This is a genomic window from Legionella londiniensis, from assembly GCF_001467825.1.
Classification (GTDB): Bacteria; Pseudomonadota; Gammaproteobacteria; order Legionellales; family Legionellaceae; genus Legionella_A; species Legionella_A londiniensis.
Genome location: NZ_LNYK01000030.1, coordinates 426 through 58,096, shown reverse-complemented (window position 1 = coordinate 58,096; position 57,671 = coordinate 426). Strand labels below are relative to the sequence as shown.

Below are 57,671 nucleotides of genomic sequence, written 5' to 3'. Positions count from 1 at the left end.
GCTTTTGTTGATGGTGGGCCTCAATAATTTCCGCTTCTGGAAAATAGCGGGCAGCAATACTTGCAAAACGCATCATCAAAACTGCCGCAATGGAAAAATTAGGCACAATGATGCCGCCTAAACCTTTTTCCTGGCATAAAGCCTGCAAATGCTCAATCTGACTGCCAGTTAAGCCGCTGGTACCAATGACTGGATGGGCATTCTGGCTAATAATGGTTAGGGCATTTTCAAAAACGGACTCGGCAGTGGTTAAGTCAAGCACAATCTCTGCTTTATGGGCAACGATTGCGCCTGCTAAATCGTCCTGCCTTCCCAATTTGGCGACAAGATGAAATTTGGGATGGTTGTTCAGTGTTTCAGAGGCCAAAGAACCCATTTTGCCAAAGGCTCCATTGACCAGAATTCGGCTTTGCATAATCGCTCCAATTTAGTATTGCCTTGTGCAAATCGAGCAGATTTTCCTGCGTCCTTTTTGCTGAACAAGGGTGGAATGTCGGGCCATGCTCAAGATTTCTTTTTGCGTTGGCTTTTGACCACGCGCCTTGCCCAAAATACCGCCGGAATCCAACCGATGATCGTTCCCTGCATAATCAAGGCGATGAGCGCTCCGCCTGGATTGTCATATATGAGTAAAACGAGCCAGGGGAAAAAAAAGCAAAGAAACAGCATGAATAATCGTTTCATAAATATGAGCACTTTAAGTCAAGCTAATCTAATTATATACTTTGCAGACTTTTTGACTAGATAATATCCTGGATGCCACGTGATGACTTGCAAAATGAGGATAAAATATTGTACATTATGCGCTCATTTTTTGTCGTTATCTTGCCAGCATATATGGATCTCCACTTAAGGGTTACTGCATGAGAAAACAGACGCTGCATCCGCGAACTGCCATCGTCAATCAAAAACAAAAACACCATGCGAAGCAAGCGCGCCTTGAGGCGCTGCGCTGGCTGGCGGCCAGATTTCCCCAGGCGTTTGATAACGCAACCCGCATCAGACCTTTAAAATTGGGCATCATGAATGACCTCCTCGCCTATGCTGATGAAGCAGCCGCTGCGGGTATCTCAAAAAGCAAGCTGCGGGAAGCTGTGGTGATTTTTACCCGCCGGGTCGATTATTTAACTGTGCTCAAGGCGCGGGAGATGCGCATTGATTTAGAAGGTAATCCGGTGGAGCCGGTGAGCGAGGAAGAAGCCGAACGCGCCGCCTTAAAAATCAAAAAGCGGGTGGAGAAAAGCGCGAAAAATGCACGGAAAATGAGTCCAAATAAACCCATTTCGCCACAACCGCGCGATCTGCCCAGGTTGCAACAGGTTGATGATGAGGATGATGCTGTTTTACTGGAAGAGCCTGTGGGCTCTTATCACATGCATACCGGTTCAACCTCCGGAAAACCTGCGCCCGTGATCGTTAAACGCAAGGCAAGCAAGCAGTATGATCCTGATGCGGTGGCAAGGTTAAAAGAAAAACTTGGATTGGCAAAGAAAAAAGAATCGATGGAATGATCACCCTGTGTTGATTGCGCAAGCGGGATGTTAAAAATCCCCGCGCGCCTTTTTTTGTGAGGTATCATGAAAGATCGTGACTTTTTCTATCGCAAGCTTATAGAACAACAGCAATATATTGCCTCTTTATATAAAGATCATGTCTGGGCAAAAGGAAGGCGGTTATTGCTTAGCAGCGAATTTATGTTCGCGCCACTGCCCGGTGCAATGCCTCCATTCTTGGGGATGTCGCATCTTCATGCAAAGCAAGTTGACAGTGTACAAAAAGTGTCAGTGCAGGAACTGGTTAAAGAGATTCGTTCTCTGGACTCTCACAAGCAACAAGATTATAAGAATATCATATTGGCCCTTAAGAAGTTGATCAATGTGATTAATAACGAACAGGCATTTCTGACTGGGCATTTGGTCACAGATGAGAAAATGTTAAAGGAGAGGGTAGCCTCTATTCAGTCTAAAGAAGAACTCGAGCGGCTTGGCCAGGATATATACCGGGATGAATTTGCCTTCCGTCTTAATGTTAATCCGCTTTTTTGTGCAGGAGAAGCGATAACTGATTTTCTGCACTCGGTTTTGCCTTATATTGAATCAGATGATAAAGATTCGCTGAAAGAGATGCGGCAAATGTATTTGCAGGCTGAATCGGCAATTGAAATGCTTACCCAGGTGCTTAAAAAGTATGACGAGTTAAAAGCTTGTATTAAACCGTTCATGAGCCAGCGTGACTGTACGGAATTAGAGGCCAAAAGAGAGGCATGTATTTCTGTATTGCAATCCATTCATGAAAAATATGGCGATATTGCAGCCATTAGCGCAGAAAAGCTCAAAAAACGCCAACTCGAGTTTGAATTTGAAGAAGTTTTAGAGAAAGTGAAGCTAGAGACCGCACATCTTGCCCGATTGGCAAAAACAAACGCGCAATACGCCACGGCAAGCCGGGAAGCAGAAGTGTTATACCAGAGCTTGAAAACAAGCGGTGAAAACTACTTTTCCAATAAAATGAGTGCAAAAGATTTTAATGGGCAATGTAACACTGCGCTCAGGACTGCTGAAAAAACCCTCAACGGTTATTATGGCTGGCGTGAGCTGTTGGCCGCGATTGGCTGTGTGGTAACTTCCATTGTCACCCTTGGCTTTGCACCTGTAATCAGCAAGCTTACAACAGGCAGCTTCCGCTTTTTTAATGTTCCAGGCGCAAAAGAAATCTTAAAGCCGATTGAAAATGAAGTGACACCCGTGCTGGATGCCGTAGCATCTTAAACAGATTCCTCAGGCGCGTACAATTTCAAGAGAATTTGTACCGCCCGGCTCGCCAATAACCCGGCCTCTGGTGAGCAGTACAAATTCACCCTCATGAATTAAACCCTTGCGTTTTGCAAATTCAAGCGTTTTTTGATTGACTTTATCCTCTGCCAAAGTTTGATAATCAAAATAAAAGGGAAAAACATTGTTCACGAGACTTAATCTCTGGACTGTTTTTTGATTATCCGAAATAGCATAAATCGGAACTGTGCTGTAAAGTCGCGACATCCAGACAGCAGTTGCGCCGGATTCGGTTAAGGCAATAATGGCCTTGATGGGAAAATGATTGGCCACATGCATGGTCGCCATGGCAATGGCCTGATCAGCGCGGTGGTAAGAACAAATTTCCTGTTCTTTATGGTAAGAAAAAGCGGCATGTTTTTCAGCGCTCAAGCAGATTTTATCCATCATGGCAACCACTTTGACTGGATAATGGCCGCTGGCGGTTTCTGCTGAAAGCATCACGGCATCTGTCCCGTCCAAAATGGCATTGGCCACATCGGATACCTCGGCACGGGTCGGTTGCGGATGGTTGATCATGGATTCCATCATTTGCGTTGCCGTGATGACTACTTTATTCAGCCGCCTTGTCTTTTCAATGATCCGCTTTTGAATGGCCGGCACTTCAGCCGCGCCGATTTCAACCCCCAGATCGCCGCGCGCCACCATCACTGCATCAGCTTCGCGAATAATATCATCGAGGTGATGAAGCGCTTCTGTACGTTCAATTTTTGCAATAACAGGGAGATTGGCAGCACCCAAATCAGCAAGCAGTTTTCTGGCATGACGGATATCTTTGGCATCCTTGACAAAGGATAAGGTGATAAAGTCAACTCCTGCCTTGACCGCATCGGCCATATCTTTGATGTCTTTCTCGGTCAGAGCACCCGCTGCAAGCCCGCCGCCTTTGCGGTTGATCCCATGATGATTGCCCAGCAAGCCGCCTTCTATGACCAGGCACTCAATTTTATTGGGATAAAGTGCCTTGACGCGCAGCTCGATTAAGCCATCATTTAAAAGCAAATGATCATCAATTTTTAGCTCATTGCAAAGGTTTTCATAAGCCACAAAAACGCCGCTTTCATCTCCCGGGGAGTCATCACTGCAGTCAAGCGTGAATGTCTGCCCTTCTTTTAGGATAACCGGGCTATTTTTAAACTTGCCAATGCGAATTTTGGGTCCTTGTAAATCCGCCATAATCGCCAAAGGATGATTTAACTCGTTTGCGAGTTGGCGGGCATTGGCAATGGTTTTACCGGCGAGTGAACTGGCATGGGAATAATTAATGCGCAAAACATTGACGCCTGCCTGCAGTAAGGCCCGTATCGATTCAGGTTCACTGCAGGAGGGCCCAAGGGTTGCAACAATCTTAGTCCGCCTTATTAGCATTGGCCTGTTCCTCTAAAATAGCCACAGCAGGCAGCTTCCGGCCTTCCAGATACTCAAGGAATGCCCCGCCTCCTGTGGAAATATATGAAATCTGATCAGTCAAATCATATTGATCGATGGCGGCCAAGGTATCTCCTCCGCCGGCAATGGAAAAAGCATCGCTGTTGGCAATGGCGATTGCCAACGCACGGGTTCCATAAGCAAACTGCGGAAATTCAAATACGCCGACAGGGCCATTCCAAAGAATGGTTTTAGCTTCTTCCAGAATATCCGTATAGCGGGAAATTGTTTCAGGGCCGATATCCATAATCATGTCGTCACTGGCAATATTGCCTAGTGATTTGTTAAAGGCAGGGCATGAATCCGTAAAGGATTTACCGACAACCGCATCAGAAGGCAGAGGAATTTGACAGTTTTTCTCTTCGGCAAGCGCGAGGATTTCGGCTGCCTCCTCCAGGCAATTTTCATCAATTAAGGATACGCCTACTTCCGCTCCTTTTGCCTTTAGAAAGGTATTGGCAATTCCGCCGCCAGGGATCAGCACATCCACCATGCCGACCAGTTGTTTTAAGAGGGTTAATTTAGTGGAAATTTTAGCGCCGCCTACGATGGCGACAATGGGTTTTTCAGGATTTTTAAAAACATGCTCCAGAGCTTCAAGTTCGCGAATCAATAAGGGGCCTGCTGCAGCAATGGGCGCATATTGGGCGACGCCGTAAGTAGAAGCCTGTGCCCGGTGCGCGGTTCCGAACGCATCCATGACAAAAATGTCGCAAAGTGCAGCGAGCTTTTTTGCAAGTTTTTCATCATTTTCTTTCTCGCCACGGTTAAAGCGGACATTTTCACAAAGCACAAGCTCACCAGGGTTGATTGCCACGCCGTCCAGATAATCACGGGAGAAATGCACAGGGCAATCGAGATGGTTTCGTAAATAATCAGCCACAGGCGAAAGTGAAAAGCGATTGTCTTCTTTTCCTTCTTCAGGGCGGCCCAAATGAGAAAGCACAATGACCGCGGCACCTTTATCGAGCGCCTCCTTCAGGGTTGGCAAGGCTGCCTGCAGCCGCTGATCGCTTGTGATGATGCCATCTTTAATGGGAACATTGAAATCTTCGCGAATCATGACGCGTTTACCCTGCAGGTCAAGATCACTCATTTTTATCAAGTTCATAACGATTCCTTGTTAAAGATTCATCATATAATATGCTGTATCCAGCATGCGGTTAGAGAATCCCCACTCATTATCGTACCAGGCAACAATTTTAACCAGATTGCCAAGAACTTTAGTCTGGGTGGTATCAAAAGTTGCTGATGCAGGATTATGATTAAAATCGCAGGAAACCAAAGGTTCCTCATTAATATGGAGGATATCGCTTTTTGCCTGCCGCATGATATTGTTGACCTCCTCAACTGAGGTTTGTTTTTTTGCCGTGAAGGTAAAATCAATTGCAGAAACATTTAATGTAGGCACACGCATGGCAAACCCATCGAGTTTTCCGGCCAAATCAGGCAGAACAAGGCCCACAGCCGAGGCGGCGCCGGTTTTGGTGGGGATGATGGAATAAGCCGCAGCGCGGGCGCGGTGCAGGTCAGAATGGCTGCCGTCCAGCAGCATTTGATCCTTGGTATAGGCATGAACGGTATTCAGCAAGCCATATTCTATGGTAAGCGCTTCATGCAACGGTTTAACGAGGGGTGCCAGGCAATTCGTGGTGCAAGACGCATTGGAAACAATCGTATCGGATGCTTTAAGCGTTTCATGGTTAACGCCATAGACAATCGTGGCGTCCGTGTTTTTCCCGGGCGCTGATATCAGGACTTTTTTGGCTCCGGCCGCAATATGCTGCATTGCTGCGTCTCGCTGGGTAAAATGGCCTGTGCATTCCAATACCAAGTCAATTTCAAGCTCTTTCCAGGGAAGGTCTATGGGATTGCGCGCATTGGTGACAGTAACAGCATGTCCGTCAATGATTAACTGATTGCCTTTTACCTGAACCTCACTTTGAAATCGGCCGTGGGTTGAGTCATAGCGGGTTAAGTGCGCCATGGTTTCAATGCTTGAGAGGTCATTAATGGCCACAATATTAACATCAGCCAGGCGTTTGTATTCAAAAATTGAACGTAAGATACAGCGGCCGATGCGGCCATATCCGTTAATTGCTACGCGTGTTGTCATAACTACTCTCCAAAAAAGCGGTCAATTATCATACTCAATGCTTCCCTGGCTCTCGTCCCATGAGAGCGCGAGGGAAATTGCACCAGGTTTTGTAAAAAATGATGTTCATATAACCTAAAATAAGGAAAAGATTGCTTCTACTGTTTTTTCAACGGTAATCCCCAGATCTTGAAAAGCGTCGGCGGCAGGGGCAGATGCGCCAAAGCGGTTCAGGCCCACCACCTTACCATCCAGACCAACAAACCGATACCAATAGTCTGCCGCCGCAGCCTCTATGGCCACGCGCTTGCGAATGGCTGCTGGCAATACTTCTTCTTGATACAGGGGATCTTCGGCAAGAAAACGCTCAGCGCAAGGCATTGAAACCACACGGGCGTTTATCCCCTTGGCTGCGACCTCTTTTGCGGCATTTAGCGCGATTTGCACCTCTGAACCGGTCGCAATCAAAATGACATCAGGCAGGGTATCGCCGTCATGGAGAATATAACCCCCGCGCTTGATGGATATCAGGTTTTTCTTGGTATAGGAAAGCGCAGGCAGGCTTTGTCTTGACAACAAAAGGCAGCTAGGGCCATTGTGACGCTCTATGGCCTGCTGCCAGGCAACGGCTGTTTCCACCAGATCAGCAGGCCGCCAAACCATGAGATCGGGAGTCATGCGCAACATGGCTGCGTGCTCTACCGGCTGGTGTGTCGGGCCGTCTTCGCCAAGACCAATGGAATCGTGGGTATAAACATAAATCACCCGTTTCCTCATCAGCGCGCTTAATCTCACCGCATTACGGGCATAATCGCTGAACACCAAAAAAGTTCCGCCATAGGGGATATAGCCGCCATGCAGGGCAATGCCGTTCATGATGGCTGACATGGCAAATTCGCGTACGCCATAATATAAGTAGTTGCCAGCGAAATGATTTCTGGAAATGGTTTTGCTGCCTGACCAGTCTGTATTATTGGAGCCAGTCAAATCAGCAGAGCCGCCAAGCAGTTCAGGCAGTTTGGCTCCATAATGTTCAAGGCATTGCTGCGATGCCTTGCGGGTCGCCTGTGGTTTATTGTTTTTCTCACAAAAGATGAGAAATTCATGAGTGAACTCCGGCCAGTCATCCGGCAAATCCCCGTTAATGCGCCGCAAAAATTCATGATAGTCGCCGGGATATTTCTGCTGATATTCATGGCAAAGCGCGAGCCATTCCTCTTCGCATTGTTGCCCTTCTTCTTCATGATTCCAGGCGGCATAAATCGCATCCGGGATTACGAACGGCGGGTAAGGCCAGGAAAATTTCTGGCGCATATGGTTAATGTCTTCCTTGCCCAGCGGCGCGCCGTGCGCTTTTTCACTGCCTGCAGCCGATGAGCCATAACCAATCACTGTCTTGCAGATGATAAGCGATGGTTTGTTTTTCTGTGCCCGCGCTGCAACAATTGCTTCCTCAACGGCAGCCATGTCATGGCCGTCCACGTTGTCAATCACGTGCCAGTGATAAGACCTGAATCTGGCGGCCGTATCATCCATAAACCAGCCTTCAACTTCTCCATCAATGGAGATGCCATTGTCATCATAAAAAACAATTAACTTGCCAAGGCCTAAGGTACCGGCCAATGAACACGCTTCGTGGGAAATGCCTTCCATCATGCAGCCATCGCCGGCAAAGGCGTAGGTATAATGATCAACGAGGGCAAGCCCATCTTTGTTAAATACTGCCCCCAGGTTTTTTTCGGCAATTGCCATGCCTACGGCATTTGCCAGGCCCTGGCCTAAAGGGCCGGTTGTTGTTTCTACGCCGGGAGTTTCGGTGTTTTCCGGATGGCCTGGCGTTTTGGAATGGAGTTGGCGGAAATTCTTGATTTCTTCAATCGATAATTTAAATCCGGTTAAATGCAGCAAGGAATATAACAGCATCGAACCGTGGCCATTAGACAAAACAAAGCGGTCGCGATTAAACCATTCGGGATTTTGCGGATTGAATTTAAGGAATTTTTTCCATAAAACAGTTGCAATATCTGCCATGCCGAGAGGCATGCCTGGATGACCGGATTGGGCTTTCTCAACGGCATCCACGCTTAAAAAACGAATGGCAAGTGCTAATTCATTCAATGTAGTCATGCTATTTTTTCGCTGGCAACGGGGAAAGTATTGTCGCTCAGAAGACTGTATTCGGCAAGCTTGTTAAGTGCCTCACTGTAAATGGCTGGTTTTTGTCATGAACCACGCTGCGTCTAATGCTTGAAGCTTCGGACTTTTTTGAGTCAAGGAGAGAAATTCATCTTCGAGCTATCCAGTCCCAATCAATTTGAAAGCCAGCATCAGTATTTAATGAAAAAAAGTTGATTAACAGGAGCATCCATATTTGCTTGACTGCATCATTAAATGATATACAAGTTTCATTATTACAAAAACATGACCATGACAAAGCAGTGGAATCGCTTGAATATTTTATATTGCAGAAATTAAAGCACTGATATTTCCAATGAGATGAAGGGAATGAATAAGCAAGAAATTGGATCGATAAAAGAAGTCCTGGATCACTCAACGATACTATCCATTTTGATAATCAGCCTGCTTGCCAGCTTGTTATCATTAACGATTCCTGTTGCAGCTCAGACATTAATTAACTTAATCGCCTTTGGCAAGCTTCTTCGGCCCGTACTGACGCTAAGCATTATCGTATTTATTTTTATGTTGGCTTTAGGTGCCTTGAGTGTATGGCAAGTTATCATAGCAGAGGTTATACAACAAAAATTAATGGTCAAAATCAGCCTGAATCTTACGAACCAGTACAATCATTTATCCTTAAGTAACTTTTCTGGCCATCACGGGCCTGAATTGGTAAATCGGTTTTTCGAAATCGTTACGATAAAAAAATCCCTGGCTAACTTACTGATTTACGGAATCAATCTTTCTCTGCAAGTTTTTTTTGGTTTAATTCTTTTGCTTATCTATCATCCCTTGTTTCTTGTATTTGATGCTATTGTTATTTTAGGGATTCTAATCGTGATTTTTGCCCCTTATCGCAAAGCAATAGAAAGCGCTAAAAAAGAATGCATCGAAAAACATAACGTAGGGGCTTGGTTAGAGGAAATTTTAATCAACCGGTTTTTGTTTCGCTTTAATCGACATGACCGTTTTGTCACCCAACAAACTGATAGAAGATTGGTTTCCTTTCTAAAAGCAAGAAATTTGCATTTTAAACAATTGGTAAAGCACCAAATCGGATTTCACCTGTTATCTGCTTTAGCAAGCAGTTTATTATTAGGTGTTGGGGGCTATCTGGTAATCAATGATCAGTTAAGCTTAGGCCAGCTCGCCGCATCTGAAATTGTGCTCGGCGCTTTAGTTTATAGTTTCAAACGTTTTGGTGCTTTATTAGAAAATTATTACGATATGATTGCCTCGGAAAGCAAAATAGAATCGGTTATCAACCTGCCCGTTGAAAAAATTGATAAAAACCTCAATGAAATCCATCAGCCAATCCAAAGTATTGAAATCCGCAATGAGATGAGTACTAACGCTCTGGCAAACGCTCAAACCCCATTATTGGTTTTTTCCAATAATCCAGATCGCTGTCAAATTTTCACAAGAGAACTCCTGGGATTTAGAGAGGAAACTGAATATAAGTTTTATATCAATGATACATTGTGTTCCCAAGTCAATCGAATTGCAATACGTCAGGTCAGCATGTTGATAGCTCAACCTGAATGGTTTGCCGGCACTATTTATGACAATTTGCTGTTAGGGCATAAAAACATTCCCAATAAAAGGATTATGGAAGAGCTAAGGTATTTTAATCTTCTTGAGAAAACAATGGCTCAACCGCATGGCTTAAAAACAATTGTTTATGAATGGAAAACCGTTTTCTCACACTATGAATTAATCCAGCTGATGTGCATTCGCGCAATTCTTTTTGAGCCGCAATTGCTTGTGATTGATCGCGCTTTGGATGTTTTTAATGATGAGCAACTGGATAAGATAATGTCTCGCCTGCGGGAATTAAAAAAAACAATTTTAATCATCATAAGTCAAAAGAAAACTTTTAAACACATAACTAACCATTTGGTGATTCCCTCATGAAGTTATATGCAGCAAACATGATTGGTAAATTGCCAAAACCTAAAAACATTATAAAAATTCTTTTTATTTTGCTCGTCTTGTTTATCGGATTTTTAGGTTTTATCCCCTGGCAGCAGTTTGCTTTGGGAAATGGCCGGGTCATTGCATTTTCCCCTACTGAAAGACAGCATACGGTGAATTCCCCTATCACTGGCCGTATTAAAAAATGGTACGTTGACGAGGGCATGAATGTGAAACCAGGCGATCCAATCGTCGAGATAACCGATATTGATCCCGAGCTTTTACGCCGCTTACAGATGGAACAAAAAGCCATACTGCTTCGTATTGAAGTCGCGAGGAAAGCTGTGGCTGCAGGGAAAGCCAATCTGGAAAGGCAAAAAAAATTGTTTGAGGAAGGAATTAACTCAAAACGTCAATATGAACTTGCCCAAATTGAATACGCTAAATATCAGAATCAATTAGCACAGGCCAGGATTGATAAAGTGAAGATTGATATTAGGATAGCCCGGCAGAAATCTCAACTCGTTGAAGCGCACGCTGCTGGTACGATATTTAAGCGGCTCACTGGGGAGCACAGTGTTTTGGTGAATAGGGGAGATGTTTTAGCTGAAATCATCCCTGATACACAATCCCGCGCCGTAGCTCTTTGGGTTGATGGCAACGACATTCCTTTTGTCAGGCTAAACCAAAAAGCACGTTTGCAATTTGAGGGCTGGCCTGCTATCCAATTTCGCGGCTGGCCTGAAATCGCTGTTGGAACATTCGGGGGGAGAGTTTCTTTTATTGATCCTGTTGACAATGGACAGGGGTATTTTCGTGTGGTTATTTTACCCGATGAACCATGGCCTAAACCAAGATTTTTAAGACAGGGAGTAAGAGTGCATGGCTGGATCCAATTAGGAGAAGTTCCTTTATGGTATGAGCTTTGGCGCCAATTTAATGGCTTCCCGCCAGAGAGCGCTTTTAACAAGAAGACTGTATGATGCGTATTGTATTGCATTTTCTAAACCGCTTATTTTTAATAGGATGCTCTTTATTTTTTGCCGGAAATTGTTTTTCTCATCAATCTAATTGCTTAAATCTTGAAGATGTTTTAACCAGCGTCAATAGCTATTATCCACAGATAAAAATTGCCTTTTTAAAAATCAATAAGGCGCAAGGGGATTATATTACTGCTTTGGGGCAGTTTGATCCTTCACTCAGTGCGCTCGCCCGTTCCCAACCTATTGGCGGATATATCAATAATTATGGAGATACGGAACTAAATATCCCAACACTATACAATGGCTTAAAATTTTTCGCGGGATACAGAAATGGACAAGGAGACTGGCCTATTTATTATCAAAACTATTTAACAAACTCCGGTGGGGAATACAGGGCGGGCTTATCGATTCCTCTTTTGCGTGATCGCTTGATCGATAAGGAGAGGACAAGCTTATTAACCAAAGCGGAAACCATTTGTATAAAAAAAATCGATGCAGAAGTCACCAAAATTAATATTTACCAAGAAACAGTTAAAGCTTATTGGCGATGGGTCGAAGCCGGGTTGCAACTAAAAATGTATAATCAGCTTTTACAATTAGCCAGGCTGCGCCAGGAGGCAATTGAAAAAAGAGCGCATGAGGGTGATTTGCCAAAACTTGCAATTGCTGAAAATATGCAACAAATTGTACAGCGCGAACAGTTATGCAATCAGGCACAAATGGTCTTTAAACAGGCCGCCATCCAATTATCCCTATACTACCGGAATAAAGACGGAACTCCTCAAATACCTCTTGAAGGCAATCTGCCAATTTTTTTACCGCAGCGATCACTAATTCAGCCAAGGATTTTCGCGCAATTAAAAAAACATCCAGCAATGAAGCGGCTGGAAGTTTATGCGAAAATAGTAAAACTCAAGTTGGGCATGGCGCAAAATGAACTGCTTCCGAATTTAGATGCTACTGTATCTACTTATAAACAATATGGCAGCGGCGGGGAGCCCTTGCTTATTCCTCAGGCAGCAATGGTTGGTCTTACATTTAAACTCCCCTTGTACCGCAATGAGGCTAAAGGAAAAGTGATTAGCGCTCAAAGCGAACTTCAACAAATTGATACGGAGTTGAAGTTTTTATATGAACAACTAAAGAATGAACTTTCAAAATTATTTGTTGGCATAAAACTTTACCAGCAACAGGTTTATCTTCTTGAAAAAGAATTGGAATTAGCCCGAAAGCTGCAAATTGCGGAAACCAAAAAATTCAATGCGGGAGACAGCACCCTTTTTTTAGTTAACCAGAGGGAACAAGCTGCCGCGCAAGTTGAACTAAATTGGAACAATGCAAAAATAAGATTGCTTGAACTGGGTGATTTAGCGCGTTTCTTTTCACAAACGCTAATCGATGACAGTTAAATGATCGATTTTGCTGATTTATTGTGCGAAGTAAAAAAATATGAAAAAAATTTTACTTTTTGTCTATTTTCTAGGATGATTATCTTTTTTTAGAAAAAACAGTACTGTTGCAAGTATGTCAGCCATCAGGAACAGATTGACTTTGTTCTCGGGTAATTTACCGAAAGTGGTCAATGAGGAGAATAAATGGATTTTTACTGATGCCCTTGATGATCGGCTTTTGCGCCAATTTCTGGCTCAGTATCAATCGCTTGATTTGGAATATCGCGCGCATTGCGCGAAGCTTGCTCGCGACTTGTTGTCCGGGGAGCAGGAAAAAATTAAAGAGGGGCTGGAAGATGCTTTAATTCTTGCCGATCTTCTAGAAAGGATCTATCGTGACTATCTTAATGTTCCACGTGAAGCAAACCGGTTTTTAAAGGACAAGCAGTTTTACAGGCAGATTTTATCCGCACAGATCAAGTTTCAGGATGATGCTCCAAAAAAGAAAGACTGGGGGGTAAGCTCCAGCATTCGCAACATCACAAGCGATTTTAACCCGCTTCGGTTGTTATCCATCCGCATCAGGCGCGTGTTATTGCTGATTACGCCCCTTGTCCATGAAACATCCGCCTATCGCCAATGGTTTAAGGAAATGGATCGCTTCGCAGGCCCTGTTTTGTCTTATTTTGCCTGGATGTTTTTTGTTCCAAGGCTCGCCAATAACCTTATCATGACCGCAAAACATCTGATTCCCGGTCCCTGGATGGGACGCGAGGAATATGACCTCGGGCTTGCTTACCGTTTTTGGCTGCAGTTGCAGCGGCGCTGGTTTGAACTGGGCAATGATACGGCGTGGCTGAGTGCTAACATGATTAACTGTTTTGTGATGGTTGGGGCTTTAGCCCCTTATGCGCTATATGTTTCACTTGCATTGCAGGCATTTGACGTCATATTCGCCTGCCTTCGCGCGGCGGTAGACATCAATCGCATGCATAAACTGCAAAAGCAGTATGAGGCTTTATACAACCAGGAACACTTATTAGAAAACGAAAAAAAAGACATCCGCGCCCATCAAAAATTTCTTAAGGAAAGAATGGCTTTTGAATACAAGCGGCATTGTTTAAGAATCAGCAATACCGTCATTATATTTCTTGCCCTTTCACTGGCTCTGCCCTTTATTGCAGTTCATCCCGTGATTCCCCTGATTGGCGCCATTATAACGGTAGTGACCGCGCTTGCCCTCCTTGCTGCCGAGCAGGCCCTTGAACAGAAAAAGCCTGTGGACAGCGTAACGCATATCCAGGTTGAATCCTCTTTGCAATTCGGTCTTTTTCGCCCACAACCGCCTGTCAATCAGGAAAATGAGCATAGGGCAGATCATCATTCATCTTTTGAAAATGTTTAAGGTAATGTGTAAGCTAGTACCCTTTCCATTGCCTTAACTGATTCAACCGGGAGTACCCATGTCTCAACAGAGGCTTACGCACTTTAGCCATATAGATGTCGACAATTTTCCTGATCACCTTGATAAATTATTAAGCCGTAATTTGCAGGCCATCGATCAATTGCTGGATAAGCATGATGCCTACACCTGGGATAATTTGATGCAGCCGCTTGAGGATATGGAGGATGAGCTTGAGCGCTTTTGGTCCCCGCTGTCCCATCTCCATGCAGTCGTCAATTCCGCCAAGCTTCGCGAATGTTACCAAGCATGCCTGCCAAAATTATCAGGATATGAAGCGGCTATTGGGCATAATCAGGCGCTTTTTGCTGCCCTTTCCAGCATCCCGCGAGATGCGCTCGATGCTGCACAAAATAAAATTTTGGATGACACGCTGCGTGATTTTAAGCTATCCGGCGTTGCCCTGCCTGCTGAAAAAAAGCGTCGCTTTGAAGAAATTCAAACAAAGCTGTCTGCCCTTTCCAATCAATATGAAAATAACGTGCTGGATGCCACTCAGGCTTATACTTTGCATGTTACTGATGAACAAAGACTGGCTGGCCTGCCTGAGCATGCGCTTCATCATGCCAAATTGCAGGCTAAAGAAAAGAATTTGCCAGGCTGGGTCTTAACCCTGGAAATCCCCTGTTACCTTGCGGTTATCACCTACGCCGAAGACAGGAGCCTTAGGGAAGAAATGTACCATGCCTATGTGACCCGTGCTTCGGAAGTGGGGCCGCAGGGCGGAAAGTTTGATAACACAGCGGTTATGGATGAAATTCTCGCGTTAAGGCATGAAAAGGCCAATCTTTTAGGATTTGCCAACTATGCTCAATTATCGCTCGCCACAAAAATGGCAGAATCGGGCGCAGAGGTCATGGAATTTTTATCGGATTTATGTCGGCGCGCACGCCCACAGGCTGAAGAAGATTTTGCGGCTCTTCAGGCTTTTGCCAAAGAGCATTATGAAATCGAGGAACTAAAACCCTGGGACATTGCTTATTTATCAGAAAAAAAGAAAGAAGCGCTTCATGCAGTAACACAGGAGGAATTGCGGCCATATTTCCCTCTGCCCAAAGTTATGGAAGGATTGTTTGCCATTATTCAAAAGCTCTTTGGCATGACCATGAAGGAAGTCAACGGCGTGGATGTTTGGCATCAAGATGTCCGCTGCTATCAAGTTATGGATGATCAAGAAGAAATCCGCGGTTATTTGTACATGGATCTCTTTGCGCGGCAGCACAAACGAGGAGGGGCCTGGATGGATTCCTGCCAAAGCAGGCGCAAGCTTGGCGATGGCAGCGTGCAGTTGCCGGTTGCCATGCTGACGTGCAATTTTGCCAAGCCAAGTGGCGGCAATCCTGCCACTTTATCCCATGATGAGCTTTTAACCTTGTTCCATGAATTGGGCCATTGTTTGCATCATATCTTGACCAAGGTTGATTATTTAGGCGCTTCCGGAATTCATGGCGTAGAATGGGATGCAGTCGAATTGCCTAGCCAGTTTTTTGAAAACTGGTGCTGGCAGAAAGAATCCCTGCAAGGTTTAAGCGCTCATATAGAGACAGGGGAACCTTTGCCTGACGAAAAATTCAAGCAATTGCTTGCTGCCAAAAATTTTCAGTCTGCCATGGCAATGTTACGTCAGCTTGAGTTTTCCTTATTTGATTTTCGCATTCATCAGGAATATGACCCCCATAAGCCTGCTTTTATTGAATCCATTCTAGAGGATGTACGCAGCAAGGTCAGTGTGGTGCCTGTCGCTCCATACAACCGTTTTCAGCACAGCTTTACTCATATTTTTGGCGGTGGTTATGCGGCAGGGTATTACAGCTATAAATGGGCAGAAGTTTTATCGAGCGATGCGTTTGCCCGCTTTGAGGAAGAAGGGGTGTTTAATCCTAAAACCGGGCGCGATTTCCTGCGCTGCATCCTGGAAGTTGGGGGCTCAAAGAAAGCAGAAGAGGCATTTATTGATTTTCGGGGGAGAAAAGCAAGCGTTGACGCTTTGTTAAAACATAATGGGATTCAATAAACCGATAGCTATTTTGGCGGTATTGGGTTGGCCAATGCCGCTGCGCTATTTACCAGCGATTAGGGCCTTTGCTGTAACGGTCACGTTTTTGCATACGTCGCTCAATCTCTTTTTCTTCCAGGTTTTGAAGCTTACTCCAATTTATTTACAAAACTATATGAACCTTTAATTTCTTTTTTGGCTAAGAAAAAACTATGAATCATAAAAATCAAGCAGATGACTTGTATCATGTACCAGTAACAACCATCAATGGAGAGAAGACTAACCTTGAGCCTTTTAAGGGAAAAGTCTTGTTAATTGTTAATGTGGCAAGCCGCTGCAGTTTCACTAAACAGTATGCAATGCTTGAAGCCTTATATCAGGAATATAAGGAGAGGGGGTTTGTTGTACTTGGTTTTCCTTGTAATCAGTTTTTGCATCAGGAGCCGGGCAGCCATGAAGAAATCAAAACATTTGCCGAAAGCTGTTTTAGGGTGAGCTTTCCTTTATTTGGCAAGGTTGATGTCAGGGGCAGCCGGCAAAGCCCTCTGTATGCTTATCTCGCAAGCCATATTGAGAAAAAGCCATTTATTCTTGTGCCCTGGAATTTCACCAAATTTTTGATATCGCAGGAAGGCCGGGTACTTGGGCGCTATGGGCCGCTGGCTTCCATGACCACTATCCGCCAGGCCATTGAGAAGCTGCTGCAGGATAAACAATAGGGACTATCCATACTCAATTGAACCTTTTATAATGCCTGAATTTTATATTTTTGCAGGCATTGTATGAGTTTATATGACAACCAAGGTGCTTTCTCAGCTGCCACTGCCATGCAGGATGGCCGTTTGCGCCAAGCGCAGCTTAAGATGCTTGCAATGCTTGAAGCAGTGGATAAAATTTGTGCAAAACATGGCCTTGATTATTGGCTGGAAGGCGGCACGCTTTTAGGTGCTGTGCGCCATCAGGGTTTTATCCCATGGGATGATGATTTGGATATCTCCATGCCACGTGAGAGTTATGAGGCTTTTTTGCATCTTGCGCCCGAAGAATTGCCCGATCATCTGGGGTTGCAAACAGCACAACTTGACCCCGGCTATTTTAATTTGTCAGCGCCATTAAAAATCCGGGATCGCAACAGTCTTTTCATCGAACTGCATGAAACAGGGAATGAGCCGTACCAGCAAGGGATTTTTATTGATGTCTTTGTCTATGACAAAATGGCTACCGAAAAAAAAATACGAAAGCGCAATAAGTTTTTAGCCAAAAAAATACTTCGTTTATTGCAAAGCAAATACAGTACAGTACCTTCGGGTCATTACGCCGGTTTGTACCGCGCGCTTTCTCGCCTATTTTCCAAGTCAATGCTTGAAAAAAAATTAAATGCCATCATTGCAAAAGCACGAACTTTTGAAAGCCCCTATCTTGGGTATGGCTATGATTGCGTTAACTCCAATCTGGTGTGTTATGAGGATATCTATCCTTTAAAGCGGGCGCACTTTGAGGGCGGCCAATTTAATATTCCCAATCGGTTTGAAGTTATTTTGCAGCAGCTTTATGGTGATTATATGCGCCTGCCGCCTGAAGAGGCGCGAATTATGAAGCATTGCCGGACATTAATTCCGGAGCTTGGAGTTGCGCCATGAATATAAAACTTGTGATTTTTGATTTGGATGGTGTATTGGTTGACACCCGCGAGCATCACTTTGTGGCCCTAAACCGGGCTCTGGCTTCGGTTGATGAGCGCTTTGTCATATCCAGGAGAGATCATCTGCAATTATTTGATGGCTTGAGCACCAAACGCAAGCTTGATTTGTTAAGCGAGACCCGTGGACTCGATACAAATCTGCATCCGCGCATCTGGGAGAAAAAACAGCAGCTCACTTTTCAAGTGATTGATGAAATGCTTGCCCCTGATCCTGAAATCAGTAGACTTTTTAAACAGTTAAAGCAGGATAATTTTAAGATATATGTCTGCTCCAATTCCATCAGGGAGACGGTGAAACAAATTTTGCTGAAAATGGAATTGATGCATTATGTGGATTATTTTATTTCCAACCAGGATGTCCATTCGCCAAAGCCTCATCCTGAAATGTACTGGCGCGCGATGATTAAGGAGAAAGTCTTGCCCAAAGAAACTTTAATAGTTGAGGATTCTTATGTCGGGCGCACTGCTGCCATTTCGTCAGGTGCTAATTTATGTGCGGTCAAAAGTCCTGCTGATGTCACTGTTGCCAGGATTTATCAACATATGCAAAAACAGGTGGTTTCAGCAAAATGGACTGATGAAACCATGAATGTGCTAATTCCCATGGCAGGTGCCGGAAGCCGCTTTGTCAATGCCGGCTTTACTTTTCCGAAGCCATTAATCAGCATAGGCGAAAAACCGATGATCCAACTGGCGGTGGAAAATTTAAATGTATCTGCCAATTTTATTTTTATTGTCCGTCGGGACCATTACGAGGCTTATCATCTTGAATCTATGCTGAAAATCATAGCGCCTGGCTGCAAGATCATCATCACCGATGGTGTCACTGAAGGCGCTTGCTGCAGCACGCTTTTGGCCGAGCGGTACATTGACAATGATGCGCCATTATTGATTGCCAATTCGGATCAATATATCGAATGGGAGAGCGGCGCTTTCTTCCATGCCATGAATGCGCCGCATATAGATGGCGGCATTCTGACTTTTGAAAGCACGCACCCCAAATGGAGCTATATCCGCCTCGATGAGCATGGCAATGTAGCCTTATTGCGCGAGAAAGAAGTGATTTCCAATCAGGCAACAGTAGGCATTTATTACTGGACGCGCGGTCAGGATTATGTGCGTTACGCCAAGCAGATGATCGCTAAAAATATTCGCGTCAACAATGAATTTTATGTGGCGCCTGTTTATAACGAAGCCATAGCCGATGGGTTGAAATTTAAGGCCTATGCGGTGGATAAAATGTGGGGGCTTGGAACCCCTGAAGATTTACAGCATTTTTTAAATCATCATAACATCGAAACTCAGGTACCCAAAAAGCTTAAGCAGGCTATGGAACATGAACCGGTCAGCGGATAATGAATACGCCTTTGGCAATTCTGTGTTATAATTAAATTGTATCTGGGGGCGACCTGGCTTCGACGTGGGTTGCGAAACCTAAGGTGCATGCCGAGAATGAGATCTCTCGAAAAACAGACTCACTTAAATATAAATGCAAACGATGAAAACTTTGCAGGTGAAGCTATCGCTGCGTAAGCTTTGATGGTGTAACCGCCGTGCGCTGCCATAAAACCAGCGCCCCGTTGACCGAGCCTGCTTATTGGTATCGACTCAACGGTCATAAGAAATAAGCTAGCAATCTGGTTTGTCCCGCACCAGGTTGCGAAACTCAGGGAACCGCCGCGTACCATCCTGCCGGTCGGAGGGTGCACGGTTAAATTCATAGACCACGCTAAGCATGTAGAGCCAAAGGCAGAGGATTTGCGGACGCGGGTTCGATTCCCGCCGCCTCCACCAATTAACCCCTTGATTTATAAGGGTTTTCATGTATCCGGCTCATCCACGGGTTCTCAAAGGGTTTATTTGCTAATGAACCTCCCCGTGGCAAGCCACGGGGTATCAGAGGAGGCGTAACTGCTTCGTTTCCGACTCCTTACCCTGATTTTTTACATAACGCTCAACCACCTTCCAGTCCCCGCGTTCACCTACCGTCGAAACGTAATATCCATCAGACCAAAACTCCCCACCCCACAGTTCTTTCTTTAGTAATGGATACTGCTTAAATAACTCACGTGCAGTGATACTTTTAAATTTCCTCACAACTTCACCAATGCTGTATTTTGGATGAAATGAGCAAAGAATATGAATGTGATTTTTATCGCAGCCCAGTTGCTCAAAGTCGATCTCATATCGCTCACCTATCTCAACCGCAATAGATTTTATGGCTGATGTGATCTCGTCGCTCAACAATGACTTCCGATATTTCACGGGAAATACAATATGATAATGCGTCTGGTACACGCAGTGGCTTGCCCGTTTGAGGGTCATACGCAATAGTTTGACTCGAAAACCTATGGTTTTCAAACTTTCCTATTAAGCAACCGCGGCAAGCCGCGGGGAATACTAGTTTAAACTAATCGGGTCTTTCGCAAATATGAAAATCTTTCGGGTCATTCTCAATTTCGAAGCACTTATCAGTTAATAACACAACACCTTAATAGGTTTTCTATAATTAGGGTAAAGTTGATAAGTACCCCTTAAGATCAAGGGGTACTTCGATTAATTAGCACTTACCAGGAATTGGTTTTGGCTTGCTACGTTGGTGCTTTTTTACTTCTACCGTTTTAGGACCAGGCTTTTTACTATCTCTTACTGGTCTGCATTTATCTTTAGCCATTTGATCGACCTCCATTATTGAGGGACTTTCCAATAGTGGGAGACTCCGCTACAATCTAAATTCTCACATTAAGAATGCTTAGGAGGATCATTACAAGTCCGTTTCTGTAATGATCTTTTCTAATAGCAGCTATAAACACAACATATTGTTATTTAAACCCACTTTATTAACTATATATTGATCTATAATTTTATACTAGAGGATAACTTGTGAATTTTTTGTGAATAAGTTGTGCATTTTCTGCAAGATATAAAATATCGTAGGTTTCAATCGCTAAATATATGTTTCCCAATTATTTATTGTCCGATATCCTTTTTTCGATGCATCATTAGGAATCCACTTACCATAGGTCTTCATCACCATTTCAGTATCAACATGCCCCATTTGGCTTGCAACCCACATAATATTTTCACCACCCGATAGCATCATAGAGGCATAAGTATGTCTTGTTTGATAAGGGTTTCTGTAACGAATACCAGCTCTCTTAATTGTATGCACCCAAGCAGTGCGCCGTATTTGGTGATCAGTTTCCCATGGGTGATTCGTGCGTGGATTATGAAATACCCGTTTCCCAATATCAAATGTATATTTCATTTGTGTGTTAAGTGCCTCAATAGCAGGAGGAAGCAACATTACTTGGCGTTTGCCTGCAATGGTTTTAGTTCCCTTAACCTGTTTTTTAACAACAGCCCTGACAACATTTATTATCCCATTAGCTAAATCGATATCCTCCCATTCAAGAGCTATAAGTTCCGATGTTCGCAATCCAGTGAAAAAAGCAAACTGAAAAAGATTTCTGATCTGTTCGTGATGCGTTGCATCTAAAATAGCTTTGACCTCATTTTTATCAAATGGGTCTACTTTGAAAGTGCTTTTGCTGGTTTGTTTGCTTAACAACTTAGAAATAACAATTTTATCCAGTGGGTTACTTTTGATGTACTCATCATTGAGTGCTTGTTCAATGATTGCACGTAGAGGAATGAGAAGGTTACTGACCGTTTTTGAGGTAACTTGCAGGCCACGTATCCATTCTCGAATGAAGGCTGGCTTTAAGTCCTGCAAGGCTACCTCACCAAAATAAGGAATAAGATGTGCCTCGCATACTTTTTTGTAACCGATATAAGTACTATGCTCACGGGTTGCCTTTATCTGGTCTAAAAAATCTCTGAGCAACTCGCCGATTGTGATATTGGTTTTGACATGACCAAATCTTCTCGCTAAATTTGATTGTGGAAAATAGTCTGCATAGGAAAATGTACCACGTTCAATGGTGTTGATTATTTCACAACGCAATCTTTCTGCATATTTAATATTGCTAGGGGTAACTTCCAACTTTAATGTTTCGCGGCATTGTACCCCCCTGTAATAAAAACTTATTCTAAGAGTGGTTTTTCCTGAGTTCCAACGCCTTACCTCTACGCCTGTTGGAGTTTTTGGAGTGTTGCTTGATCGCCGTTTTCCACCCATTTTTCAACCTCCACTATATTAATCCATAAATTACCATCAGGACCAAGCTTGCAATGCAAACCATCGAGCCACATACCTCTCTTTCTTTTACAGTGCACAGCATTGGTGGTGTCACCTGTGTTTTCGCAATATTTTTTAAGTTTTACCCATTTCATAATCAAAACTTCCTTCTTTATTTATGAAAACTATCCTGCCAAAGACTGATTCTTTGGATTTGTGCTGATTTCAAGAATAATTTGATAGAGCTTCATTAATTGCATCTCAGATTTGAAACTGCTTGGTATAGCGTTATGACAGTAAATTGCTCGAATATTCTCTATCGATGCACCCGACAGATCTGCGATATTTTTCAGGGTGTAATGTGTTGAGTCTAAAATGTACTGAATCATCCCTTTATAGATGTCCAGTTTTGAATGATGATCCATGAGCGAACACTCCTTACTGCAAGGCATATCTACTGCGCTGCTGATTTAAATAAAATCAATACCAATGACTAAGTGATATTTCCTTAAAATATGGTAATATCTACTTTACATCGGTGTAATTAGTTACACTAATGTAATTTATTACATCTATGTAACGAAATCAAGCTATGTCGATAAATATTTTAAATGAATCTAACAATTTGCTATTGGCGCAAACCCTCACTGACTTGATCGACCGTGAGAATAAGCTTACACCTGCGGCATTAGCACGAAAGCTGGGAATACCAACTAACAAAATTACTAGAATTTTGAATGGGGATGTTACAGACCCTAAAGCCAGTACACTGCTGCAAATTGCGAATTATTTTGGAATTACTATTGAGCAGTTACTTGGCTTGGAGCCAATTGTTCGAGAAGGAGTTTCCAGTGAACAAACAACACAATCGTTGCCTGTTTATGAATTTAGTAATCCGACACAAATGACTAAAGAATGGTATCGATGGGCACCGAATGAAATTGATGGCGATTACTATGCGCTGGTTATAGACACTGATTTATATGAACCAACCTTCCCACAAAATTCTTTACTAATCGTTAATCCTGATATCGCTCCAGATGATCGCTCTTATATTCTTGTGAAGAAAAAAGATAGCCCGCAGCATTGTTCTATTAAAAAATACGTTCTTGAAGGGAGCCAGGTTTATCTGTACCCAATAAACCCTAAATTACCCGTAGAGATATTCGATAATAATTTGCACGCTATTGCAGGTGTGATCCTTGAGGTACATCAGAGGCTACATTCAAAAAAATAAGTTTCAGGATGTAATTATGGACAAATGGAGTAATGGAAACAGATTCTTACGTTTTGCATATCAGCACCTAATTTTACGATTTACAAAGCAAGTTAGAGAACCATACCTTATTCGGATTGATAATATATACCCTGATCCTGATAGCAATGAATTATCTATTGCTTTTCATATTGCGAACAAGCGCGTTAGTGAAGAAATGTCTGTCGCCGAGTTTGTGAAAACGGACATGATTTATCTGGTTGATCCACGTATTGTATTTGACATGGGACAGCAATTTGGCTCCCATGCAGAAAGACTGATCATTACAAGTAAGAAGGAACAAAGCTTAAAAAGCAAGTGTGTCACTACTTTAAAGAGGGTTTTCATTGATGAATAGCCCGATTATAAGAAAGTCCAAAACTCCACTGCAATTTAAAGTATTCCACACTCTTCTTGGGTTTGCTGTTTTCTTTTCTTTGATTACCGTTCCTGCTGAAGCGGAGATCATTAATATATTTGGAATACATACAGCATCAGAATTATTGTGGTGGCCTATTGTCTTTTTCGTGCTGCGGCTAATACACAGCGTGTACGGCTTTGCTTATCTCCGGCATACGGTGTATTCAGTAATACTGTTCCATGCTATTTATATTTTATTTTTAAAATTTGCTATTTGGTTGCCCGCATCTTCGTTCTGGAAAATGCAAGCGACCTATACGCAGGTGCTTGGCCGAGATTTTTTATACTTGGCAAAAAGCTCTTTATTTTTATGGGCTTGTTCCGTGTTGCCAATACGATTTAGCCTTAATTTAAACCCAATTTATAAAGGATATATTTTCTGGATATTCTTATTAACCTTTTGTCTGCTAGACATATTTTGGCTAAACATTCACAACGATAGTAGTCTCTCGCAGCTTAGTGTTCCTCTGCTAGTCTTTGGATTTTTCAATATATTTTATCAGGGATTATTTAGACTGATTGCAAAAATTGAACAGATTGAAAGTCCTATCGGTAATGCACGGGTGTTTGAATTCCACCTGCCTCAAACCATAAAAAGGGATGGCAATACATTTAAATACCATCATATGCTGTTTTGTTCCAGCATCGTATTTTTTATTGCTTCCAAAACGATGGCGGCAAAATTCATAACCATAGGTTTTTTGACCATTAATGTAGGTGGCATTGTCTTTTCACTAGCGTACCTCGCAGCAGATATGATGACTGATGTATATGGGATTGAGCGCACTAAGCAGATGATATTGTTTGTTATTTTTTGCAATTTGCTCTTTGTTTTCGATGTTTGGATAACAAATTTGTTGGCTATCGGCGATGACGAGCCATTTAAATTAATCTTGCATAATCAGGCACGAATGTTTATTGCATCTGCAACAGCGTTTTTTCTCGGTATGACCATCAATTCCACTGTCATTTCGCTTATTAAATCAAGGCAGCGCAAACGCGGCATTTCTTTGAAAAAGGAATTTATCACTACCGTTTGGACAAGAATTGCAACTTCGTCAGCGTTTGGAATCATCATCGATGTTAGTCTTTTCTCGCTAGTGGCATTCTATGGAATTGTGCCAACTGAAAAGTTGGCAAGCGTGATTGTGTTTGAAGATGCATATAAAATATCCTATGAGGTTATTCTTGCACCCGTCTCGATCTTGTTGATCTATTTTCTCAAGGTTAAAGAAAAGGTGGATATTTATGATGAATTATCAAATTTAAACCCATTCAAAATTGATACCAATTATAAACTCAGTGCGAATAAGTTTGCTGAAAACTATATCAAGCCAGAGGGGCGAAACAATGAATAAGTACATTCATGATTTTATGAGGGCTACTATTGAAGTGGCTGCGTCTAATCCGATTGCTCCTTATGGCGCAATTATTGTTTATGACGATAAGGAAATTCTTTTGAAGTCGGTGAATAGTGCGCATCATCATCCATTGATGCATGGCGAATTATCTGTTATCCATAATTTATTTAATAATGGGTTTAATGGTGATGTCAGCAAGCTTAGTCTTTATACCACCGCTGAACCTTGTCCTATGTGTGCAGCTGCGATTTATTGGGCGATGATCCCTAAAGTGGTTTTCGGTTCTTCCATTTCGTTTTTGCATGAGTTGTTTGGTCGGCAAATTCAGGTTGGTGTAAAAGAAATTTTGTCAAAAACGCCTGATTTTTATAATTGTCGTTTGATTGGAGGGGTAATGGAAGATAAGTGTAATAATTTATTTCTTGAGGCAAAACGATTAAGGCAGATATGAATAAAGCCTAAATTGAATGCAATTTAAGTAGATAAGCCATGAATACATAGTAATTATAGAGGGATAATGCAATGGGGCTTCCAAGAACATTTGTTGGGTTTAGCAGTACAGATATCCACTATTATCGTTTGATGCTGGCATGGAAAAATCATGAGCATATAGACTTTAATTTTACAGATTGCCAACTCTCTCACGAAATAAACTCTGAGAACGAAGCATACATCAAACGCAAATGTCGTGAACGTATTAATATGGCTGGTACATTTGCTGTGTTAATAGGAAATGATACACGCAATAAGCACAAATATGTACGATGGGAAATGGAAGTTGCTCTTGAGAAAAGATGTCGGATTATAGGAATCAATCTTGATGGTTCCCGCCAAGTTGTAGATAGCACTTGTCCGTCAATTATTCGTAATATCGGTGCTATTTTTGTTCCATTTTCACCAAAAATTGTTGCTTATGCCCTTGAGAATTATACAATTCAAAACGATCGTGATTGGTATTATACTGATGAAGTGTATAGACAGCTTGGTTACTGACAACATGGAACTCGTATGCAATCATCGGATTACCCATCTATCTACTGCTCAGCTGATGAATTATCTTTGTTATCGCAGAAGCGTTTTTTTCTTGCATTAACTGCTCATCTGGTACTGCTTATTTTTGCTGCAATTTTATCCCTAATTAATATTTCAGGCTCATTAATCGCAATATTACAGCTAATTACGCTCCTTTCAGTATTGTTTTGCTCAATCTATTTATTTAGTTTGCGCCCTGATCGGCTTTGGTATGCTGGTCGGGCAGTAGCTGAATCAATTAAAACTATTACATGGCGGTACGTTAGCCGAGCCGAACCTTTTCAAGGTGATGATACTAATGCCAGAACTCACTTTAGTAAAAGCTTAAAGGCTATTGTAGATCAAAATGCTGAAATTTTTAGGGCAGTGACAACACGCTTAGATGCACCTCAAATTACTCAAGTTATGGAGACAATGAGAAGTCAACCTTTAGAGAATCGTTGGAATATTTATATGCAAGATCGTGTTAGCGAACAGCTAGCATGGTATGCAAAAAAAGCTAACTTTAATAAAGGAATGTCTAAAAAATTTTTTGGGGCATTAATTTTTGTTAATAGTATTGCTGTCTTATGTGCAATTTTTCGTATTATTTTTTCAGAACAAACATTTTGGCCAACGGATATTTTTGTAGCAACATCTGCAAGTCTATTAGGTTGGATGCAAGCAAAAAGATTTTCTGAGCTTTCAGCATCTTATGCGCTAGCTGCGCATGAAATAAACTTCATTAAAGAGCAGTCTGCCATGCCTAACAATGATCAAGATTTTTCATTATTTGTTGGCGATACAGAAAATGCCTTTTCGCGCGAGCATACTCAATGGGCTGCGAGAAGAGACATTTGAGTTTGTTAATTTGAGAAAATATTTTCTCCTATGGATTCAAATAACATTTGATACGAATTATCCTTTTTAATTAAGTTGAAAACAAAATCCAATGCACCGAGAATGGTTGCTTTATTATATTGCTCCATTCTTGATTTTATTACCAACCCTCCTAATTCAATCTTATGCCGAGTATCGGCTTTACGCTTTTTCAACTTTTCTAACGCAAGTGATTTTTCACAACGAACAAGAAGTTGTCTTTCCTTCTCAATTTGTTTAAGTATTGTCATGGCGTAACTCCTCAGCAAATTTCAAAAATGCTGTTTCCAATCGCTGCATATCAAATTGATGAAGGCCATGCTTATAGGCAAGAGTACCAATTTCAAGCTTATGTTTTTGTTGCAATTTATTCAGCTTGATTTTGGCTTTTTCGATTCTATCCAAGAGTACTGCTTCCATTTGCGATACTGTCTTTTTTGACATGATGTCATCTCCGCAAATGACGTTAACAATGTAAGCGTACCGTTCAGGATCTTGGAAATCAATAGATATTTACACATTAGTGAGCGTAGCGAACTCAAATCACTCCCGCAGAAGAATTCAAGGGCGCAATATACATTCATTCGAATGTTTGCTAAATTAACCCTGTATAAAAAAAGAAAATTCTTCATGGACAAGTTTTTTTCTCAATCAAAAAGCAATCGATGGATCACAAACCTGATGGCGTATCCGTGGCTATTGCTTTTGCTCATGTCTCCATTCATACCCGCGCTAAAGGGCATAGTGCGATTGCTGCAAGTGCTTATCGTTCTGGCTCAACGCTTTATGATGCACGCACTGGCATAACCCATGATTATTCCAATCGCCATGATGTGGCATTTTCCACAGTACTTTTACCACCTGATGCTATTTCTGAGTTCACTAACCGTGAATTTTTATGGAATAAAGTAGAGCAGGCAGAAAATCGGCGAGATGCCCAGCTTTGTAAAGATGTGGTATTAGCTCTCCCTAAAGAACTGAATTTACCGCTGCAAATAGAACTTACAAAACAATTTGCGCAAACCTATTTTGTTGATAATGGATTACCTGCTGATATTGCCATTCATGATCATGGCGATGGCAATCCTCACGCGCATATTCTTATTTCGACAAGACGTTTGGAAAAAGATCGATTTTCCAAATATAAAGCACGTGATCTTAATCCAGCTTTTGCCAAGCGATTTATTGTTGAAAAAGATTATTGGGGTGAGCTTTGGCGAGAATATCAGAATAATTTTTTTAGAGAACATGGCTTAGAGCTTTCTGTCGATTTGAATCATGTAATTAGCGAGAGACATACAGGGCGCATAAGCCATCATCATGATAATTATTTGCATGAAGAAAACAGGCTTATTAATGATGTTCGAGCTGATATTGTATTAAATCCTGAAACATTTATTCAACGTATTGCAGAAACCCATAGTGTGTTTAGCCGCCGCGATATCGAACGATTAGTGTTTAAAACGTTTCAAAAAACGCATCATTCAACCAATTATTTGCAAGTGGTTGCTCAGATTTTAGAGCATCAAGAGGTTATTAAATTAGGCGGTAATGATCAGGGTATCGAATCTTATACTACGCGAAAACAATATATTGAAGAAGGCAAACTTCTTGAACATGTGGAACGTTTATCCGTCCGTAAAAACCATGTTTTGCAGCAAAACTTGGCAAAAGTGATTAAGCAATACCAGCTTAATGAGGAACAAGCCCAAGCTATGCAATTTATTATTCAAGGCAAAGATATTAGCGTTTTAATCGGTCGCCCTGGAGTAGGTAAAAGTTATTTGCTAAAACCTTTAAAAGAACTTTATGAAGAGCAAGGGCATATGGTATTGGGGGCATCGCTGTCAGGTAAAGTGGCGAAAATGCTACAGTCTGAAACGGGTATTCAAGCTTCAACTATTGCTTCTCTCACTTATAGGCTTAAGACTGGGAAAATGTCACTGACTAAATGGCATGTGCTCGTTATTGATGAAGCAGGAATGGTCGACTTTAATAACCTTAGCTTTCTGTTGAAAGCTGTTGATGAGGCAGGGGCAAAGATTGTTTTGGTAGGTGATCCGGATCAGTTAAAACCCATTCATAAGGGCGAGATTTTCAGAGGTATTGCCGCACGTACAGGCTATATTGAGTTAGGCAATATCAGACGGCAGCGTGATGAAGGCGACCGGATGGCAAGCCTTGCTTTGGCGCGAGGTGAAATAAAAGAGGCGATTAATCATTACGCGCAAAGGGAAGCCATTCATTTTTTTGACGGAAAAAATGAAACCACCGATGCATTGGTTGATATGTGGCAGAAAAATTTAACTGCTGAGTCGATAAAACAGCATGTGATGCTGGCATTTAGTTGCTCTGCGGTTGATGAACTTAATATTAAGGGGCGATTAGCCGCAATTAAAAATGGGTTGGTGAACCAAGATGGATTTGATTATTTTTCTCAAAATGGAGCTAGCTCATTATCACTTGCAAAAGGCGAGCGTATTTTATTTCGTCAAAATAACAAACCATTAGGGGTTCATAACGGTGACTTGGCAACAATTACTGATATTAATGCAAACACATTAACCGCTATATTAGACAGTGGGGAACAAGTCATTATTCCCCAAAACTATAAATGGATTGATTATGGTTATGCACTAACCGTACATAAATCTCAGGGTATGACTGTAGAACAGGCCAGTGTGTTGATTGACAACACCTATTGGGATAAACACCTCGCTTTCGTTGCAATGACACGCCATAAAGAAAAATTGCAGATTTATGCGAATACCCAGATTCATTCCGACCTCGATGCGTTGGTTCACACTTTATCGCGCAGTACGACTAAAGATAATGTGATCGATTGGCCTCTGGATTTTGCGCTACGAGCGGGTTTTGATTCTGACAGTCTGGTAGGCAAAGCTATTAATTATATTGCAAGGACGGCAACTACTATTAAAGATAAATGGAGTTATATCGTTAATTATGAAGCCTATTTATATGCACAAGGCGTTAAAAAACAGCTTCAAGAACAACAAATTGCTCGTTCTGTCGCACGTTCTGTGGCAAACCTTATGGATGAGTCACAGGATTTAAAACAGCAATTCAAGTTATTAGAGAAGGAGGCAAAACAAAAGAACATAAGTCCCTATCATTTGCCCGAATTTGGTAAGCTTTATACCCGCAGCCTTGAAAGAGATAAGCAGGCATCAGCATTGGTTTCAACTCAATTAGAATCTATTGAAAAAATGGCACTACCGTCCACATTTATTGAGAAAATAAAAAGTTATGCTGATCGTTATAACCGTTATCAAATGATAGAAGCAATTGCAAAGTCATCTAGCTCCGAAGATTATGAGTTATTACTTAACAGTAATCGTTTAAAAATTGATTTGTCAAAAGATTATCCTCATATAGTTAATATCGCCTCTCAATACCATATTCCTGTGGATTTACTCAGGGAAAAAATTCAGACCTTCCAACAGCAATACAGAAAACAAGCATGGAATAACTTGTGTAAGGAATATCCCGTACTGGCTGAATATGAAAAAATAACGGAACAATCATCAAAAATGCATGGATTCTGTAAAGAGCAATATCAAAAGGTAATACAAAATCTGGTAGTACGTATAACGAATGATGCATCATTACTGACAAAGTTAAATCACGATCATCCTAAAATCGCTAACAAGCTCCTAGTTCAGGCTCAATCTCATTCTGCACATGAACAGTCTCATTAATCGAGAAAAAGGTATTTTGATTAGAGGCAAAGAAGTATTTTCCTGACAGTTTATTAGATTTGGGTTTATTTTTATCAAGATATTGATTTAGGTAATGGTTAGCAATTGTTATTGACAGGGCTATTACCGCAAAAATAAACGGTATAAGCGGATTAGCTGAGGCTGAAACCATAACACATGGAAGTAAGATACTTTTTATAGCAAATAAACTCGTTGTAAGTAAGGTTACGCCAAAATTTAATGCCAATTTCTTATAATTATGTAACAGCATTGTTTCCGCGTGCTTTTTGGCTTGTTTTAATTCATTCAGTTGTTCTGGATGTAGTTCTTGTTTACTCATTGCAAGACTAATTTTTTTGATGTGATGAATTAATTTCTGCTCCTCATTCCAAGCACGAATTGCGATCAGTAGCAATTCAAGCACCATTAATCCAAAAGATAGGAACAGGTAATCTGCTGGTGTTAATGCAGAGATAATACACTGGAAATCAGTAAATAATTCAAACCATGAATGCCCAAGGTATTGAAATACCTCTTCAGAAGCTGAGTCACTTGAAATAATAATTCCTATTAGATGGGTTGTACTCATCATTAACCGTAGCCCGTGAACAACAAGACCCAGATAATACAAGGCAGATTTGATAAAGCTTAATATGTGGTCTAAAAACTCCCAATGACCATCGAGAAATAAATATATCCCTGTAGCAGTCAATAAGCGCAATCGGGAAATTAAAAGCCGTGGCCAAATTGATCGGGAAATCAATCGCCTGATTTTACGCTCAAAGTGATAAGTAGGACGCTTTTTCACAATAGCAGCAAAATATTCGAACGCTTCGTTGGTCAAAAAATCAGAAGGGAAAATTTGTTGGATATTTTCTTCTTCACCCTCAGTTAATCCATGCATCGGATCAAGCAGCCACTCATCCCTGTTGGGCTGCTGAGGTTGTTTTTTCATTTTTTATGTTTCCATTGCCTCTAATATTTTTAGTTCTTGTTTTATTGGATGTACAAAGGGGTGTTGAATCATAGTCTGGCGAGGTACTTCCGTTGCCCCACTAGCAAGATCTTTCATGGATTTTGAGTTGTACCAAATCAGTTGTTCTGCTTTAACAGGAGCATGTCCTGTGCGCATAATCAACACTTGCTTTTCAGGCATTCTCATCACTTCATCCGGTCGCAATAAGGGTACAGCTTGGAGGTGTGTGCTTTTTGATTGGGTGTAGCCTTGTGTTTGGATGCTTTCTGATGATCCTGTAACTCGTACCGTTTTAGTACCTAACAACTTGCTTACATATTCGGCATCATTAAGATCCTCAGTTGCAAATGCAATTTTGGTTTTAATGTTAGTAAAGGCTTTGGCTTCATCATGTGAATATTGCTCATAAGTTTGTGCAATATATTGCATAATTAGGACACAGCGAACACGGTATTCACGCAATAATTTGAGAGAGCGGCGCAAGCGTTCAATTCGTCCCAGAGATGAAAACTCATCAATCATGCACAATAAGGGATAAGGTTCATCTACTGGATTGGGTACATGCTTAATCATCACAGAGATAAGTTGCTGCCAGAATAAAGTTAATAATGGGGAGAGCCGTTCCATGTCATCATCGGTAAATCCGACATAAACGGTTATTTTTTCGCGCCGTAACTGGGTTAAATCAAAATCAGAAGTACTTGTTGCTGCATCGATCATTGGATCATCGAATAATTCAAAATACCCTGAAAAAGTTTCAAGAATGGAGCTTCTTGTTTTTTCATGGTTGTTAAGGTAAGAATATCCGTTGCGGTAAAACTCTGGATCAAGATGCGTTGTTTCTTGAAGTAACGATGCGAGCCATTCATCGAATCCCGCTTGCTTTACTAGGCGGTTAATCTCACCTAATGTGGTTGGTCGATCCGGTGTATCTAACAAATAGAGTACTGCAATTTTAAATAACTTGCGGGATGCTTGTTGCCATATGGGATCTGATTTTTTACTGTCTGGAATAAGAATATGCGCTATACGCTGAATATCGGTCAGGCGTTGCACTTTGTCTTCTGTTATTAATGAAAGTGGATTATAGCAATGCGTTTTTCTATCCATGCTGGCAGGTGCCCAGCAGTAGCAGCGATGACCTAATACAGATTCACGAAAGCCCGATGTAGTTTGGAACATGGTCAACTTTACATCATTACATACTACTGAGTAAGGATAATTAAATAGATTAGGAATTCCGATACTACGTGTTTTTCCGCTACCTGTTGGTGCAAAAACCAACACATGCTCAAAGCCATTAGAGTAAAGCGGTGCACCATATTTTTTACCGATTAGAATACTTTGTGCCTCTTGTTTAAAGAAACCTGCTTGTTGCGTTTCAAAGCCATTTGAAAAGTGCGCTTTGCCTAAAGTATTGCGAGAGGGCTTGAGTCGTTCAAATAAAGCAATTAAAAATCCGGTAATCACAATAAGTAGAGCAATACATTCTGTTTGAAGAAATTGATACCAGAGTGGGGAGCTTTGATGACGTTGCCAAAATAAAGAAATTAATCCCTCGATGCCAATGATCCTATCTAAGTAAAGCCACGAAAACACCCAATACCCTAACAGAAAAATAACAGTCATGCTGCCCAACACAGATAGAGATACACCAGATAGAAAACGAACAAATCCTGTTTTTAATAATCCGAAAAGGCTTAAAAGTAACCAGAAATTTAGTGTGAATGCTGATATTGTTTCAATCCAAAAGCCATTTGCAATAAAATCAATTAATAATTTTGGAGTTACCCATTCTGGACATCCTATAAAAACAGTAGTGAGCAAACTGGTTAGTATGAGCAATAAGGTTATTAAAATAAGAGGAGAGGCATATTTAACAAGCATTTTTATAATATACCTCTGTTAATCTACGCCCTTCGCTGGTTTTTGTCAGTTGTACAATCACATCAACAACTTCGTGCAAGATTTTATAGATGTCTTCCTCGCTCATCCCTACAATGGGGTTAAGTTTATAAAGTTGTGCCATGCGCATAAATGCTATTTTGGGATTGTTGGCATGAATAGTGGCAAGTGCTCCGCTATGTCCTGTTGAACAAGCCGATACAAAATCAAAAATTTCTCGTCCTCTTATTTCTCCCATGATGATGCGATCGGGTCTTAACCTTAGTGATGCCTGCACCAAATCTTGCATACTGATATGATGCGCCGTATCTCCTGCTTGTTTTAATGCTTTTAAGCGCACAAGATTGGGATGTGGAATATTGATTTCAAAAGTATCTTCAAGGGTAATTAATCGTTCATGCAAGGGGATATGTTGAATGCAGCTATTTAAAAAAGTGGTTTTCCCAGAAGATGTACTGCCTGAAATAATGATGTTTTTCTTAAATCTAATTGCTTGTGATATAAATTCCGGCCAGTTTTCCGTTTTATAAAAACTATTTAATAGATCTTCATTCGCTTCATTGCAAGCCACGCCAGATTCTAAATCAACCCTTCGTGCTTTGGTAAAAAATCCTTCGCAGGCATAGTCTTCAAACGTAATATTTTTTAACGTAAATTTACGGATGGATAAAGTTTCATAGAGGGCAGCTGCTGGAACCACTAACTGCACACGAGATCCATCAAAGAGATTACCCGACAAAATAGGGGAATCTATTGATAAGCATTGTTTATTTTCATTGGCGATTAAAGTAAATAAACGCCGCAAATATTGAGTGGTTAGTACAGGAATATCAAAGCGCAGCATGGTTCCATCTCGCTCAACAAATATCTCTTGAGGCTTATTGATTAAGATTTCGGATACTTGTGCGTCATCCAAAAAATCTTGCAATGGAGCAAGTAACCCCATGCTTCCTGCTGCATAGCATGCGTTTGTCGTTTCCATTAGCGATGCCCTGCCACACGATAGAAATCCAGATCATGCGCTACAAAAACATTGATGGAAGCTCCCTGATTTACTTGTAATGTCGGTTTTGTTTGCAGGTCTTGTTGTAGCGTTTGATTTGCCGCTTGTTGGAAACTTCCCGCAATATTCATACGGTACTGTGACATGGAGTTATACTCGTCTTGCCCTTTAACTCCACCCATTGCGGTATAGGCACCAAGTACTGAAAGTAAAGCACCGCTACCAAAACGCTCAAAGAAATGGCGATCAATATAATCTGCGGCAAGGCCAGCACGTCCAATAGAATCACTACTTGGGCTATTTAAAGTTACAATAATGCCATTCGTCATTTGTAGCCGATTCCAGACCACAAAGACTCTGCTTTGTCCTTGGGTGATGGCCGTATTAAATTGCCCAACCAAGGTTGAACCTTTAGGTATAAGTAATTTATCACCTGATAAAGCGTAAATATCTCTGGTGGTTACAGCGCGTACCATACCCGCAAGTTCGGAATTAATAGCTGTTTCCAGTGTTGCCGGAATCATTTCCCCAGCAGGAACAGTCATACTTGGATGGGGTAAGCGTTTTGCAGAAACCGAGGTAATATCATTTTGCTGATTCAAAAAATCGGAATTGGAATCATGTCCGATTAGTGTTTTATCGTTCTGTTGATTAGCCGTGTTTGATTTGATTTGTGAGTCACCTGAATTAACGCTAAAGAAAGTGGATGGTGCATTCATTCTTGCTAACGTCTCTTTCGTTAAGGCATCTGTTTGTTGTGATGCTCTTAATACCGGTGGATGCGTTGGATCTCCTCCTTGATAACCAGTAGACAGTTTTTTATTTCTCATTTCTGCAATTAATGCCATGTTTTGACTTAATTGCATCGAAGTATTTTCTTTATTGATTTCTTCGGCAATTTGATTGATTTTGCGCTTTGGTATCAGCCCACTAAAGCCAATTCCTAAACAAACAAGAATAACGCCAATAAGGAGCATTTTATCTTTGAGTTTGGTGTATTTAGGATTTTTCGCGACTTGTGTTCGGCTGCCAACAGATTCATTTATGTTGTTCTCTCTTTTCATTATGGTCTCCTGTTTGCAGCAATACGATTTATTTCTTGCGCATTAAAAACGGATGTTGCGAGCCTGCCTTGCCGTAATGTGAATTGAGGTGCAATACGTTGAACAATGAGGTATTTGCCTTCTCGTCTGGTGTTAACGGTTGATTCTTTACCGCTTTGGTCTTCAACGGCAAAAACAGCAGGAACAGCTCCATTAGGACTCAGTTCAAAATAGGTAAACTTGCCGTCATCAAATACATGTCTGGGTACTAATTGTGGGCTGCCACTAAAACGATAGGCTGTGTTTAATACCTTTGGATAGTTAAGGACATTGCTTTTTGTGGCAGATTGTTTATGAGCCTGTTTTACCGTTGGATTAGTTGGTTGATAAACGAATTTTACGGCATATGTTTGCCTGAAAGGGGCGCGTTCCAGTTTTTTATTAGAAGTTAAATGAAAATAATAGGTATGCTGATTGGTGATTACGGTTAAGTTAGTGTTGGAATCCAAAATAGTGGGTTTTACAAATAAAGTATTCGATAGCTCAGGATGATAAGTTACCATCCACGCGGTGCTATCACCGCCCTCTATATCCAACACCGACTCTTTTTCCCCAAACTGGATGTGGGTCGTAGTAAAAGTAACTCCTTGAATAGGAACCACGTTATTCTCTTGATAGACCACATGCTTAATCCGGGAGTCTGTAGAAAAAGAAACAGGATTATTTTGTGCCTGTAAGTTGGCAGAAATCATTAATGCTGTTGTGACAGTAAGTAATCTTCTTTTCATACGTGTTGCTCCACAATGCGGGGTTGTTTGCTGTAGCGGGTGACTTCAAACCCATCCCAATTTTTCCAACGAGTTTCAGGGGAGGATGATGGACTGGTATAACGCCATGAGATCATCGCGTTAAAATGTTTGGTAGTACATTTTCCAGTTGATTTATCGGTATCAATCAGACTAAATACCACCTCTGCTAGTGCATGATGATCTTTGTGAATATCGCGCTCATTAGCTAATAATGAATCCAGGAAATTAATACTATAGATGTGAACTTCTCGTTTACTATGGTTTGCCAAAACCCTCAGTGGTGATGCTGCATTGGATGCCTCGTGCTCTGTTAAATATTCTTTGTTGACTGCATTGTTCGAAAGAAGATTAACCAACTCAAATTGTGCTCGATAGCTTGATATGTCGTAGGCTTCCCGCAATTCGATATAACGTACAATATCACTTTCTACTTGCGAGCGATTGATTGGTGTTTGTTCATTGCTAACAGGTTCTATTGTTGTCACCCCATTATCATAATGATGTACTAACAGAGGTACCAACGTTTGATAATGGGCTAACATACCGATTACGATTAAGGCGATGATATTAAGCCCCATAGCAGATAAAAAAGCAGCCTGATAACGATTTCTGGATTGTTCCAGTCGACCGAATTGGTCATCTGCCCAGCTTCTCGCTCGCTTAAAATAGTGGTTTAAATCCTTATTCATGATGCCCCTCTTCGTAGGTTTTTCTGTACTTGTTTCCATAAGTTTTGGCTGGCAGCTCCCACTCTTTTTCCTCTTTCCAACAAGCCAGAGCTACCGTTTAGTCCTTGACGCAAACTATTTGCAGGTTTTTGCAACATGGTTTTTGAAAATCCCCATGCGCCAATGCTACCGCCGATAAATCCGCTGACCATTGCTGCCCCTCCTGATGTACACAGTGATCCGCCAATGTTTTTTCCGATTGCAACTGCCTGAGTAATGCCCATGACGCAAAGACAGGCCACAATAAAAATAGGTACCCAAATGGCTGCGGTGAGTTGTTCTGTATTGCCTGATAAGCTATTCGTTACCCAATGCAGCAAGTGAATACAAAGGCCAACCACGCTGGAGACAAAAATCAACACAAAGGCAAATCCACATAAAACACCGAGCCAACGCTCAAAAAAGGATTTAGTTTGATCAAACAGGGTAAAGATAATGAATAAAGGAGCTGTACACAGGGTTACTGCGAGCATGAGTTTGGCAATTACAATCTCTATAAAGGCAAGGCCAATTGTGATTGATCCTGATAAAAACACCATCATGCCTGCAAAGTAAGGGGTTAGCTTTCTTAAAGAGCCTGCATCAAATAAGGTAGTACCCAGTTTCAAAATATCATTTAATACATTTTGTAGCCCCTGATTGATTGAGCCACCGGTAGATTGTTTATGCACGGCTTGCATGAGAGTGGATGCAATGGATTCGCTGCCAACAATGAATAGATCACGGACGTGTGAAGAAAACCAATCCCAGTTCATCGCGGCCATATAAATCAAACCTGCTCTGATACTGAATTTGAGTAACTCATGCTGAGGTCGCTCGATAATGCCGCGAGTAATGCTAAAGCCCATGAGTACGATGTAAAGTACAATCATTGATCCAAGAGGTGCGCGAAGATGTGATGACAAAGCACTGTACCCATCAAATACAAAGTGGTTTGTTAATCGATCTACCTCTGTTGCGAGGTGAACAATAAAATTATCGAATTGCAATCCGCTCATGGTTAGCTCACGGGGAAGTAATGAGGCCATGTGGTAGCAGCAATCTCTGCGTACTCATCGCCCAGTTGTTCAAATGTGGCTTTGTCGGTCAAATCAGCTAAAGTAATGTTTTTAAACAAGGGATAATGGTTTTCTTTAGCAAATCGCACTATTCCGTTAAGCAGATCAGGACAATGAATCTCAGCACTCTTTTTTCCTTCCATGCATTCTAAATAGCCGTAACCATAAGCCCCTTGCGCAATTGCAAAGTGCAAACGCTTCTCAACATTTGCTGAAGCGTTCATTAAAAATATTGCTGAGGCTTTGGCTGGTTGTGTTTTCAGTGGGTTTTCATGATGACAAGCAACCAACAATAATGTGGTAATTAGCAGAGATGTTATGCCAAATTTATTCATTCCTTTGCTCCTTTATTGGTTCATCATTAATGGGGTACTGTGGGCAAAATTTGCCAAAGTTATGACAAGGAGCTTCCAAATCAGGTGGCTTGGAGCATCCGCTTAAGACACCGACAGTGAAGATCACAAGTAGCCATTTGTGTGCCATATAACTGCTCCTTTAGTGATTAGGTAAGCGATTAAACTGTACCATTTCTGCCCTGTCTTGCAGTTCAGATAAACTTTCTTGAGCAATTTGCTGGCTCATCAAAGCTTGTAACCGCAAGCTCATTAATTGGATAAACCCAAGTTCGGTAATGAGCCTTGAATTTAAATCAATCGCCCCTTTGGTATTGGCTGTTTTCTCAATTTGTTGTGAGAGCTTATGAAGGGCTGCAATATGTTGATTGATTTCGTTATAGCTCTGAGTTGTTTGCACCTGTACGGCTCGATTTACCGCTTTATCTTCTTTGAACCGAGCGGCTTTTTCGGATGTGGTGTAACGTGCATAGTTGCTTTCACTTAGGCTTGGGTGATTTTTTTCATAGGCATCAATCAATGCTTGATAACGCTCAGGATTACCACCTGATAAATTGTGTAGCGCATCTTGCCAAGTGCTGACGGGAGATTGCCAACTTTGTAGTGCATCCAAACCGTTATTAAGATCGCCAAAGCCATAATGGCCGCTGTTCATGGATTTGAGATGGTTAAGATTATCGACTTGGCTTTTGGTGGCTTGGTAGGTATCGTTAAGTACACGATATTGGGTTTGCAATTCATTCAATTGCTTGAGAGCAATGGCAATCATTTGCGCATCTTCAACGCCCAATAGATCTGCGTGAGCTATTGGCTGGACACTTAACGCAAGAATAAGCAATATTAGCTTCTTCATTGTTTGCTCCTTTTGAAAAATAGCGGCAGCCACTTATCAGGTTGATTTCCTACCTCATCAATGAGTTCATCCAATAATTTTGTAGAGCGAGTATTTCCAGATAGCACACGGATGTAATCACTTAAGCCGCTTAAATCGAGCTTGCACAGCATGGCTTCGTTATCTTGCTTATAAAGAAAGATTCTCGATTCTGGCGTATTTTCTTGAATCGCCTGATACTGGGATCCAGTCAGTTTTAATTGATCGATGTAGGTTTCTCGATCGGCTAATGGGTTGGGGAAAACAATCATGGTAGCCAAGTTGTCTAGCACAATATGTTTTATGGGTGAATCGACAATGGTTTTAGGGGATTGGGTATCAAAAATAAAATGACCATTTTTCTTACGAATAGTTGGCAACCACTCTTTAAGGCATTTTTCCCAAAAGGGCGAGGCAAACAATTGCCACGCTTCTGCCAAAATAAACGAAGTAAGTCGCCCATCTAAACATTGACGCATCCGGTGCAATAAATACAAATAAACGGGTGTGGAAATTAGCGGAGGTGTTTGATCCATAAGGAAAGTGACATCAAAGCCAACCTTATCGAAGTTAAGATTGAGCACATCGTTTTGATTATCAAAAACCCAATGGAATTCGCCATCTATTCGCTCGTCACTTTGCTTAAGCCATTTACGTAAATGTGGCCATCTGGGAAAATCTATAGGTAAAAACTGACTGAGATGGCTTAATGTTCTGTACTCAGGAGCTAATTGCTCAAAGGCATAATCAATACAATCGTTAATAGTTTCAGCTATATCACTAGGTATGATGTATTCGCCCTCAGACATCACCAATGTTCCAAACCAAGACTTCAAAAAAGCACGATTTTCTGCGGAATCAGGCAATTGCAAAGGATTCATAGAGACTGGGCTGGCAGGTTCGATCTTTGTATATGCGCTATTGCCACAAGCAAGAATATAAATCTTGGATGATTCATCTCGATCGATATAAAAGCTTCGACCGCCAAAGCGCATCATTTGCGCATCTAAAAAATTAACCAACGTGGTTTTACCTGCATTGTTGCCTCCAAAAACGGCTGTATGTCCTTTTGAAGGATTAGTTTTTGAGCCTTTTGCATGGTAATTAAAATAGACAGGTGTTTTTGATGGCGTTTCTAATAAGGTTACAGCACTACCTAGAAAATTGGCGTTGTTAAATCCTTGGCTTGTATTATGAAGTGGGCAAAAGTCAGCGAAATTTTCTGAGGTAATTAAGGAGGCTCTGGCGATAAACCGCTGATTACAGGGTAATTGGCTCCAAAAGGCAGGTTCTAAACCCAGTGTTTCTCGGACTACAACAATTCCAACATTGGCATAGCGTTTGGTTGCTTCTAATATGGCAGCATTGAGCTGCTCTTTAGTTTGGGCAAGTAGCATAATAGTATGTTGATGTGCACCCAACAGGAGTGTTTCACTGGCAATCCCATCTTCGAGGGAAGTTAAAGCATTAGTCTGGCTTATGGCTTTATCTTCGGCACTTAGCAAAGTTGTGCGTTTTTGGGCAATACGATGGAGTGCTGCATCTCTTGGCATGGGAGCAAAGGTATGCGTTGCAATAAATTCGCAATCAAGCGATAAAAAATTATCTAGTAAAATGCTGACTGTATGGGTTGGGTATTTTTTTAAAGAAAGCATGGCACCAAAATAGCAATCATGTTCGCTGTTACCCTGGAATTGGATGTATTCACCAAAAAAAAGTTGATACCGACTTAGATACTGTCCTAAATGGCCATTAGGATACTTATCTTCTATCTGAAATGTCTTTGGAATAGTATATGTAATTGCTGGATTATAAGCAGGAGGTTTATAGGGCAATGCTCGTCCTGCATTAACCATTAAACCCAGAAATTGGGTTAATTCGCTAAAACCAAGTGTTTCGTCACGTTCGCCTAATAGAGATGCTTGAAACGTAGCAAGGTTTGCTTTTAATTGGGCAATAGCTTGTGTCAGCGTTTTAATGTTTGATTCTCGTTGCATCGCTGCTAGTTCAGCGTGATTTTTACCTGAAATGCGTTGTGCCCACTGAATTAAAGAACCTGTTTTGTTCCAGTCATCACCTTTTAAAACTACAGTGATATAGAGATGGTTGACATATAAACTTTGATCTTTAAATCGCTGTTGATAATGTTTATTCAGATCATTGGCAAAACTTGATTTAAAAGTACCTGTTAATTCAGAGGTTGATTTCTTTCTATGGGTTGTTACATAAACAATAAAACGCGAATCCAATCCCAATAGAGCTTGATGAAATAAAAATTTCTCGTGGTTGAGGGTTGCTGGATCTTCAATTTCAAAAGGTACTCCTTGAACGCGTAGCACGCTACCTACAAAACCTGATTGTGATTCAAAAATACTCGGTGTATTCAAGTGAGTAATTGGAAATAAATCTGATATTTTTGCTTCTTGATAAACCCGTTTGAGTGCCTTAGAAAGGTTCATAAGCGCGTGCCCTCCAGAGTTTTGCATTGTGAACCTGTGGAAGTGCGTAGCGTTTGGCACAAATCGTAAAAAAATGCGCGTCATAGCGACAGACAACCCATCCAAATAAATGAATTGGTATAAAAATCAGTCCATAAAGTGGCGATATTCCAATGAATGCACACATCGAGATAATCAAATTGAGCATGTGGTATTCAAAGGTAACGCCCATAGTCATTGCAGGTCTTGTTAATGCATTAAATAGTGGGCTGATTTCCAGTTCATCCATTGAAATCTCCTTATCCAATAAGGGTTGAATACAAGGAGGAACCACCAAAGATAATTCCCATGCCGACCAAAATCATGACGAAATATTCTTTGGGGAATTTTTGCAGTGCCAAACACAGATAACCTGCAATGATGATGCAAAACACTCCTACGGTGCGGGCTAATCCTCCCTGTAAGTAGGTAATTGTTCGGTTGATTATGCTTTCAATGCTCTGGGCGTGTGATAGTGAAGGCATCAGAAAACAAACTGCTAGCCAATAAAGATTTTGAACCCATTGACGTAGTTTCTTTTGTTGTTTCATAGTGCCACCTTGAGTTTTGAAGCCTCAGCCTTTTCTTGTTGCAATTTTTTTAAATAAATTTCCTCGCGGTCTACATCAATATGCTTTGGTGCCTGAATACCAATGCTGATTACATCATCATTGACTTTAAGTACTTTCATTTGAATCAAGCCCTTACCGATTAAGATTTGCTGCCCAATTTTTCTTGTTAAAACCAACATAACGTTCTCCTGTCTTATCTGCCTAAAAACTCTTTGCATCGCTGCAAGCAAGACTCGACAAGCTCTTTGTTTGCAGGTACGTAGCCTTCTTTCACTACATGAAACGTGGTTTGTTTCTTAATTTGCCTACAACACTGCATCAGTTGCGGTAAAGTAGGCGGTAACTCGTAAAAATCACGGCAATTAAGAATGGCTTTTGTAAGTACGCTATCAGCAAACTCACTCAATGCTTCTTGCCATTCTTTCTTTGCAAACTTCAAAAACACCTCATCCTTAAATTGGCTACGCCACACATGCCCATAAAACGCTGCAAATTTTGAAAACAGCAAATCAATACGCCTTTCTGCTTTACGAATATCGCTGGAACTGGATGACATTGTTTCTTGGTACATCGCTTTCGGTTTCACAGGGTGGGCAGAACAGATCGGTTGTGGTATTCCGTTTTCCAGTATTTTTTGTATGCTTTGCATGCTGCTTCTCCTGTAATGCATCCGTAGAGTGTTCATCCTCCCAGCATCGTTGGGTTAACCAATTCGCTGGATATTTCCAAGGTGGTACCCATGCACCACTCAATTTCATGGTTTCAATATGGTTAATTTGGTTTTGTAAGGCTTGTATTAGTTGCCGAAATAAAGCGATGTCAGGGTTTAGTTGCTCGAATGCTGCCTGTGCTTTGTGTTTTGATTTTTTTTCTGGATACAGTGACCAAAATTGTTCGAATTGCGATAATAAATAAATATAATTATCTTCTTTTAGAGGTATGGCGGCTTTTGGTAATTCTGCTATGTCGGTTTTCGGTTCTTTACTCCCTGAAAACCCAGATTCTACAAGGCTTTCCCCATGTGGGTTTATGGTGGCTTTGTGTGGCGGGTTTATGGCGGCTTTATTTTGGACAGAAAAAGTCCTTGTGGCTAATGGGCATTTTAAAATCAATTGCATGCCTTCGGATTGCACTTCAATCATTCCTGCACGCACTAGCCCTGATACCGCACGACGTACTTGATCACGCGAAAAACTTTGGCTTTTTATGCCTTGATGCGGCTCAATATACAGTTGTTCAGCGATTGACTGATGACTGATGCGCCTTTTGATTCCCGCTAATCCGGTTTTAACGTCCATATACGGTCGTATTCCTCTTAGATAAGTTAATTGTTGAATATGGGGTAAGCCATACATTGCCTCTAACTCATCACCATTAATCACAAAATCCATCATAGGTAATGTCCCTGTTAATCCTCGTTTTTATTTTCATAATGTGATAACTTAATAAAAATAAAATATCATTATTCACGTATTGTGAATTTAAAAGCTAATTTATATCACATTAGGTGGTATTTCAATAGTTGGCTCTCATTTTTTTAGGGGTACCCTTGACTGAGTTGAATATCAAAAAGGAAATTGGCAAACGTATTTATGAATCACGAAAGCTAAAGGGCTTGACGTTAAAGGCTCTTGGAGAACTTGCTGGTGGTTTGAAACAAACACGCCTAACCAATTGGGAGCAGGGTGTGCGTAGTCCTGGACCAGAAGAAATAAAACAATTGGCGCAAGCGTTGGATGTGTCTCCTGCTTACTTGATGTGTTTGTCAGATGAAAAGCAATTTAAAGAAGCAAAAAATCCTAGCCAATTAATTCCGCTTTTGGATTATCGGCAGGCTTGCGAAGCCAAATTGCATATTAGTTTAGCCCGTGAAAAAGAGATATCTAATGATATGGTTTATATTTCTGTGAGTACTGTATTGTTACCAAACTTAAGCACCGATGCATTTGCACTCAAAATAGCAGATGACAGTATGATGCCAGAAATTAGAGTCAATGATGTATTGATAATTGATCTCTCTATTTCGCCAAAACCCGGTGATTTTGTAGTTGTTAAAATTAGTAGTAAACCAGAAGCGATTATTTGTCAGTACAAAAAATTGTCTTATACATCATCAGATTTTGAGCTTTTAACTCTAAATGATAATTGGCCAAATATTAGAGTGGATGATGGAATTGAAGTAGAAATTCTAGCAACTGTAATACAGAACATTAGAGGTTATATCCAATAACAATTTAAATAAAAATGAGCTTCTAGCTTTTAGTAGAAATGAAGCCATAATAAATGGACTAATACACTCATGTTAATCAAAAATGAAAATAGAATACCTTTAAATCAAATTCAACATGCAGATTCAATCTATCTTTCAGAGATACAAGAACTCGATCATGAATTATTTAGATCTTTTGGAGACTCAATTTTAGTTGATAATAATCTCACTAGAAAACTGGTAAGTTTTCAAGCTAGCAAATCAAGATCATATTACAGGTGGTATAAGTTTAAAGAAGCTTTCTCTGCTGATTTGGTTGAGTATATTTTCAATAAATATCATTTTGACTCTGGACGCATTCTTGATCCATTTGCTGGCTCTGGAACTACCTTATTTGCTAGCGCGGATATGGGGTATAAATCTACTGGCATAGAATTGTTGCCAGTTGGTCAGCATTTAATAAAAGCAAATTTATACTCAAGAATAGGAAACACAAAAAATTTAATTTCTGAATTAGAATCTTTTTTATCTGAAAAAAGTTGGTGTCGTGAAGGTGAGAGATCTACCTTTAATGTCCTTAGAATCACTCAAGGGGCATATCCTGAGGAAACATGTAAAAAAATTCAACGTTATCTGTCAGATATCCGAAAGAATGCTAATGAAAGCCAACAAATATTATATTTCGCATTGCTATGTATTCTTGAGTCGGTAAGTTATACGAGAAAAGATGGGCAGTATTTGCGGTGGGATTATAGATCTGGCCGTAGTAATGGTAAAAGCACTTTTGATAAGGGAAAAATTCTTGATTTTGATAGTGCCATTACTGGAAAATTATCAGAAATAATCAAAGACTTATATGATAAAAATATAGATGAGAATCTCTTATTTAAAGTTGATATAAATGCCGATGATAGCGAAATTGAACTCTTATCGGGTTCTTGTTTGAACATTCTTCCTAAATTATCAGAAAACGCATACTCAGGAATAATGACCTCTCCTCCATATTGTAATAGATATGATTATACAAGGACTTATGCACTTGAGCATGCAATGCTAGGTATAGATGAAGGAGAGTTGATTAATTTACGTCAATCTATGCTAAGTTGCACTGTCGAAAATAAAAAGAAAGAATTATTGAAAATCAATGATGCATGGAGCAAAGCTTTATCAATATGTGATAATACTCCATTATTACAAAAGATTTTAACTTTTCTTGAGTATAAGAAGGATAAAAAAGAATTAAATAATGCAGGCATTTCGCGTATGGTTAGAGGATATTTTTATGAAATGGCGTGTGTTATTCAAGAGTCTTATAGAGTTTTATCGAAGAATTCTTATATGGTCATGGTCAACGATAATGTAAGATACGCAGGAGTCTCAATATCAGTTGATTTACTACTGTCGAGTATAGCAAGAGACATGGGCTTCTCGGTAGAAAATATTCTAGTTTTACCTAAGGGTAAGGGTAATAGTTCTCAGCAAATGGGTTCTCATGGTAGGGATGCATTAAGAAAATGTGTTTATGTTTGGAGAAAAGTTAAATAAATGCCGTTCACTAATCATCTTAACAACTTTGAGAGTTTAATCACTCCTTATTCTGAAATTAGAGCTGGATTTATTGCTATGGCTCTTGAAAAAAATAAGAGAGCAACGCCGTTCATAGAAGAAGCGAAAGCTTTAAAGGTTATTGCTTCTCAAGCCCGGTTTCCAAAGCAACTTATAGATTTTGAGAATATCCAAGAATCATTACTAACTGCCTCAGGAATTTCAGATAAAGCGAGAAATCATCTAACCCCAGATGATAAAAAGCTAGCAATTTTGGGGCTGATAGAAAATTTTCTTGATCCTGCCGGAACTAGTTTTGTTGATGAATTGGTGTATCGATTTTTACTTACCAGAGGAGACTCCCTAGGCGGGGCCATGAGAAATCTTGCTGGTACTCTTGGTGAGTGGAAATTTACAAGAATTCTTTTATCTACACTGTCAATTTATCATAAAGAATTTCATTATCTTGATCTGAAAACTAGACAATGGATAAAATCTTCGAATCAACCTGAATTGGAACGCTCAATTAAAGGAGTATTTTGGGAAACAGATGGTAATCCTAGAACACTCATTTATAACATCAACGTACCTATTGTTAAAAAAAACGTTGACCTATGTTTGTTGAATTCCTCTTATCAAGATGTAAGTTTTCACAAGAATAAAGTGTCTTCTCATCAACAAGCTTTAACCTATATCGCATTAGGCGAAATTAAGGGGGGTATCGATCCTGCTGGTGCAGATGAACATTGGAAAACAGCCAATTCTGCACTTAATAGAATAAGGAATAGTTTTTCGCTTAGTAGTTGCAATCCCAAAACATTTTTTATTGGGGCTGCAATTGAAAAAGCAATGGCTCAGGAAATATTCCATCAATTAAATGAAGGAATTATTTCAAATGCTGCAAATCTGACAAATGAACAGCAAATGGTTTCTATTTGTAGTTGGTTGGTTGAGTTATAGAGGGTTTATTGCGGGTTTATTCACTGACAATAAATGACGATCAATGACAACGAAGTAGGTGGTTTCTTACCCGCGTCATGTCCTTATTGTATATGAGCTTTCGTGGTCTTTCATGGTTTTTGATAATCTGAGTCAAAGCATAGGGAAGCGGGTTCGATTCCCGCCGCCTCCACCAATTATCAAAACCATTCCTGACCACCAAAGACCATCATAAACCCTTGTAGAACAACGAGTTAAATCCACTTTTCTGGTTGATAGGGTTGTCTTTTGTGGTTTTCTGTTGGCTCAAAAATCACCCAAAATATGCCCAAAATTTTTGAAAAAGTACCCAATATCTGCCCAAAAAAACTAGGGCAAGATAATTTAAAAAAACACTAAAGGACATTACAAAATGAATGACAATTATGGTCAGGTAATGAATTACCTGTGATGAATGATCTGGCTAAAATTCTATCGTTAAAGAACTTATTAACTAAAAACAATATCAATCCATCAGAAAATTTTGAAAATATTTATAGTCAAATCACTGATGATGGTTTAAAAAAAGAAATAGAGAGTAGGATAATAGATTATTTCTCAAAGCTTTCATTACCAGAACATGTAACTATTTACGATCAATTGTTATTATCACTTCGAGAAAAAGACGCCATTTCACATTCAACTGGGATCTATTTTTATTTGACGCATATAAAAGAAATAGTGATATTGTTTCATTGCCTCAGATATTTTTCTTGCATGGTAATGTAAGAATAGGCGCTTGTGAAGCATGCGATAAATGGGGAGAAAAAAATACGTATTGTCCTGAGTGTGATATTAGATTCAAAGATGTACCTCTTCTTTATCCAATTAAAAATAAGAGTTACTTTCAGTCGAGTAAATATACTGCCTTAAGTTGGAAAAAAGCGGAGAGTTGGTTCTCTGAGGCATTTACTATAACCATATTTGGATATAGTGCTCCAACCTCAGATATCGAGGCCGTTAGTCTTTTGAATAAAGTGCGGCTTCACATTTCAGAACGCCAATTTGAACATGTTGAAGTAATTGATATTCTTATGTCGAGCTGAGGTTTTTATTAACAACTGCCCCAATAGAGCCAAGTTCACTGCTAAAAAACATGAGCCAAATTTATTTTTAGTTATTTTTATAAGTCCTATTTTTGAAATTCCAAAGTATCAAGACTATATTTATTTTAACGAATCATACAGCTACAAGGATGTAGTAAATGGAATCTTCTCAGATTTTATCCCCTATAGGCATAGATTTGGGCGGCAAATTTACAGGGGTTTGCTTATCCCACCTCGAAGCTTTCGCAGAACTCCCAAACCATGCAAATACAAAATACTCTGTCATCCTGATAGACCATAACAACTTTCAATTATCCCAGGCACAAAGAAGGGCAACAAGGCATAGGGTCAGAAATAAAAAGAGGAATCAATTTGTGAAACGGGTTGCCCTGCAATTATTCCAACACATTCTTTCACGAGATCTAAATGCAAAGGAAGAGACAGCACTCTGTCACTACCTTAATAACCGAGGATACACTTATGTAGCTACAGATTTGGATGAATATATAAAAGACGAGACTACGATTAATTTATTAAAGGAATTACTGCCCTCAGAGTCAGAACATAATTTCATTGATTGGTTTCTGCAAAAGATGCAATCCAGTGAGTTTAGGAAAATATTGGTATCTAAAGTAGAAGAAAAAAAAGATGATAAAGAATTAAAAAATGCTGTAAAAAACATCAAAAATTTCATTACTGGCTTTGAAAAAAACAGTGTTGAAGGCCATAGACACCGGAAAGTGTATTTTGAAAACATCAAATCAGACATCACAAAAGATAACCAACTTGATAGCATAAAAAAGAAAATCCCTTCTGTTTGTCTCTCTAACCTGCTTGGACACCTAAGTAACTTGCAGTGGAAAAACCTGCACCGCTATCTGGCAAAAAACCCCAAACAATTCGATGAACAAACTTTTGGTAATGAATTTCTTAGAATGCTTAAAAACTTCAGACATCTTAAAGGAAGCCAAGAATCTTTAGCCATTCGCAACCTAATACAACAACTTGAGCAATCCCAAGACTATATATCCATTCTTGAAAAGACACCACCTGAAATTACTATTCCCCCCTATGAGGCCCGAACAAACACAGGTATGGAAAAAGACCAAAGTCTATTACTTAACCCTGAAAAACTTAATAACCTTTATCCAAACTGGCGCAATTTAATACCAGGAATCATTGATGCCCACCCTTTCCTTGAAAAGGACTTAGAACATACCAAATTGCGTGATAGAAAACGCATAATTAGCCCGTCTAAACAAGATGAGAAACGAGACTCTTACATTTTACAGCGATATTTAGACCTCAATAAAAAAATCGATAAATTTAAAATTAAAAAGCAACTCTCGTTTCTTGGCCAGGGGAAAAAACTACCAGCCAATTTAATAGAAACACAGAAGGAAATGGAAACTCATTTCAATTCTTCATTAGTGAGTGTTCTTATCCAAATAGCCAGTGCGTATAACAAAGAGAGAGAAGATGCTGCCCAAGGGATTTGGTTTGATAATGCATTCCGTCTTTGTGAGCTATCGAATATTAATCCACCACGCAAACAAAAAATACTACCACTTCTTGTTGGAGCGATACTCAGCGAAGATTTCATCAACAACAAAGATAAGTGGGCTAAATTCAAGAATTTTTGGAACACCCATAAAATCGGACGCACTTCATTAAAAAGCAAATGTAAGGAAATCGAAGAAGCACGTAAAAACTCAGGTAACGCATTTAAAATTGATTATGAAGAAGCCCTAAACCATCCTGAACATAGCAACAATAAAGCTCTCATCAAGATAATTCAAACAATACCAGATATCATTCAGGCCATACAAAGCCATCTTGGACATAATGACTCGCAGGCCTTGATATATCACAACCCATTTAGTCTTTCGCAGTTGTATACAATCCTTGAAACCAAGCGGGATGGTTTTCATAAAAATTGTGTAGCGGTTACTTGTGAGAACTATTGGAGATCTCAAAAAACAGAAATTGACCCCGAGATTTCATATGCTTCAAGGTTGCCTGCCGACAGCGTAAGGCCTTTTGATGGTGTACTGGCCAGGATGATGCAACGCCTGGCTTATGAAATTGCAATGGCCAAATGGGAACAAATAAAACACATTCCCGATAACTCGAGCCTTTTAATTCCGATCTACCTTGAACAAAACCGTTTTGAATTTGAAGAGTCATTCAAAAAAATCAAAGGGGGCAGCAGTGATAAGACTCTTGAACAAGCCATCGAAAAGCAAAACATCCAGTGGGAAGAGAAATTTCAACGCATTATAAATGCCTCCATGAATATTTGTCCATATAAGGGCACATCAATAGGCGGGCAAGGAGAAATTGACCATATTTATCCGCGCTCGCTTTCAAAAAAACATTTTGGAGTAATTTTTAATAGCGAAGCCAATCTCATTTACTGTTCTTCCCAAGGAAATCGAGAGAAAAAAGAGGAACATTATCTTCTTGAACATCTAAGCCCGCTTTATTTAAAGCACCAATTTGGCACTGATAATGTTAGCGACATCAAAAATTTTATTTCTCAAAACGTTGCCAACATTAAAAAATATATTAGTTTTCATTTGCTTACGCCTGAACAGCAAAAAGCGGCCAGGCATGCCCTCTTTCTAGATTATGACGATGAAGCATTCAAAACGATCACTAAGTTTTTAATGTCCCAACAAAAAGCGCGTGTCAATGGAACCCAAAAATTTTTAGGAAAACAAATCATAGAGTTTCTTAGCACCTTGGCGGATTCCAAACAGCTCCAATTGGAATTTTCCATTAAACAAATCACTGCCGAAGAAGTACACGATCATCGTGAGTTATTGTCCAAACAAGAACCAAAATTAGTCAAAAATCGGCAACAATCGTTCCCAAGCCATGCGATAGATGCAACATTGACAATGAGCATAGGTCTTAAAGAGTTCCCGCAATTTAGTCAGGAACTTGATAATTCCTGGTTCATCAACCACCTAATGCCTGATGAGGTACATTTAAATCCCGTTCGATCCAAAGAAAAATACAACAAACCCAACATCAGCAGCACACCGCTGTTTAAGGATTCTCTTTATGCCGAACGATTCATCCCTGTTTGGGTTAAAGGCGAAACATTTGCTATTGGTTTCTCAGAAAAAGATTTGTTTGAAATAAAGCCATCCAATAAGGAAAAATTGTTTACCCTTCTTAAAACCTATTCCACTAAAAATCCTGGCGAATCGTTACAGGAATTACAGGCAAAATCCAAAGCCAAGTGGTTGTATTTCCCTATAAACAAAACTCTTGCTCTTGAATTCTTACATCATTATTTCCATAAAGAAATAGTCACACCAGATGACACAATCGTTTGCCATTTCATAAATAGCCTACGTTACTACACTAAAAAGGAATCCATTACTGTGAAGATATTAAAAGAGCCTATGCCTGTTCTGAGCGTAAAATTCGAATCTTCCAAGAAAAATGTTTTAGGTTCTTTTAAACATACAATTGCTTTGCCAGCTACCAAAGATTGGGAGAGACTCTTTAATCATCCAAACTTTCTTGCACTAAAAGCCAACCCTGCCCCAAACCCAAAAGAGTTTAACGAATTTATCAGGAAGTATTTTCTTTCTGGCAATAACCCAAATTCGGACATTTCAAACAATGGAAACAACATTAAGCCACAAAAGCACAAAGCCGTTCGAAAAGTATTCTCACTGCCAGTAATACCTGGTAATGCAGGCACCATGATGCGTATAAGGCGCAAAGATAATAAAGGACAACCCTTATACCAACTGCAGACCATTGATGATACCCCTAGTATGGGAATTCAAATTAACGAAGACAGACTAGTTAAACAAGAAGTACTTATGGATGCTTATAAAACCAGAAATTTATCAACAATTGACGGAATTAATAACTCCGAGGGACAAGCGTATGCTACTTTCGATAATTGGCTAACTCTGCCTGTTACAACCTTCAAACCAGAAATTATAAAACTCGAAATGAAGCCCCACTCCAAAACCAGGCGCTATATACGAATTACCCAATCTTTAGCTGATTTTATTAAAACCATTGACGAGGCTTTAATGATTAAACCCTCCGATTCAATTGATGATCCCTTAAACATGCCCAATGAAATTGTTTGTAAAAACAAATTATTCGGTAATGAATTAAAACCACGTGATGGGAAAATGAAAATTGTATCAACTGGAAAAATTGTGACTTATGAGTTTGAATCCGATTCCACACCCCAATGGATACAGACACTCTATGTCACTCAACTGAAAAAACAACCATGAAACACCTCACGCTCTCTGAACAAGGCAGCTTTTGTAAGTTGCAAGGCGAAAGAATCCTTGTCTTTAATAAAGATCAAATGGTTTTTGAAGGAACGCTCAACCGTTTAAAAACCATAAGCATCGTCAAGCAAGGCGTCACTTTGACCTCAAATCTTCTTGTTGCCTGCGCAATGAGAGGAATACAAATTTTCATTCTGGATTATTCGGGTAAAGCAGTTTGTAGCCTTCAGGGTGGACTCCATCGCACAGCCAAAGTACGGGAAAGCCAGTTCAAATACATATACACCAAAGAAGCATCCAACATGGCTGCTCGATTCATTTTAGCAAAAATTAAAAACCAGTCCGCCGTTCTGAAATACTTTGCAAAAGCTAAAAACCGGCCTGAAAATGAGAAAATAATTCTTCATGCAGCATCCCAGAAAATGGCAGGTATTGTTGCCAAAATTACAGAGACAAATTGGATAAAACTTCAGGATTGGCGGTTCACGCTACTCGGATTTGAAGGAAGTGCTGCCAGAATATATTGGGAAACAGTTAAAGAGGTCAATTTGGTGCGCAGTGATTTCGAAGGGAGGCGCCCAAGGGTAAACAAAGACATTACAAATTCCATGTTAAATTATGCCTACTCGATTTTGTCCAGTTGGGTATGGCAGGCCATAACTAACGCTGGATTAGAGCTATATGCTGGAATTTTACATACCTCCAAACCAGGGAAACCATCGTTAGTACTCGATCTCATGGAAGAATTTCGACCCTGGTGCGCCGATAGAATTATTTTTAAACTCCGCGCCCGTGCCCAAAAACAGAATGAACTAACCCCCGCTTTGAAAAAAACGCTAATTGGTGAGATGGCAAATTTATACGCAAAGCCACTGCCATACCACAAACGAAGAATATCCCTTGAAAGCATCATTCAAAGACAAGTCTATCACCTATCAGCTGTATTCTCAGGCGAGGGAAAGTATAAAGGCTACTTATTTAAATGGTAATGAAAAATGCAAATAAGATTATACAAGGAATACATAGTTTCCTACGACATCAGGGACAACAGCATCCGACGTACAATTTACGAAAGGCTTAAAGACATTGGCTTAACCCCCGTTCAAAAATCAGTATTTTGGGGATATTTAAACGAACCTGAAAAAAGATATTTAACGAACGTTCTAAAAAAAGAACTTGCCAAACAAGATACCGCTTTTATTACACCTTGCAAGCTGGCTCAAGATTACGAAGTAAACCTCATTAATCTTGAACTGGATGAACTTAGGAAACCGGATGGACACATCATCGTATAAACTGCCTGTAAATATGATAAGACAGTACTGCTTTTGTCCCCGCATTGTTTACTACCATATGGTGGTTGGCCTGAAAGTAGCCTACCCTGGCTGGGTGCAATACGGTGAGGAATATCAACACAAGCAACAGGTATTAGACAAAAGAAGAACCCTTTCAAAATTCAAGCCAATTTCAGAACAAGCTGTACTCAGACAAAATACTATGCTTGAACACCCATCTTACCCATTTTATGGGATTTGTGATGGAATCATTGAAGATGAGCTGGAAATTATCCCTATTGAATTAAAATCTTTTGCATCAAAAATTAGTTTAGGTCAAAAGATGCAACTGACCGCCTATGGAATGCTTTCCGAACTGATTTTTGAAAAACCATGTACCAGAGGCTATATTATTACTGGTGAAAAGGCCAAAGCCAAATTAATAAAAATTGACGAAAAATCAAAGCTCAAAGTGCTTGAAATTTGTGCTAAAATAAAGAAAATTTTTGGCACAGAAACATTACCATACAGCACTGCTAATGGACTTCAATGCATTCAGTGTGAGTTTCTAAATCACTGTAACGATAGATTTTGAAATCGTTATATGCTCGCTATTAAGACGAGCATAGAAAAACGATTCAATCTTTAATTTTGTTGATTTCAGGGTATCGAAATTTAGATGATTTCTAATTTAATTATTGCCTTCTTTTTCGAAAAATCAAGCCTAAATAATGCAATTTGCTATTTTTCGAAGAAAACCACTTTTAATTCCTCGTGTTTCTTTAAAATAAACAAAGAGTTAAAATTGCTCCAATAATCCCTCATCTAAAAATCCAACCACTGAAACCCATACAAGCTCGCCACGACGTTCTATATATAATAGTCCAATAATCCCTCATCTAAAAATCCAACCACTGAAACTCTTAGCTCTATTACCAAACAGAGCTTTCATAGAACCAATAATCCCTCATCTAAAAATCCAACCACTGAAACTAGTAAACCATACAAACATGTATTCGGAATATTTTAAGCTCCAATAATCCCTCATCTAAAAATCCAACCACTGAAACTTCATCATTCCTCGGAACATTGCGACTAACTCGTCCCAATAATCCCTCATCTAAAAATCCAACCACTGAAACTTCCAGTGCGAATACGTGCCTAAAACCTTTTTTAACCAATAATCCCTCATCTAAAAATCCAACCACTGAAACCCGGTAAGCAACAAAGCGAGCGCGCTTAACTGCTGTCCAATAATCCCTCATCTAAAAATCCAACCACTGAAACTATAATACTTAATCCACATAGTAAACTTATTATTGCCCAATAATCCCTCATCTAAAAATCCAACCACTGAAACTCTGAAGCACAAGCTTTAGAAAGAGAGTTAGGGCCAATAATCCCTCATCTAAAAATCCAACCACTGAAACCATTTCATCATCTGTTTTACTCATCAATTACTCCTAACCAATAATCCCTCATCTAAAAATCCAACCACTGAAACAGGACAAACTCCATTATGAAACTCCATAGCCATAATCCAATAATCCCTCATCTAAAAATCCAACCACTGAAACAAATATTGCATTGTCGGTACAATCATTAATATACCACCAATAATCCCTCATCTAAAAATCCAACCACTGAAACTAATAAACACTCTTCTTAGCTTTAGGAACATTAACCCAATAATCCCTCATCTAAAAATCCAACCACTGAAACGAAATATACTACATTTGTCTGGAGCTTGGTTATGACCAATAATCCCTCATCTAAAAATCCAACCACTGAAACTAGAAAACATACTTGTTACTCCTTGACTTGGCATAGCCCAATAATCCCTCATCTAAAAATCCAACCACTGAAACTCTAACTTGGTGTCAATATATCCCAACTCAAACCTCCAATAATCCCTCATCTAAAAATCCAACCACTGAAACTTTTGCCTTTGCACCCATCGCACCTTTTCATAAACCAATAATCCCTCATCTAAAAATCCAACCACTGAAACTTCGTTAGAGTTGCTGACCAGGCTGGAACACCGGACCAATAATCCCTCATCTAAAAATCCAACCACTGAAACACATTTTTAAGAATGGTAGAGGCCATCCCACCATACCAATAATCCCTCATCTAAAAATCCAACCACTGAAACACCAAAAAACTATTGATATGTTAAACACATTGAACCAATAATCCCTCATCTAAAAATCCAACCACTGAAACCTATTCTACTACTGAACTACCCTGCAATAACTATTGCCCAATAATCCCTCATCTAAAAATCCAACCACTGAAACTGCAGTTTTTCAATTCGTCGTTTCAACGAGCTTAGCCAATAATCCCTCATCTAAAAATCCAACCACTGAAACATTGACCGCACAAGTATTTACTCGCCAACCATACCAATAATCCCTCATCTAAAAATCCAACCACTGAAACGGTGGAAACCCTGTAGTGGTGGAACATTTAGAGAACCAATAATCCCTCATCTAAAAATCCAACCACTGAAACTAAAAAACATGCTCACACTATTAAAAAGAATGGCACCAATAATCCCTCATCTAAAAATCCAACCACTGAAACATGCTCTTGAAAAGTATTATAAAGGCTTACCTATACCAATAATCCCTCATCTAAAAATCCAACCACTGAAACCTATTCTTACTCTCTCCATAACCTGTTCCCCTGTTACCAATAATCCCTCATCTAAAAATCCAACCACTGAAACTTATTAAACCAGTTTTGCAAGCCTTGACTATTAGGCCAATAATCCCTCATCTAAAAATCCAACCACTGAAACCAGGTTTAGACATAGCCACACCTATAAGACCGTTAGTCCAATAATCCCTCATCTAAAAATCCAACCACTGAAACTGTCTGTATTGTTCATGTTATATGCTCCTATTTAACCCAATAATCCCTCATCTAAAAATCCAACCACTGAAACTAATAACCCGTGTACCAATATCTATCTTGAAGACCAATAATCCCTCATCTAAAAATCCAACCACTGAAACTATTGATGACATTAGATAGACTTCTATCAATTGTGTCCAATAATCCCTCATCTAAAAATCCAACCACTGAAACACAATTTAAGAGCAGCTAGAAATCTTATCTAACACCCAATAATCCCTCATCTAAAAATCCAACCACTGAAACATCAGCCAGCGGTTGCGCATCTGCAATGGGTATGGACCAATAATCCCTCATCTAAAAATCCAACCACTGAAACCCATTATTTGCGCCGGCCTGGATGGCAAGGTGTTCCAATAATCCCTCATCTAAAAATCCAACCACTGAAACTATATGGAATATGCTCCACTATCTTCTCAAGAGAAGACCAATAATCCCTCATCTAAAAATCCAACCACTGAAACTGGGAACTGCTCATCCATAAATTCTATTACAGGCCAATAATCCCTCATCTAAAAATCCAACCACTGAAACTAAATGGGGTCGGTAGCAGCAGCCTGTACAACAGCCAATAATCCCTCATCTAAAAATCCAACCACTGAAACGATATGTCTTGGTTGTTTTCGTCTCCTGGTTCTGTCCAATAATCCCTCATCTAAAAATCCAACCACTGAAACTAGTATGTGGAAAAAAGGGCTAAAGACGAACTATAAAGTCCAATAATCCCTCATCTAAAAATCCAACCACTGAAACACAACATACTTCTCAGTACCCCCGCCAAAAGTAACACCAATAATCCCTCATCTAAAAATCCAACCACTGAAACTTAATATCCAAGACAGGCACTCCAATTTTTTCTGTG

Annotated in this window: 54 protein-coding genes, 1 other RNA gene and 1 CRISPR repeat array (1 of these 56 only partly in view); of the genes, 27 read left to right on the top strand and 28 right to left on the bottom strand. The window is 40.3% G+C overall.

Features of this window, described 5'->3' with window-relative positions; genetic code table 11:
* On the bottom strand, positions 1-415 hold the 5' portion of the coding sequence (dapB, locus tag Llon_RS09180; RefSeq protein WP_058529767.1) for a 4-hydroxy-tetrahydrodipicolinate reductase. It extends 323 nt beyond the left edge of the window; only the first 415 of its 738 coding nucleotides appear in the window; the start codon lies at positions 413-415; its stop codon lies beyond the left edge, outside the window.
* A gap of 89 nt (positions 416-504) precedes the next feature.
* Positions 505-684, bottom strand: coding sequence for a hypothetical protein (locus Llon_RS09175; RefSeq protein ID WP_058529766.1), 180 nt, complete (start codon positions 682-684; stop codon positions 505-507).
* Positions 685-863: 179 nt separating this feature from the next.
* Here Llon_RS09175 and Llon_RS09170 point away from each other — a divergent pair, with 179 nt between their 5' ends.
* Both Llon_RS09170 and Llon_RS09165 read left to right on the top strand, forming a co-directional pair.
* Positions 864-1,511 carry a ProQ/FinO family protein gene (locus Llon_RS09170; RefSeq protein ID WP_058529765.1) on the top strand — a complete coding sequence of 216 codons (648 nt, stop codon included), beginning with the start codon at positions 864-866 and terminating at the stop codon, positions 1,509-1,511.
* A 66-nt stretch (positions 1,512-1,577) separates the two neighbouring features.
* Positions 1,578-2,768 (top strand): hypothetical protein, encoded by a 1,191-nt coding sequence (locus tag Llon_RS09165; protein ID WP_058529764.1) that lies wholly within the window; start codon positions 1,578-1,580, stop codon positions 2,766-2,768.
* Between the two features lie 9 nt (positions 2,769-2,777).
* On the opposite strand, the gene pyk is transcribed toward Llon_RS09165, so the two are convergent.
* From pyk to tkt, 4 genes are all read right to left on the bottom strand, one after another.
* On the bottom strand, positions 2,778-4,199 hold the full coding sequence (pyk, locus tag Llon_RS09160; protein ID WP_058529763.1) for a pyruvate kinase: 1,422 nt from the start codon (positions 4,197-4,199) through the stop codon (positions 2,778-2,780).
* Positions 4,180-5,370 carry a phosphoglycerate kinase gene (locus Llon_RS09155; RefSeq protein WP_058529762.1) on the bottom strand — a complete coding sequence of 397 codons (1,191 nt, stop codon included), beginning with the start codon at positions 5,368-5,370 and terminating at the stop codon, positions 4,180-4,182. The genes pyk and Llon_RS09155 overlap by 20 nt, the downstream gene beginning before the upstream one ends.
* A 12-nt stretch (positions 5,371-5,382) precedes the next feature.
* Positions 5,383-6,375, bottom strand: a complete 993-nt coding sequence (gap, locus tag Llon_RS09150) for a type I glyceraldehyde-3-phosphate dehydrogenase (protein ID WP_058529761.1) — start codon at positions 6,373-6,375, stop codon at positions 5,383-5,385.
* A 114-nt stretch (positions 6,376-6,489) separates the two neighbouring features.
* The gene (gene tkt / locus Llon_RS09145) at positions 6,490-8,481 is read right to left on the bottom strand and encodes a transketolase (RefSeq protein ID WP_058529760.1); all 1,992 of its coding nucleotides are present in this window, start codon (positions 8,479-8,481) and stop codon (positions 6,490-6,492) included.
* A gap of 378 nt (positions 8,482-8,859) precedes the next feature.
* Here tkt and Llon_RS09140 point away from each other — a divergent pair, with 378 nt between their 5' ends.
* From Llon_RS09140 to ssrA, 9 genes are all read left to right on the top strand, one after another.
* Complete coding sequence (locus tag Llon_RS09140; RefSeq protein WP_115336904.1) at positions 8,860-10,446, top strand: ABC transporter transmembrane domain-containing protein; 1,587 nt, start codon at positions 8,860-8,862, stop codon at positions 10,444-10,446.
* A complete protein-coding gene (locus Llon_RS09135; RefSeq protein ID WP_058529759.1) occupies positions 10,443-11,429 on the top strand; it encodes an HlyD family secretion protein in 987 nt (328 codons plus the stop codon). The genes Llon_RS09140 and Llon_RS09135 overlap by 4 nt, the downstream gene beginning before the upstream one ends.
* Complete coding sequence (locus Llon_RS09130; RefSeq protein WP_083503312.1) at positions 11,426-12,838, top strand: TolC family protein; 1,413 nt, start codon at positions 11,426-11,428, stop codon at positions 12,836-12,838. Before Llon_RS09135 ends, Llon_RS09130 begins: the two co-directional genes overlap by 4 nt.
* A 136-nt stretch (positions 12,839-12,974) precedes the next feature.
* Complete coding sequence (locus Llon_RS09125) at positions 12,975-14,225, top strand: hypothetical protein (protein ID WP_237758304.1); 1,251 nt, start codon at positions 12,975-12,977, stop codon at positions 14,223-14,225.
* 58 nt (positions 14,226-14,283) lie between these two features.
* Positions 14,284-16,296, top strand: coding sequence for a M3 family metallopeptidase (locus tag Llon_RS09120; RefSeq protein WP_058529757.1), 2,013 nt, complete (start codon positions 14,284-14,286; stop codon positions 16,294-16,296).
* A gap of 194 nt (positions 16,297-16,490) precedes the next feature.
* Entirely contained in the window at positions 16,491-16,997 is a 507-nt protein-coding gene (locus Llon_RS09110; RefSeq protein WP_058529755.1) for a glutathione peroxidase, read from the top strand.
* A 63-nt stretch (positions 16,998-17,060) separates the two neighbouring features.
* Entirely contained in the window at positions 17,061-17,918 is an 858-nt protein-coding gene (locus tag Llon_RS09105) for a LicD family protein (protein WP_058529754.1), read from the top strand.
* Positions 17,915-19,336, top strand: a complete 1,422-nt coding sequence (locus tag Llon_RS11335) for an HAD-IA family hydrolase (protein WP_083503311.1) — start codon at positions 17,915-17,917, stop codon at positions 19,334-19,336. Before Llon_RS09105 ends, Llon_RS11335 begins: the two co-directional genes overlap by 4 nt.
* Positions 19,337-19,380: 44 nt before the next feature.
* Positions 19,381-19,774: a transfer-messenger RNA gene (gene ssrA / locus Llon_RS11195) on the top strand.
* Positions 19,775-19,876: 102 nt separating this feature from the next.
* Here ssrA and tnpA read toward each other — a convergent pair.
* The 4 genes from tnpA to Llon_RS09075 all read right to left on the bottom strand — a co-directional run bounded on the left by tnpA (position 19,877) and on the right by Llon_RS09075 (position 22,546).
* Positions 19,877-20,305 (bottom strand): IS200/IS605 family transposase, encoded by a 429-nt coding sequence (gene tnpA / locus Llon_RS09090; RefSeq protein ID WP_058529752.1) that lies wholly within the window; start codon positions 20,303-20,305, stop codon positions 19,877-19,879.
* A 622-nt stretch (positions 20,306-20,927) separates the two neighbouring features.
* A complete protein-coding gene (locus tag Llon_RS09085; protein WP_058529751.1) occupies positions 20,928-22,121 on the bottom strand; it encodes a tyrosine-type recombinase/integrase in 1,194 nt (397 codons plus the stop codon).
* Positions 22,070-22,276: a hypothetical protein gene (locus Llon_RS09080; RefSeq protein ID WP_058529750.1), complete on the bottom strand. Its 207-nt coding sequence runs from the start codon at positions 22,274-22,276 to the stop codon at positions 22,070-22,072. Before Llon_RS09080 ends, Llon_RS09085 begins: the two co-directional genes overlap by 52 nt.
* A gap of 30 nt (positions 22,277-22,306) precedes the next feature.
* Positions 22,307-22,546 (bottom strand): hypothetical protein, encoded by a 240-nt coding sequence (locus Llon_RS09075; protein WP_058529749.1) that lies wholly within the window; start codon positions 22,544-22,546, stop codon positions 22,307-22,309.
* 167 nt (positions 22,547-22,713) lie between these two features.
* Here Llon_RS09075 and Llon_RS09070 point away from each other — a divergent pair, with 167 nt between their 5' ends.
* The 6 genes from Llon_RS09070 to Llon_RS09045 all read left to right on the top strand — a co-directional run bounded on the left by Llon_RS09070 (position 22,714) and on the right by Llon_RS09045 (position 27,029).
* Positions 22,714-23,358 (top strand): helix-turn-helix domain-containing protein, encoded by a 645-nt coding sequence (locus Llon_RS09070; RefSeq protein ID WP_058529748.1) that lies wholly within the window; start codon positions 22,714-22,716, stop codon positions 23,356-23,358.
* 16 nt (positions 23,359-23,374) lie between these two features.
* Positions 23,375-23,734 (top strand): hypothetical protein, encoded by a 360-nt coding sequence (locus Llon_RS09065; protein ID WP_058529747.1) that lies wholly within the window; start codon positions 23,375-23,377, stop codon positions 23,732-23,734.
* Positions 23,727-25,154 (top strand): VUT family protein, encoded by a 1,428-nt coding sequence (locus Llon_RS09060; RefSeq protein ID WP_058529746.1) that lies wholly within the window; start codon positions 23,727-23,729, stop codon positions 25,152-25,154. Before Llon_RS09065 ends, Llon_RS09060 begins: the two co-directional genes overlap by 8 nt.
* Positions 25,147-25,608 (top strand): nucleoside deaminase, encoded by a 462-nt coding sequence (locus Llon_RS09055; protein WP_058529745.1) that lies wholly within the window; start codon positions 25,147-25,149, stop codon positions 25,606-25,608. Before Llon_RS09060 ends, Llon_RS09055 begins: the two co-directional genes overlap by 8 nt.
* 71 nt (positions 25,609-25,679) lie before the next feature.
* Positions 25,680-26,150: a TIR domain-containing protein gene (locus tag Llon_RS09050; RefSeq protein ID WP_058529744.1), complete on the top strand. Its 471-nt coding sequence runs from the start codon at positions 25,680-25,682 to the stop codon at positions 26,148-26,150.
* A 15-nt stretch (positions 26,151-26,165) separates the two neighbouring features.
* Positions 26,166-27,029, top strand: a complete 864-nt coding sequence (locus Llon_RS09045) for a DUF4231 domain-containing protein (RefSeq protein ID WP_058529743.1) — start codon at positions 26,166-26,168, stop codon at positions 27,027-27,029.
* Positions 27,030-27,034: 5 nt separating this feature from the next.
* Here Llon_RS09045 and Llon_RS09040 read toward each other — a convergent pair whose 3' ends face one another.
* Both Llon_RS09040 and Llon_RS09035 read right to left on the bottom strand, forming a co-directional pair.
* Complete coding sequence (locus tag Llon_RS09040) at positions 27,035-27,298, bottom strand: conjugal transfer protein TraD (protein WP_058529742.1); 264 nt, start codon at positions 27,296-27,298, stop codon at positions 27,035-27,037.
* On the bottom strand, positions 27,285-27,491 hold the full coding sequence (locus Llon_RS09035) for a hypothetical protein (protein WP_058529741.1): 207 nt from the start codon (positions 27,489-27,491) through the stop codon (positions 27,285-27,287). Before Llon_RS09035 ends, Llon_RS09040 begins: the two co-directional genes overlap by 14 nt.
* Positions 27,492-27,677: 186 nt before the next feature.
* Between Llon_RS09035 and Llon_RS11790 the strand changes: the two genes are divergently transcribed.
* Entirely contained in the window at positions 27,678-27,854 is a 177-nt protein-coding gene (locus Llon_RS11790; protein WP_237758307.1) for a hypothetical protein, read from the top strand.
* Positions 27,797-30,766: a Ti-type conjugative transfer relaxase TraA gene (gene traA, locus Llon_RS09030; RefSeq protein WP_237758305.1), complete on the top strand. Its 2,970-nt coding sequence runs from the start codon at positions 27,797-27,799 to the stop codon at positions 30,764-30,766. The genes Llon_RS11790 and traA overlap by 58 nt, the downstream gene beginning before the upstream one ends.
* On the opposite strand, the gene Llon_RS09025 is transcribed toward traA, so the two are convergent.
* From Llon_RS09025 to Llon_RS08955, 16 genes are read right to left on the bottom strand one after another with little or no spacing between them, the layout of a single operon-like run.
* On the bottom strand, positions 30,711-31,721 hold the full coding sequence (locus Llon_RS09025; RefSeq protein WP_058529740.1) for a hypothetical protein: 1,011 nt from the start codon (positions 31,719-31,721) through the stop codon (positions 30,711-30,713). The genes traA and Llon_RS09025 overlap by 56 nt on opposite strands.
* A gap of 3 nt (positions 31,722-31,724) precedes the next feature.
* Complete coding sequence (locus Llon_RS09020; RefSeq protein WP_058529739.1) at positions 31,725-33,629, bottom strand: type IV secretory system conjugative DNA transfer family protein; 1,905 nt, start codon at positions 33,627-33,629, stop codon at positions 31,725-31,727.
* Positions 33,619-34,629 carry a P-type DNA transfer ATPase VirB11 gene (gene virB11 / locus Llon_RS09015; protein ID WP_058529738.1) on the bottom strand — a complete coding sequence of 337 codons (1,011 nt, stop codon included), beginning with the start codon at positions 34,627-34,629 and terminating at the stop codon, positions 33,619-33,621. The genes Llon_RS09020 and virB11 overlap by 11 nt, the downstream gene beginning before the upstream one ends.
* The gene (locus Llon_RS09010) at positions 34,629-35,714 is read right to left on the bottom strand and encodes a TraB/TrbI/VirB10 family type IV secretion system protein (RefSeq protein WP_058529737.1); all 1,086 of its coding nucleotides are present in this window, start codon (positions 35,712-35,714) and stop codon (positions 34,629-34,631) included. Before Llon_RS09010 ends, virB11 begins: the two co-directional genes overlap by 1 nt.
* Positions 35,714-36,481, bottom strand: coding sequence for a P-type conjugative transfer protein VirB9 (virB9, locus tag Llon_RS09005; protein WP_058529736.1), 768 nt, complete (start codon positions 36,479-36,481; stop codon positions 35,714-35,716). Before virB9 ends, Llon_RS09010 begins: the two co-directional genes overlap by 1 nt.
* A complete protein-coding gene (locus tag Llon_RS09000; RefSeq protein ID WP_058529735.1) occupies positions 36,478-37,191 on the bottom strand; it encodes a VirB8 family type IV secretion system protein in 714 nt (237 codons plus the stop codon). Before Llon_RS09000 ends, virB9 begins: the two co-directional genes overlap by 4 nt.
* A complete protein-coding gene (locus Llon_RS08995; protein WP_058529734.1) occupies positions 37,188-38,228 on the bottom strand; it encodes a TrbL/VirB6 family protein in 1,041 nt (346 codons plus the stop codon). The genes Llon_RS09000 and Llon_RS08995 overlap by 4 nt, the downstream gene beginning before the upstream one ends.
* A gap of 2 nt (positions 38,229-38,230) precedes the next feature.
* Positions 38,231-38,623 carry a hypothetical protein gene (locus Llon_RS08990; protein ID WP_058529733.1) on the bottom strand — a complete coding sequence of 131 codons (393 nt, stop codon included), beginning with the start codon at positions 38,621-38,623 and terminating at the stop codon, positions 38,231-38,233.
* Positions 38,616-38,771, bottom strand: a complete 156-nt coding sequence (lvhB7, locus tag Llon_RS11835; RefSeq protein WP_272946912.1) for a T4SS-associated protein LvhB7 — start codon at positions 38,769-38,771, stop codon at positions 38,616-38,618. Before lvhB7 ends, Llon_RS08990 begins: the two co-directional genes overlap by 8 nt.
* Positions 38,772-38,783: 12 nt before the next feature.
* Complete coding sequence (locus tag Llon_RS08985; RefSeq protein ID WP_058529732.1) at positions 38,784-39,494, bottom strand: type IV secretion system protein; 711 nt, start codon at positions 39,492-39,494, stop codon at positions 38,784-38,786.
* Positions 39,491-41,971, bottom strand: coding sequence for a VirB4 family type IV secretion/conjugal transfer ATPase (locus Llon_RS08980; RefSeq protein ID WP_058529731.1), 2,481 nt, complete (start codon positions 41,969-41,971; stop codon positions 39,491-39,493). Before Llon_RS08980 ends, Llon_RS08985 begins: the two co-directional genes overlap by 4 nt.
* Positions 41,958-42,239: a VirB3 family type IV secretion system protein gene (locus tag Llon_RS08975; RefSeq protein WP_058529730.1), complete on the bottom strand. Its 282-nt coding sequence runs from the start codon at positions 42,237-42,239 to the stop codon at positions 41,958-41,960. The genes Llon_RS08980 and Llon_RS08975 overlap by 14 nt, the downstream gene beginning before the upstream one ends.
* 10 nt (positions 42,240-42,249) lie before the next feature.
* A complete protein-coding gene (locus tag Llon_RS08970) occupies positions 42,250-42,540 on the bottom strand; it encodes a TrbC/VirB2 family protein (RefSeq protein ID WP_058529729.1) in 291 nt (96 codons plus the stop codon).
* Positions 42,537-42,740 (bottom strand): carbon storage regulator, encoded by a 204-nt coding sequence (locus Llon_RS08965; RefSeq protein ID WP_058529728.1) that lies wholly within the window; start codon positions 42,738-42,740, stop codon positions 42,537-42,539. Before Llon_RS08965 ends, Llon_RS08970 begins: the two co-directional genes overlap by 4 nt.
* 14 nt (positions 42,741-42,754) lie before the next feature.
* Complete coding sequence (locus Llon_RS08960; protein ID WP_058529727.1) at positions 42,755-43,117, bottom strand: hypothetical protein; 363 nt, start codon at positions 43,115-43,117, stop codon at positions 42,755-42,757.
* The gene (locus tag Llon_RS08955; protein WP_058529726.1) at positions 43,089-43,955 is read right to left on the bottom strand and encodes a hypothetical protein; all 867 of its coding nucleotides are present in this window, start codon (positions 43,953-43,955) and stop codon (positions 43,089-43,091) included. Before Llon_RS08955 ends, Llon_RS08960 begins: the two co-directional genes overlap by 29 nt.
* A gap of 155 nt (positions 43,956-44,110) precedes the next feature.
* Between Llon_RS08955 and Llon_RS08950 the strand changes: the two genes are divergently transcribed.
* The 8 genes from Llon_RS08950 to cas4 all read left to right on the top strand — a co-directional run bounded on the left by Llon_RS08950 (position 44,111) and on the right by cas4 (position 54,485).
* Positions 44,111-44,791 (top strand): LexA family protein, encoded by a 681-nt coding sequence (locus Llon_RS08950; protein WP_115336902.1) that lies wholly within the window; start codon positions 44,111-44,113, stop codon positions 44,789-44,791.
* Positions 44,792-44,860: 69 nt separating this feature from the next.
* Positions 44,861-46,315: a DNA methyltransferase gene (locus Llon_RS08945; protein WP_083503310.1), complete on the top strand. Its 1,455-nt coding sequence runs from the start codon at positions 44,861-44,863 to the stop codon at positions 46,313-46,315.
* A complete protein-coding gene (locus tag Llon_RS08940) occupies positions 46,316-47,275 on the top strand; it encodes an AvaI/BsoBI family type II restriction endonuclease (protein ID WP_058529725.1) in 960 nt (319 codons plus the stop codon).
* Positions 47,276-47,704: 429 nt separating this feature from the next.
* Positions 47,705-48,022, top strand: a complete 318-nt coding sequence (locus Llon_RS08935) for a nuclear hormone receptor family protein (protein ID WP_058529724.1) — start codon at positions 47,705-47,707, stop codon at positions 48,020-48,022.
* A gap of 475 nt (positions 48,023-48,497) precedes the next feature.
* Positions 48,498-52,616, top strand: coding sequence for a type II-B CRISPR-associated RNA-guided endonuclease Cas9/Csx12 (cas9, locus tag Llon_RS08925; RefSeq protein WP_058529722.1), 4,119 nt, complete (start codon positions 48,498-48,500; stop codon positions 52,614-52,616).
* Positions 52,613-53,605: a CRISPR-associated endonuclease Cas1 gene (cas1, locus tag Llon_RS08920; protein WP_058529721.1), complete on the top strand. Its 993-nt coding sequence runs from the start codon at positions 52,613-52,615 to the stop codon at positions 53,603-53,605. Before cas9 ends, cas1 begins: the two co-directional genes overlap by 4 nt.
* A gap of 6 nt (positions 53,606-53,611) precedes the next feature.
* Positions 53,612-53,911, top strand: a complete 300-nt coding sequence (gene cas2, locus Llon_RS08915) for a CRISPR-associated endonuclease Cas2 (protein WP_058529720.1) — start codon at positions 53,612-53,614, stop codon at positions 53,909-53,911.
* Complete coding sequence (cas4, locus tag Llon_RS08910; RefSeq protein ID WP_058529719.1) at positions 53,892-54,485, top strand: CRISPR-associated protein Cas4; 594 nt, start codon at positions 53,892-53,894, stop codon at positions 54,483-54,485. The genes cas2 and cas4 overlap by 20 nt, the downstream gene beginning before the upstream one ends.
* Before the next feature lie 215 nt (positions 54,486-54,700).
* A CRISPR array of direct repeats spans positions 54,701-57,635; the repeat unit is 37 nt; unit sequence CCAATAATCCCTCATCTAAAAATCCAACCACTGAAAC.
* Positions 57,636-57,671 lie beyond the last annotated feature (36 nt).

Coding starts and splice junctions, on each gene's coding strand:
- Llon_RS09175 (WP_058529766.1), bottom strand. CDS start 684: ATGAAACGATTATTCATGCTGTTTCTTTGCTTTTTTTTCCCCTGGCTC.
- Llon_RS09170 (WP_058529765.1), top strand. CDS start 864: ATGAGAAAACAGACGCTGCATCCGCGAACTGCCATCGTCAATCAAAAA.
- Llon_RS09165 (WP_058529764.1), top strand. CDS start 1,578: ATGAAAGATCGTGACTTTTTCTATCGCAAGCTTATAGAACAACAGCAA.
- pyk (WP_058529763.1), bottom strand. CDS start 4,199: ATGCTAATAAGGCGGACTAAGATTGTTGCAACCCTTGGGCCCTCCTGC.
- Llon_RS09155 (WP_058529762.1), bottom strand. CDS start 5,370: ATGAACTTGATAAAAATGAGTGATCTTGACCTGCAGGGTAAACGCGTC.
- gap (WP_058529761.1), bottom strand. CDS start 6,375: ATGACAACACGCGTAGCAATTAACGGATATGGCCGCATCGGCCGCTGT.
- tkt (WP_058529760.1), bottom strand. CDS start 8,481: ATGACTACATTGAATGAATTAGCACTTGCCATTCGTTTTTTAAGCGTG.
- Llon_RS09140 (WP_115336904.1), top strand. CDS start 8,860: ATGAATAAGCAAGAAATTGGATCGATAAAAGAAGTCCTGGATCACTCA.
- Llon_RS09135 (WP_058529759.1), top strand. CDS start 10,443: ATGAAGTTATATGCAGCAAACATGATTGGTAAATTGCCAAAACCTAAA.
- Llon_RS09130 (WP_083503312.1), top strand. CDS start 11,426: ATGATGCGTATTGTATTGCATTTTCTAAACCGCTTATTTTTAATAGGA.
- Llon_RS09120 (WP_058529757.1), top strand. CDS start 14,284: ATGTCTCAACAGAGGCTTACGCACTTTAGCCATATAGATGTCGACAAT.
- Llon_RS09110 (WP_058529755.1), top strand. CDS start 16,491: ATGAATCATAAAAATCAAGCAGATGACTTGTATCATGTACCAGTAACA.
- Llon_RS09105 (WP_058529754.1), top strand. CDS start 17,061: ATGAGTTTATATGACAACCAAGGTGCTTTCTCAGCTGCCACTGCCATG.
- Llon_RS11335 (WP_083503311.1), top strand. CDS start 17,915: ATGAATATAAAACTTGTGATTTTTGATTTGGATGGTGTATTGGTTGAC.
- tnpA (WP_058529752.1), bottom strand. CDS start 20,305: ATGACCCTCAAACGGGCAAGCCACTGCGTGTACCAGACGCATTATCAT.
- Llon_RS09085 (WP_058529751.1), bottom strand. CDS start 22,121: ATGGGTGGAAAACGGCGATCAAGCAACACTCCAAAAACTCCAACAGGC.
- Llon_RS09080 (WP_058529750.1), bottom strand. CDS start 22,276: ATGAAATGGGTAAAACTTAAAAAATATTGCGAAAACACAGGTGACACC.
- Llon_RS09075 (WP_058529749.1), bottom strand. CDS start 22,546: ATGGATCATCATTCAAAACTGGACATCTATAAAGGGATGATTCAGTAC.
- Llon_RS09070 (WP_058529748.1), top strand. CDS start 22,714: ATGTCGATAAATATTTTAAATGAATCTAACAATTTGCTATTGGCGCAA.
- Llon_RS09065 (WP_058529747.1), top strand. CDS start 23,375: ATGGACAAATGGAGTAATGGAAACAGATTCTTACGTTTTGCATATCAG.
- Llon_RS09060 (WP_058529746.1), top strand. CDS start 23,727: ATGAATAGCCCGATTATAAGAAAGTCCAAAACTCCACTGCAATTTAAA.
- Llon_RS09055 (WP_058529745.1), top strand. CDS start 25,147: ATGAATAAGTACATTCATGATTTTATGAGGGCTACTATTGAAGTGGCT.
- Llon_RS09050 (WP_058529744.1), top strand. CDS start 25,680: ATGGGGCTTCCAAGAACATTTGTTGGGTTTAGCAGTACAGATATCCAC.
- Llon_RS09045 (WP_058529743.1), top strand. CDS start 26,166: ATGCAATCATCGGATTACCCATCTATCTACTGCTCAGCTGATGAATTA.
- Llon_RS09040 (WP_058529742.1), bottom strand. CDS start 27,298: ATGACAATACTTAAACAAATTGAGAAGGAAAGACAACTTCTTGTTCGT.
- Llon_RS09035 (WP_058529741.1), bottom strand. CDS start 27,491: ATGTCAAAAAAGACAGTATCGCAAATGGAAGCAGTACTCTTGGATAGA.
- Llon_RS11790 (WP_237758307.1), top strand. CDS start 27,678: ATGGACAAGTTTTTTTCTCAATCAAAAAGCAATCGATGGATCACAAAC.
- Llon_RS09025 (WP_058529740.1), bottom strand. CDS start 31,721: ATGAAAAAACAACCTCAGCAGCCCAACAGGGATGAGTGGCTGCTTGAT.
- Llon_RS09020 (WP_058529739.1), bottom strand. CDS start 33,629: ATGCTTGTTAAATATGCCTCTCCTCTTATTTTAATAACCTTATTGCTC.
- virB11 (WP_058529738.1), bottom strand. CDS start 34,629: ATGGAAACGACAAACGCATGCTATGCAGCAGGAAGCATGGGGTTACTT.
- Llon_RS09010 (WP_058529737.1), bottom strand. CDS start 35,714: ATGAAAAGAGAGAACAACATAAATGAATCTGTTGGCAGCCGAACACAA.
- virB9 (WP_058529736.1), bottom strand. CDS start 36,481: ATGAAAAGAAGATTACTTACTGTCACAACAGCATTAATGATTTCTGCC.
- Llon_RS09000 (WP_058529735.1), bottom strand. CDS start 37,191: ATGAATAAGGATTTAAACCACTATTTTAAGCGAGCGAGAAGCTGGGCA.
- Llon_RS08995 (WP_058529734.1), bottom strand. CDS start 38,228: ATGAGCGGATTGCAATTCGATAATTTTATTGTTCACCTCGCAACAGAG.
- Llon_RS08990 (WP_058529733.1), bottom strand. CDS start 38,623: ATGAATAAATTTGGCATAACATCTCTGCTAATTACCACATTATTGTTG.
- lvhB7 (WP_272946912.1), bottom strand. CDS start 38,771: ATGGCACACAAATGGCTACTTGTGATCTTCACTGTCGGTGTCTTAAGC.
- Llon_RS08985 (WP_058529732.1), bottom strand. CDS start 39,494: ATGAAGAAGCTAATATTGCTTATTCTTGCGTTAAGTGTCCAGCCAATA.
- Llon_RS08980 (WP_058529731.1), bottom strand. CDS start 41,971: ATGAACCTTTCTAAGGCACTCAAACGGGTTTATCAAGAAGCAAAAATA.
- Llon_RS08975 (WP_058529730.1), bottom strand. CDS start 42,239: ATGGATGAACTGGAAATCAGCCCACTATTTAATGCATTAACAAGACCT.
- Llon_RS08970 (WP_058529729.1), bottom strand. CDS start 42,540: ATGAAACAACAAAAGAAACTACGTCAATGGGTTCAAAATCTTTATTGG.
- Llon_RS08965 (WP_058529728.1), bottom strand. CDS start 42,740: ATGTTGGTTTTAACAAGAAAAATTGGGCAGCAAATCTTAATCGGTAAG.
- Llon_RS08960 (WP_058529727.1), bottom strand. CDS start 43,117: ATGTCATCCAGTTCCAGCGATATTCGTAAAGCAGAAAGGCGTATTGAT.
- Llon_RS08955 (WP_058529726.1), bottom strand. CDS start 43,955: ATGATGGATTTTGTGATTAATGGTGATGAGTTAGAGGCAATGTATGGC.
- Llon_RS08945 (WP_083503310.1), top strand. CDS start 44,861: ATGTTAATCAAAAATGAAAATAGAATACCTTTAAATCAAATTCAACAT.
- Llon_RS08940 (WP_058529725.1), top strand. CDS start 46,316: ATGCCGTTCACTAATCATCTTAACAACTTTGAGAGTTTAATCACTCCT.
- Llon_RS08935 (WP_058529724.1), top strand. CDS start 47,705: ATGAATGATCTGGCTAAAATTCTATCGTTAAAGAACTTATTAACTAAA.
- cas9 (WP_058529722.1), top strand. CDS start 48,498: ATGGAATCTTCTCAGATTTTATCCCCTATAGGCATAGATTTGGGCGGC.
- cas1 (WP_058529721.1), top strand. CDS start 52,613: ATGAAACACCTCACGCTCTCTGAACAAGGCAGCTTTTGTAAGTTGCAA.
- cas2 (WP_058529720.1), top strand. CDS start 53,612: ATGCAAATAAGATTATACAAGGAATACATAGTTTCCTACGACATCAGG.
- cas4 (WP_058529719.1), top strand. CDS start 53,892: ATGGACACATCATCGTATAAACTGCCTGTAAATATGATAAGACAGTAC.